The sequence below is a fragment of the Enhygromyxa salina genome (genome assembly GCF_002994615.1).
Lineage (GTDB): Bacteria > Myxococcota_A > Polyangia > Nannocystales > Nannocystaceae > Plesiocystis > Plesiocystis salina_A.
The window spans coordinates 1-57671 of record NZ_PVNK01000204.1; the positions used below are offsets into that span (position 1 = coordinate 1).

The window sequence follows — 57671 nt, forward strand, 5'->3', positions numbered from 1 at the left end:
GAGGGGCGAGCGAGGGGAGCGGACGAGAGGGGAGTGGGCGAGGGGCGAGGCGTGCTCGCCCACTCGTCTCCTGCGTCCATCGGACGCGCCGGGTGACGAACTCGAGTCAGCCGGAGGCCGGCTCGGTGCAGTCGTTCATGCACTCGTCGTCGTCGTTATCATTGCCGTCGTCGCACTCTTCTTCGCCGACGTGGACGACGCCGTCACCGCAGTAGGCTTCCTTGCAGTTGTTCAGGCACGCGTCGCCGTTGTCGGCGTCTTGATCATCGCACTCCTCGACGCCCTCCTGCACGTAGCCGTCGCCGCACACGGCCTCCTCACACTCGGGATAGGTGCAGGTGTCGGTGCTCAGCGTGTTGCCGTCGTCGCAGAATTCGTGGCCGGCCCAGATCACGCCGTCGCCGCACACGGCGTCGGTGCACATGTTGGTGCAGTCGTCGGTGTCGTCCCCGTTTTGGTCGTCGCAGTCCTCGTTGCCGGCCCAGATGATGCCGTCGCCGCAGGTCGCGTTGTCGCAGGTGTTGGTGCAGTCGTCGACGTTGATGTTGTTGCCGTCGTCGCACTCTTCCCAGCCCTCGCGGACGAAGCTGTCGCCACACACGGCGTTGTCGCAGGTGTTGATGCACCCGTCGGTGTTGTCGTCGTTGCCGTCGTCGCAGTCCTCGTTGCCGGCCCAGACGATGCCGTCGCCGCACACGGCGTTGGTGCACATGTTGGTGCAGGTGTCGCTGCTGTCGCCGTCGCCGTCGTCACACTCCTCGCCGGGCTGGACGAAGCCGTCGCCGCAGGTCGCCGCGGTGCAGGCGTTGGTGCAGCTGTCGTTGTTGTCGGCGTTGCCGTCGTCGCACTCTTCGTTGGGGTCATGGACCCCGTCGCCGCAGGTGGCCGACTTGCACTCGTTGGTGCAGTCGTCGTCGTTGACGTTGTTGCCGTCGTCGCAGCCCTCGCCGGGGCCGACGAAGCCGTCGCCGCACTTGGCCGCGATGCAGCCCTCGACGCAGGTGTCGTTGTTTTCGTTGTTGCCGTCGTCGCACTCCTCGACGCCGACGTAGACGATGCCGTCGCCGCAGATGGCCTCGTCGCACGAGCTCAGGCACGCGTCGCTGTCTTCGGTGTTGCCGTCGTCGCACTCCTCGTTGCCCTGCCACACGAAGCCGTCACCGCACTTGGCGACCATGCAGGTGTCGAGGCACACGTCGGTGTTGTCGGGGTTGGCGTCGTCGCACTCCTCGAGGCCCTCGTAGACGAAGCCGTCGCCGCAGGTGGCCTCGACGCAGGTGCTCAGGCACGCGTCGCTGTCGCTGGGGTTGCCGTCGTCGCACTCCTCGCCCTCGTCGAGCACGCCGTTGCCGCAGCTCGCGAGCTTGCACTCGTTGGAGCAGGCGTCGTCGTTGTTGTCGTTGCCGTCGTCGCAGCCCTCGCCGGGCCCGACGAAGCCGTCGCCGCAGGTGGCCAGCTTGCAGTTCTCGACGCAGGTGTCGTTGTTGTTGTCGTTGCCGTCGTCGCACTCCTCGCCCGGATCGGTGATGCCGTCGCCACAGCCCCCCGAGCCGCCGCCCGTGCACAGGCCGTCGACGCAGCTGAGCCCGTCGTTGCACACGCCCGCGGCGCAGGGGCAGCCCTCCTCACCTTCGGCGCACTCGCCACCGGTCCCGGCCGCGCCGAGGGAGTCGGACTCGGTGATGTTGGGACCACAGCTGCTGAGCGAGAGCGAGATACCGAGCAACAAGGGCCCGCAGGCTGCTGCCCAGGCATCTGCCGCGAGCCCCCGAAACGACGGGTGAAACGGACGGTAGACCATGGCTCGACCCTATCACCCACGGCATGGGGAATGAAGCGCGCGACCCTCGGAGGCCGGGAGATGGATCCGAGTTCACCAGCCGGCCCGAGGTCGCGAATGTCAGCTACGCAGAGACAACAAAGGAGTCAGGGAGGCGACGAAACGACTCCTCGCATGGCGCGCAGCGAGAGCGCGAGGGTCTCGGCCAGCTGGCCGACGAACACGCGCTCGTCGTCGTCGGTGATCTTGGTCGCGCTGTGGTTCATCAGCGTGTAGATCGTTGCGACGACGAAGGCGAGGTCGATCGGGTCGTGCGGGTCTTGACCGAGCAAACGCGCGACCAGAGGGTGGTTGCGATGCAGGGCGATGCCCGTCAGCCGGACCTCGGCGATCGTCGGTTCGTCGGTGTGGATCAGGTCGAGGTGGGCGAGGCGGAGCTCGTCGAGCAGGTCTTTGTGGCGCTCTCGGGCCCAGCGTAGCTGCTCGTGGACGGCGCCGAGCAGGCGCTCGCGTGGGGAGCTCGGCGCGGCTTGGGCCTCGGGCATGGCCACGGCCGCGGGGACGACGGCCTCGGCCGTCGGGGGTTGCGCGGATCGGGCTGGCTCGGCACGCGCGGTCGGCTCGGGGTCCGCGAGCGGTTTTGGTTCGGGTTCCGGCTCTGGTTCGGGTTCTGCTTCCGGGTCCGGGTCTGGGTCTGAAGCTGGGTTCAGCTCTCCGGGCGTACCGCCACGGGCTGCTAGCGCGTCGCGCAGGGTCGGGGGGACGACCTCGGACGCGAGCTGCCGGAGGAGCTTGACCCGCTTGCCGACATCTTTGAGCTCTTCGACCTCGCCGAGCGCAGACTCGAAGCAGAAGTTGACCCACGCCAGGTACTCGAGGCCGCGCTCATGGTCGGTCGTGGCCATCCCGGCGGCGCGCAGCTTGTTGGCCAGGTCGATGTAGAGGATCAGTATCTGGCGATGGAGGCTGCTGCGCTGGCGCGCGTCGAGGTCCAGCTCGTTGCTGCCGTGCACGAGGTTGGCGCCGTGAACGATCCCGGCGCAGGGCAGGGTGTCGAGCAGCGCGACGCGCTGGAGCTGGCGCCCGGCGCGGGCGAAGATCAGCTGAGGAGCTGCGCGCGTCGGCGTGAGCGGCGAGTAGTCGCGGGGGATCCACAGCTCGCACTCGAGGCCCCCGGCGATCTGGGCCTTGCGATCAACCAGCCTGGTGATGTGCGCTTCGGGCCGCTCGACCTTGGGCGCGCTGGCCAGCTTGGCGAGCTCGGTTAGCCGCGCCTCCCAGCCGCGGTCGAGCTCCTCGACCTTGGTGTGGCCGCGGAGGCAGGCGAGCTCGGCCTGATCGACGAGCAGGACCAGCTGCTTGAACAGGTCCCGCGCGGGCGCTCGCGGGCGCAGCTCGACCAGGACACCGACCGGGCGGCGACGCGATCGCGCGACGACCTCGTCGAGGCTGTAGGTCTTGCCCCACAGATCGCGAAAGCCCGAGATCTGGCGCGCGGCCGCGTAGGCTTGCTCGCGGATCCTTCGCCGGTCTTTGTCAGCTTCGTGGCTCAGGTGAGCGAGGACCAGCGGCCAGGCCTCGCGGCGAAATTCCTCGGGCCGCTCGTCCCACTCGTCGCACAGCTCGAGGACCAGGGCGGGGACGCTGCGCCGCAGCTGGCGGATGAGCCTGCGGTAGTGCTTGGTGTGTTGCTCGGGCTCGCCCTCGACGTCGAGCGGGAGCCGCTCGTCGATCACGATCGCGTCGACCGGGAGGTGCACGCGCGTGCTCGACTCGCGGCCGCTGTGGACCTCGCGCCCGGCGGTCCCGAGCACGAGGTCGAGGCCGGGCTCGGCGCGCACGCGCGAGAGGCCGATCTCGCCGCTGCGCTGGTCGCCGTGGACCTCGCGGATCACGAACACCCTGGCGGGGTCGAGGGTCGCCTCGGTCAGGGGCGGGCGCGCGCCGAGCTTGCCGAACACGTGGCGGTGGCGTAGGCGGGGGTGACCGTCGGCGATCGCGTCGCCGGTCAGCGCGCGCAGATCCTCGCGCTCGAGCTCGTCGGCCTTGACGATCTCCGGGTCCTTGACCTGCGCCCAGCTGGTGTCGCGGTCGACGAGCTCGAGCCGGCCGTGCTCGGCGAGGATCCCCTCGATCTTTTCGAGGCTGAGGCCGGCGCCCGAGACCGTGTCGAAGAGATCGAGGGTCCGAATCGCGTCGCGGATCGAGGGGTCGTCACGCTCGAGGCCGAGCACGGCGGCGCGGGTCAACAAGCGCGCGAGCCAGCGCTTGACGGAGGCGGTCTCGCCCTCGTAGGTGGCGCACAGCCTCTCGATGAGCTCGCGCGCGGCGTCGCGCAGGCGGTCGAGCACGCGGTCCCAGACCCGGTCGTGGTTCAAGCCCTGCCACGACTCGTCGGGCGTGAGCTCGGGCTGATCGATGACCGCGAGCAGCGGCCCGCAGCCGAGCTCGACCTCGACCTCGCACAGGAGGCGCCGGGCTCGAAACACGCGGACCGTGGTCGTCGCGAGGGCGTCGGCGTCGAGGTCCTCGAGCGCGGGGCCGAGCTCGCCGAAGGCTGGCAACACCAGGCCCTCGAAGTCGGGCTTGGTGTCCACGACCCAGCGTTCGGCTCGGGCTCCGGCGGACGAGAGCGCGAGCAGCAGCTGCGCGCGGACCTCGGCCGGGGACACGAGGGGCTGGTCGCGGTGGCGCAGCTCGTTGAGCACCGCCTCGGTGTCGAAGAGCTCGCAGCTGTCGGGCCCCCACAGCGCGCGGACGATCTTGCGGTCGCCGGGCCCGAGGATCACGACCTCCGGGGCGAGGATGCGGGGGTCCTTGGGGCGGCCTGGCAAGTAGCGGATGTGGCCGTGGGTGCGGTGGTGCGCGGCGATGTCTGCGAGCGAGAGCCGTGGCCCGTCGAGCTGCGCGAACAGAGCTTGGCCCGCGAGCGGCTCGTGGCTGTCGGCTGGGCCGAGGCGCGCCGGGCTCAGCTCGGGCAGGAGCTCGTCGGGGGGCAGGTAAAAGTCCGGGGTGAGGTCAGCCCCGGCCTTGCTCAGCAGCGCCACCTGCGAGCGCGGATCGAGCAGCCCGATCAGCCAGCGCTTGACCAGGCCGCGCCCGCTGGCCTCGTTGACCGTGCCCTGGCCGAGCTCGAGCAGCCGGGCGAGGGGCTCACGCAGGGCGGACAGGGCCCCGAGCAGCGCGCGGACGAAGGTCATGTCGCGGACCGCGTCGGTGTAGTCGTCGTTGGGCTCGAACTCGGCGTCGATGACCAGCCAGAGGTTGGGGATGCCGAGCTCGAGCTCGAGCCGCCCGAGCAGGTGGCGCTGCTTGTAGAGCATGACGTGGGCGGGGTGCTCGAGCTGCGGGGCGTCGAGGGTGTGGCAGTCGACGCCGACCTCTCCGGCCAGCTCGAGCTGCGGCACCGAGCGGATCGGGCCGCAGATGGCGAGCTCGAGGTGCGTGGGCAGGACCGGATCGCCCTCGCGCTCGAGCCAGGCCGCGCGCCCGATCGCGCGGCGTTGCTCGCGAGCGAGGAGCGAGTCGGCGTGGACGAGGTCGACCCCGAGCACGCGAGCGAGTCGCGGGGCCTCGTCCTCGCCCAGCATGACGACCGCAGACCCGGCGTCAGGGTCGAGGCCGCGGTAGGTGAGCGTGCCCCAGCGCGGGGTCTCGCCGGCCTCGACCTGGTCGACGAGATCGCGCAGGGACACGTCGCGGTTGGCGTCACGACAGTCCGGCCAGCTCAGCTCTTCGGCCAGCGCGAGGGCCTCGACGCTGTCGCGGAGCTCGTCGAGCTCGGTGTAGTCGAGCAGCTGCAGCCGGATCCAACCACCGACCTCGCGCTGGCGGGCCTCGTCACGGGCCTTCTTCCACAGCATCCAGCGCGCCCGCCGAACGTTGTCGACGATCCGCGCGAGCGCGTCGTCGCTGACGATCTTCGCCTGCGAGACGTCCTTGCGCAGCTGCTCGCCCTCGACGACCGCGAGCAGGTGGGTCCCGCACTCGGGCAGCGAGCGCGAGTCGATCCAGACCCCGTCCTTGACCAGGTGCAGCTGGGTGTAGTCGGCGTTGTCGGCCACGACCTTCATCGCCCCGACAAAGCCGGGACCCTCGACCCGGATCGCGCTCGCCTCCGTGTCGTCGATGACCAGGCCCCGGCTGATGCGCTTGCGATCGAGAAAGATCGCCGCGCTCGCGTAGCCGCAGCGCTGGCGCAGGTACTGCTCTTCGGCGAGCTGACCGGTGAGGTTCAAGAAGAAGTCGACGAACAGCCGCGGGCGCAGGCGCTGCTTGACGTGGAGCTCGGTCGTGGCCGCGCTGGCCTCGTGGACGCGGATCTCGTCGCGCTGGCCGGGGCGCATGTGAAGCTCGACCACGCCGCTGCGCAGGTGGATGTGCTTGGGCTTCATGCCCAGCGCGGCGTTGAGCGCGAGCGCGAGCTGGCGGACGCCGCGGACCTTGCGGCCGTGGCCTTTGGTGAACAGCGAGCCGTAGAGGTCGTCGATCTCGGCCTCGGTGAAGGGCGCGCCGTCGAAGCGCATGCGCATGTCGTCGGCGTCGATCTCGAACTCGATCGTCTCGGCCCCGCGCAGGACCGCGGCCTGGACCAGCTCGAGTACGTAGCGGCGCGGATCCGCCAGCTGGAACTTCTGCATCTTCGCCCGGGCCTGCTCGCGGTCGAGGGTGAACTGACCCTCGGAGTCCACGGCCCCGTCTGCGCGCAGGTCGTCGATCAGGTCATCGATCGCTGCCATCGGGCCTCCACGGCGTGACTCGCCAGTTTGTTGTCGCGCTCGGGGCCGAAGCCGACGTCGGCGCCGCCGCGCAGGTAGAACAGCTTGAGCAGCAAGTAGGCGGCGATCTCGGGCTCGACCCGGGCGACCTCGAGCAGGTGCGAGACCGTGGGGTGATCGGCGTTGAGGACCACGAGCCGCTTGGCGCCGAACCACCCGCTCGACAGCTGGCCGATGTCTTCGATCGCCGTGAGCTCGCCGAGCACGCGCTGGGTGATCGCGACGTGATCGGCGACCGGCGAGCGGGGGTACGCGAGGTGGGCGAGGGCGATGTCGGCGACCCGGGCGTCCTGGCGCTCGAGCAGCGCGAGGGTGGCGTCGCGCAGGGGCTGCCAGCGCTCGCGCTCGACGGTCGTGGCCGGGATCGCGGTGCACAGCGAGGTCACGGGCTTGGGCGCGCGCCCGCAGACCCGGGCGAGGAGCTCGGTGAGCACGCTGTCGTCGGGGCACAGCAAGACCGTGTCGCCGCGGGCGAGGAGCGCGGCGGTCACCGGGGAGGCGAGCGAGGCCGTCCAGCAGCGCTCGATGCGTTTGCGGACCCGGGCCAGGGACAGGAGCTCGGGCCCGCCCTCGGCCCGCAGCGCCGGGACGATCGGGCGCTCGAACACGAGCTCGGGCGGCTCGCCGTGGTCGTCGATCACGTTCAGCAGCCGCGCGCGGAGGAGCTCGAGCTCGCGCGCTTCACCGGGCTCGTCGGTCGCCGCCGCGGTCAGGCGCTCGAGCGTCGCAACCAGCTCTTCGACGAGTCGCGTCCGCGCGAGCCGACCGACGATGTTCATGGCCTTGACGAAGTTGTCGTCGCGGATCACGTCGTCGCGGGTCAGGGTGTGCTCGATGTAGCGTGAGTCGATCTTGAACGCGACGTGGGGCAGGCGATCGTCGCGCTCCTCGTGGAGCGTGAGCCCGCCGTGGTAGTAGCCGCGCAGAGCCTCGCGCTGGTCGACGTAGCCGAGCAGCAGCAGCGTGCCCTCTTCCTCGTGGCGGACGACGCAGCGGGCGTCAAGTTCGAAGGGGCGCGAGATCAGCTCGTCGTCGCAGCGGACCTCGACCCGCGCGTGCTTGCACCAATACTCGAGGATCTCGCGGGCTCGGGCGCGGGCCCGCTCGACCTCGGCCGGCGTCGCGTGCTTGTAGATCCGGATCGTCGTGCCCTCGGTCGGGTGCTCGAGCGCGATGCGCTGGAAGCTGCGGTCCTTGCGGAACAGCACGCGCCAGTACTCCCCGGTCCGTCCGGTGTCGACGCACACGAGGTCGGGCTCGATCGCGAAGACCGAGACGAAGCCGATGCCGAAGCGGCCGATCTTGGTGTAGTCGCCGTCCTTGGCCGACGAGAACAGCCGCGTGAGGCGGGTGTCGATGATCTGCCGATCCATGCCCGCGCCCGCGTCGACGACCTCGACGATCATCAGGCCGGGATCGTCACCGTTGGGATCGTCGGGGGGCTCGTGATCGATGCGAAGGTCGATCTCCGGGCTGCCCGCGTCGATCGCGTTTTGGATCAGCTCGCGCAAGAAGGACCATGGATCGGAGAACTGGTGGACGAGGGTCTCGAGGGCGTCGCCGACCTCGCTCGCCTCGTTCGGAGCGCCGCTCATCGTCGCCGATGATAGCCCACGCGAGCTGCGCGCGAGCTGCTCTCGTCCGTCGCGACTCGTCCTTTGTGGCTGACGACGCGACTCCAAAGGGGTCGCCGCTCCAATTTTTTTACCCCCCTCGCCGAGCTTCAGCGACAGGTCGACGGCGGAGCCTGAGCCCGCCGGCGGGCGGCCTGTTAGATTCTGGGCTCATGCGCCTGCCCTACGCGTCGGTGTCGGTCCTCGCCATGTTGTTGGTGCTCGGCTGCGAGCCCAAGCCGCAGCCGCAGCCGCCCGAGCCCGAGCCCGCGTCCGAGCAGGCGGTCTGTGCGGGCGCCGACGCCTTGACCGAGGTCTGGAGCCCGGTCCGCCGGACCGAGCTCGACGCGGCCCTCAACCAGGTCCCGGGCGAGTGGCCAAGGCAGGTGATCGAGACGATCGACGCCCGCGTGGCCGCGCGGGGCGAGGCCTGGCGGGGCACCTATGTTCGGGCCTGCGAGCAGCACGACCGCCGGACCCAGCGTTGCCTCGACGCGCAGCTGTGGGAGCTCGACGCCATGGTCGCGCTCGCGACCGACGACCCGGCCTGGGCCGCGTCCGTGTGGGCCGAGCTCGACGCGATCCTCCGCGACACCGAGGCCTGCGAGGGGCGGCAGGAGCCGAGCTTCGACGCGCCCGCGCTCCCGCGCTCCGTCGGTCGGAGGTGGCGGGCGCTGCAGCTGCTGCTCAACACCTCGTCACAGGCGGCGGTGACCGAGACCTTGCGCGACATCGAGGCCAACGAGACCGTCCGCGAGACCCCGGCCTACGCCCTGCCGCTCGCGGCGATCCGGGCCGTCGAGGCGCTCAACGAGGGCAAGCTCGACGAGGCCGCCGCCGCCCTCGACCAGGCCGAGGCCCTCGCCGCGACGCTCGGCGCCCGCGCGCAGGTGTCCGTGGCCCACATCCGCGCGGTCATGGCCTGGACCAAAGGAGAGGTCGAGGCCGGCGTGCAAGCGGTCGAGCAAGCGGTCGAGGCCGCGCGCGAGCAGGAGGACCCGTGGCTGGTGTTCACGGCGCTGCGCAACCTCGGGCGGGTCAAGATTCAGCTCGGCGATCACGTCGGCGCGGTCGGACCCCTGACCGAGGCCGTGTCGCTGTCGACGCGGCTCGCCGGGCCCGAGAACCCGCACACCGCCGAGGTCCAGACCAGCCTCGCCGAGGCCCAGCTCGGGCTCGGGCAGGTCGAGGCCGCCTACGATCTGCTGACCCAGGCGCGCGACAGCTTCGTCAACACCCTCGGCCCCGACCACCCCCAGACCCTCGCGGCGGTCGAGGCGATCGGCCGGCTGTTCGTCGTGGCCGGGCGGCCCGGCGACGCGCTCTCGGCCTACATGGATCTGCTCGAGGTCTACGGCGAGCTCTACGGCCCCAAGGACTGGCGCACGGCCCAGGTCAAGCTCGAGCTCGGCGACCTGCTGATGGCCATGGATCAGCACGACGGCGCGTGGAGGATGTACACGGAGGCCCTCACGCCCCTCGTGCAGGGCCTGGGCCCGGCTCACCGGATGTCGATCCGGGCGATGATCCACCTCGGGATCGCCGAGTTCGCCCTCGGCAACCTCGACCAGGCCGAGGTCCTGTGCACGCGCGGCAGCGACCTGGTCAAGGCGCTGCCCGAGGCCGACCCGCTCCACGCCGAGGTCGAGATGTGCGTCTCGCAGCTGGCCAAGGCCCGCAAGCCCGGCAGTCGCTGACAGCCGCGGGGGTTCAAATGAGCCCACCGAGCGACCGGCCGCTACGGCCGTGCGTGGCCGAGTTGCTGACGCCCGCGGGGGTCAAATGAGCCCCCTTTAGGGGGCCACGTGGACCACGGCGAAGCTCATACCAGCCCACCGAGCGAGGAGCGACCGGCCGTGCGTCGCCGAGTTGCTGACGCCTGTGGGGGGTCAAGAACAGCCGGCCCAGGCAAGGCTCGCGAGGCACTCGTCGGCCTTGAACTTGCCGCGCTCGTCGCGGGTGATCTTCGCGGCCGCGACCTTCGGATCGTGGGTGAAGAAGGCCCAGCCGCGCTCCGCGATCACGCGCTCGAGCATCGCCTGCTTCTCGTCGATCAGCAGCTCCGGGTAGCGGTCGTAGCCCATGGTGATCGGCAGGTGGACCCAGGGGACCCCGGGGATCAGGTCGCCCATGAAGGTCACCGGGCCGCGCGGGCTCTCGACGCGGGTCAGCATCAGCCCGGGCGTGTGGCCGTGGCTGTAGGTGAAGGAGAAGCGCGGACCGAGCGTGGTCGAGCGCTCACCGTCGACGAGCTCGACGCGGCCCGTGCCCTCGAGCAGCTCGCACAGACCCGGGATGAAGCTCGCGCGGTCGCGGGGGTGGGGGGCGAGGGCCCGGTCCCAGGCCTGCTGGCCGATCACGTAGGCCGCGTTGGGAAACGCCAGCTCGAGCGCGCCGCCGGTCTCGTCCCACGACCTGAGCAGGCCCCCCGCGTGGTCGAAGTGCAGGTGCGAGAGCACGACCACGTCGATGTCTTCGGGTGCCAGCTCGAGCGCGGCCAGCGAGCGCAGGAGCACGTGCTCGGCCTCCTGGACCCCGTAGCGCTCGCGCAGCTTGGGCTCGAAGAAGGCCCCGATCCCCGTCTCGAGCAAGACGGTGCGCCCGCCGTCGCGGACCAGCAGCGAGCGACACGCGAGGTCGATGCGGTGGCGGTCGTCGGCCGGCGCCCACCGCTCCCAGACCGCCCGTGGGCAGTTGCCGAACATCGATCCGCCGTCGAGCTTTTGGGTGTTGCCTTCGACCGAGTGCAGCTGCATGGCGGCGGCATAGCACGAAAGGGGAACCACGCGGACCACGCTTGCCGTCGCGGCGGGTGGCGCCTACCCTCGGGTGCTCCCCAGTCGCGCCGCTGGAATCAAGACCGTGACCGAATCCACCAACATCCAAGTCGGTATCCTGATGGGCAGCGAGTCGGACTGGCCGACCATGCAGCACGCAGCTCTGATCCTCGACGAGCTCGGCGTCGCCAACGAAGCGCGCGTGCTCTCGGCCCACCGCAGCCCCCACGCCGCGGCCGAGTACGCCGAGTCGGCCGCCGGGCGCGGCCTCCAGGTCATCATCTGCGCCGCAGGTGGCGCCGCGCACCTCGGCGGAGTCATCGCCGCGCACACCCACCTGCCCGTGCTCGGGGTCCCGATGAAGGGCTGGTCGACCGACGGCCTCGACGCGCTGCTGTCGACGGTCCAGATGCCCTCGGGCATCCCGGTCGGGACCCTTGCGATCGGCAAGGCCGGGGCCAGGAACGCCGCGCTCCTGGCCGTCTCGATCATGAGCCTGTCCAACGAGGACCTGCGCGGGCGCTACCTCGCCTACCGCGAGGCCCAGACCCGCAGCGTGCTCGAGACCGAGCTGCCCCCGGCTGGCTCCGCCTGAGACCCCGCATGGTCGCGTTCACCCCGGTCTTCATCCTCGCCATCATCTTCGGGTCCATCACGATCTGGCGGAAGATGGCCATCGCTCACAAAGAGCGGATGGCCAGCATCGAGCGCGGCCAGGGCCCGGACGACCCAAAGATGCTCGCGGCCGCGAGCGAGCGCGAGGCCGTCACCCGCGAGCTCGAGCAGCGGGTCCGACACCTCGAGACGATCGTCTGCAGCGTCGACTTCGAGCTCAACGCCAAGATCAACCGCCTGGCCTCACACCAGCTCCAGCTCGGCGACGCCGCGACCAGGGCGCTCGCGCCGACGCCGAGCGGGGGCTCGTCCGGGGCCACGACCAAGGCCCGGCCCAACCAGCTGTTCTCGCTCGAGCCCGGCCAGCGCCTCGCCGAGCGCTTCGTGATCCAGCGGGCGCTCGGGACCGGGGGCATGGGCGCGGTCTACCTCGCCAACGACGAGCGCCTCGGCGAGCAGGTCGCGCTCAAGATCATGCACGGCATGGCCCTGCTCGACCCCTCGGCCAGCGATCGTCTCCGCCGAGAGGCCAGCGCCGCGCGCCGGATCAGCCACCCCAACGTCGTCAAGATCTACGACGTCGGTGAAGATCAGGGCCACCTGTTCTTGTCGATGGAGTACGTCGACGGGCAGTCGCTCAAGGAGCTGATCAGCCGCTACTCGGTGCTCCCGCTCGAGCGCGTGCGGGCCTACCTTCAGGAGATCTGCGCGGGCCTGGCTGCGGCCCACGCCCAGGGCGTGATCCACCGCGATCTCAAGCCCGGCAACGTGATCGTGACCCCCGATCAGCGGGTCAAGATCATCGACTTTGGCCTCGCGCGGATCGCCAACCTCGAGGGCATGACCGCGACCGGGATGCTGCTCGGCACACCGGAGTACATGGCGCCCGAGCAGATCAAGGGCGGCAACCTCGACGGTCGGACCGACATCTACGCCCTCGGGGCCCTGGCCTACCACGCGATCACCGGGCGCCCGCCCTTCACCGGGGACACCCCGATCGCCGTGAGCCTGGCCCAGGCGACCGAGGCGCCGATCGAGCCCAGCCGCCTCCGGCCCGGGCTCGAGCCGCAGTGGGACGCGTTCGTGCTCAAGGCGCTGAGCAAGGCCAAAGAGGCGCGCTTCGAGACGGCCGAGGTCATGCGCGAGGCCGTGCCGCGCTCTGGTTGAGCTCGCAAGCACGAAGACACCACCTCGCCGCGGCGCGGCAGGTCATCGCCGTGCTGGTCCGGCGGCCTCAAAGCCGCCGTTGAGCTCTTCGGTCAAGACTTGCCTGAGCTGTTCCGCAGGCAGCGCACCCGAGGCGAGCCGGCCGTTGATCAGGAACCCGGGGGCCCCGCGTACGCCCAGCGCCCGACAGGTCTCGTAGTCGGAGGCGATTCGCTTGGCGGTCTTCTCGGCCGCGAAGTCCTTCTCGAAGCGCTGCACGTCGAGGCCGAGCTCGCCCGCGACAGCGGAGAGCTCCGCGGGCAGGCGCCGCTCGCGATTGTCGAACAAGAAGTCATGCATCTCCCAGAACTTGCCCTGGTTGCCGGCTGCGACCGCGGCCCGATGGGCGGCTTCGGCGTTGGGGTGGATCGGGAGCGGGTAGTTGAGAAAGTAGATCGCGATGCGATCGCCAAACTCGGGCGCGATCTTGGTCAGTGTCGTCTGCGCGACCTCGCAAGCGTCGCAGTCGAAGTCGACACACTCCACGATACGCACCTCGGCCGCCCCGTCGTCGCCCCGCGTCGGGAGCCCCTCGACGGAGACCTCGCGCCGAAAGTGATCGGCCGGCGGTGGCACGAGCTCGGCGACGGTCCGGGGGTAGGCGCTCAGCTGCTCGTAGTAGGGGTGCTCTGCGTCCGGGTGCTCGCGGCGAAAGGCCTCGGCCACGACGCGCTCCTCGTCGACAGCCGCGACGATGGCCTCGACCGTGGCGTCGATGCTCAGGTAGCGCCCGTTGACGAAGTAGCCCGGGGTACGGTCGAGCCCGAGCGAGGTCGCGGTGAGCTCGTCTCGCGCCAGCTTGGCGGTGACCGGCCCGGAGTCGAGCTGCGCGCGGAGCTCGGCGGCGTCGAGTCCGGCGGCCGCGGCGGCCGCGAGGGCGGCGGCCTCGGGCTTGCTCGTGTCGGTCTGGGCCAGGGCCTCGAACCACGGCCAGAATTTGTCGTGGCTGAGCGCGACCAGGCCCGCGCGGGCGAGGACCTGGCGCTTGGCGTCCCTGGCGACCACGTGGCGAAACACGACGCGAAGGTCGGGCGCTCGCTCGCGGACCGCGGCGAGGGTCGCCCCGAGCTGCGCGGGGCCTTGGCCGGGCGCGGGGCTCGAGAGATCCATGAACGCGATCAGGGTCACGAGCGCGTCGTCGCGACCTGTCGCCGCCGAGCCGTCGACGAACACGGCGTAGTGCTCGTCCGCCTGGGGGTTGCGGGTCTGGGCCTGGTCGTCTGGCGCAGGCGCGGCCGCGCTCGGCTCGACCCAGCTGGCCCTGGCGTAGCGCATGTAGTGGTCGTAGAGCTCGGCCTGGTCTGCGCCAGCCTCGAGCACGCGCTCGGCGAGGGCGAGCTCTTCGTCGATGAGCGCGCTGAGCTCGTCGAGCGAGGGGACCGAGGGGATCGCTCGGCCGTTGACGAAGGCGAAGGGCGGCGCGTTGACGCCGACGCGCGCGGCCTCGCTGCGTTCGCGCTCGAGCTGGCTCCTCAGCTCGGGGCTGCTGCGATCCTCGCGGAATTTGTTCATGTCGGGTACGCCGACGGCCTCGGCGTAGGCGTCGAGCTCGGCGTCGGACAGGCGCGTGCGGTACTTGAACAGGCGCGCGCGATAGGCCTTGCCCTTGCCCTGGGCCTCGGCCGCGAGCGCGGCAGCCCCCGCCGCCATCGCGCGGGAGTGTCCGGGCAGCGGAAACTGCTTGAACACGACTCGGATCTCGTCGGGGTGCTGGGCGGCGATGTGATCAATCGTGTCCGACAGCTTCTTGCAGTACTTACATTCGAAGTCCACGTATTCGACGATCGTCACCTTGGCGCCATCGGGCGCGCCATACGCAATCGCGCTATCGTCATACTCGGCGGGCAAGCGCTCGCCCGTGATCACCGCCTGTGGATTGGCGGCGGCCACCCGCTCGGGTCGCGCGTCAGCTTCGGCGCCAGCGTCCGCCGGCCTCGGCGGGTCCGCGCAGGCAACGAGGAGCCCGAGCGCGGCGCAGGCGCTCAGCACGATTTTGTTCGCGGATGGTTTGAGAGTCATGGTCGAGGTGCTGCTCGAGGCTGCATGAAGAACAGGCCGGGGGACAACCCCGGCCTGTTCACGCCGAATTCGAAGCGAGGCTAGCAGCCCGGGGTGCTAGCAGCCCGGGCTGCTAGGGTGCTTCGCAGGCGGTCAGGCGGCTGTAGGTGCCCGAGGTCGCGTTGTTCCAGTACGTGCAGTTGGCGTCGACCTGACAACCGAGGCAGGGGCCGGTGTAGTAGTTGCTCTGACCGTTGTGGAAGTGCCACGCGTTGTCGCTGCCCGCGCTGCAGTCCATCTCGTTCGCGCAGCACTCCAGGTTGGAATTACCGCACATCGTCGCGTGGTCGTACAGGTCGCGGTAGGTGGCGATGACGTCTTCGCAGTACCCGTCGTTCAGCCAGTTTTGGTAGGTGACCTGGCTCCAGCCCATGCAGCTGTCACAGACCGTCGCGCTGTTGTCGGCTTGGGTGCAGGTCAGGCGGATGCAGCGGCCGCCCTCGGTGAGGCAGCCCTCTTCCGCGAAGCAGTTGTTGCCGCATGGCGGCGCCGTGCAGTCGTTGGCGCAGCCGTCGTCGTCGATGTCGTTGCCGTCGTCGCACTCTTCCATCATGTCGACGTTGCCGTCGCCGCAGTAGGCTGCGAGCGCCTGGCAGTCCATCTCGCAGCCGCCGTACATGCCGTCGTTGACGCCGTCGTCGCAGGCCTCGTTGCCCTCCCAGACGTAGGCGTCGCCGCAGCTCGCGGCGGCGCAGTCGGCGGTGCAGTCGTCGGTGGAGACGTCGTTGCCGTCGTCACACTCCTCGTTGCCCTCCCAGATGATCCCGTCACCGCAGGTCGCGGCCACGCAGTCGGTGGTGCAGTCGTCGGTGGAGATGTCGTTGCCGTCGTCGCACTCCTCGACGCCCGCTTGGACCGCGCCGTCGCCACAGACCGCGCTCGTGCACGCGTTGGTGCACTCGTCGCCATCCTCTGGGTTGCCGTCGTCGCACTCCTCGTTGCCCTCCCAGATGATCCCGTCACCGCAGGTGGCGAGGAGGCAGGAGCTCAGGCACTCGTCGGTGTCGTCGGGGTTGCCGTCGTCGCACTCCTCGTCACCGTTGACCACGCCGTCACCGCAGACCCCGCCGGTGTCGCCGTCCCCGGTGTCGCCGTCTCCGTCTCCGGTGTCGCCGTCCCCGTCTCCGGTGTCGCCGTCCCCGTCCCCGGTGTCGCCGTCGCCGTCGCCAGGGTCGCCGTCGCCGTCGCCAGGGTCGCCGTCGCCGTCTCCGGAGTCGCCGTCGCCGTCGCCGGAGGTCTCGTTGAAGGTGTCGCCGGTAGCGACGTCGTCGCCGGAACACCCGGCCAACGCCAGCGGTGCCGCCAAGCCTGCGACGAAAAGTAGTGTATTGAATCGGAGCGCGCGCATCTGCGCTCAGTGTTGCGGGCGAAAATGCGGAATGTCAACTCGCGTTTTCGAGCTTTCGCGATGGATAGGTGTGGTCAGCACAGTCACCGGCTGCCGACAATGCGAATTGTGCTGGGCGCGCAGGTCGGGGCCGCGGATGGGAAGGATCCCACCCCGGGGCACGTGGTGCTAGCCGACCTCGGGCACTCGTGCCGACGCGCTCAGGTCGGGGCGGGCTTGCGGACGTTGGGCCGGACGCCGCGAGGATCCCGGCCCGGCGCCTGGCTCACTCGTTTGCGCTGGCGCGCTTTGGGTTCGCGCCTGCGCCCGCGCATGTTGCTGATCGCCCACGGCTCGGGTCGGCGCGAGATCGACAACAAGACGCCGATCGAGGCCATCGAGACCAACAAGCTCGAGCCGCCGTAGCTGACGAAGGGCAAGGTGATGCCCTTGGCCGGCATGACCGAGAGCACGACGGCCATGTTGATCAGCGCCTGCATCCCAAACAGGGCCGAGAGCCCGATCGCTAGATAGGTCCCGAAGCGGTCCTGGGCCTGGCGCGCGACGACGAGCCCGCGCCAGACCAGCAGCGCGAACAGCCCGATCACGGCGAAGATCCCGACCACGCCCAGCTCCTCGCCGATCGTGGCCAAAATGAAATCGGTATGGTTCTCGGGCAAGAAGCCCAGCTTCTGGCGCCCGTTGCCAAGCCCGAGCCCAAAGGGCCCGCCCGAGCCGATAGCGATCAGGCCCTGCTCGACCTGGTAGTCGTCGCCCGACAAGAAGCTCTCGACCCGCTCGCGTCGGTAGCCGACGTTGACGATCTGCGACCAGGCCAGCGGGGCCGCGACCATGATCGCCGCGAGCACCCAACTCGCCCGAGTCCCGGCGACGTAGAGCAGGATCAGGCTGAGGCTGCCGAGCAGGACCGTGGTCCCGAGGTCCTTCTCCATCAAGACCAAGAGCATCGTCCCGCACGCGGCGATCATCGGCGGCAAGAAGCCGGTCTTGAAGCTGCGGATCTGCTCGCCGCGCCGGGCCAGGGTCGCGGCCAGGAACACGGCGAGGGCGATCTTGGCGACCTCCGAGGGCTGCATGTGGACCGGCCCGAGGTCGATCCAGCGGCGCGCGCCGTTGATGTCCTCGGACACGAACAAGACCAGGATCAAGAGGAAGGCCGCGAAGCCCATCAGGTGCGGGGCGAAGCGGCGAAGCACGCGGTAGTCGACGCGGCTGACCGTCAGCATCACGCCGATGCCGAGCGCGAAGAAGACCGCCTGGCGGCGCAGGAAGTACTCCCACGAGCCCGCGGTCCGGCTGCCGAGCCATCCGCTGGAGCTGTAGACCATGACCAGGCCGACGCAGCCGAGCGCGAGGGCCGCGAAGAAGAGCCACGGATCCATGGCTTGATCGACGCCACCCCGCCGCCCGCGACGATCGCTCGCGGGGGACTGGGCCGGCTTTGGCGGTGCCTTCGTGGCGGTCTCCGACACTGTGCCGACCGAAGCACGGTTCGCGCGAGCATCCAAAAAAGCGGCGCTCGGCGGGGGGCGGGGGGCCGTTCGTGTGGTCGCGCTTGGTTGTGCGAGGGGGGAGCGCGCACGGATCCACGCGCGGCGGGCTATGGTCGGCGCCATGAACTGCCGATGCCCCGTGTTCTTCACGACGATCGCCCTGGTCTTGGCCGTGGGCCCGAGCTGCACGAGCGGCTCCGGCGATGGCGCCGGGGACAGCGAGACCGTTGGAGACGGTGACGGAGACGGAGACGGTGACTCGGGCGACGGGGACGGCGACAGCGGAGACGGTGACGGCGACTCGGGCGACGGCGACGGCGACAGTGGCGACGGAGACTCGGGCGACGGCGACGGCGACTCGGGCGACGGCGACGGCGACCTGCCCGCGTGCGCGGGCTACTTCCCGGCCGACGCGGTCTGGTGCCAGGACATCACCGACGCCGCGACCACGGCAGACTCGGACACCATCGCCGCCTGGCTCGAGCAGGCCGGGTGGGGCAACAACGACAAGTTCCAGATCGACTTCTCGCTCGAGGTGCTCGAGGCCGACGCCGACACCCCGCGCCGCAGCTTCGAGGCGACGGGCGCCTTTTATACGCCCGACTGTGACTACGTCGAGATGCCCGTGCCCGAGGTCGGCGCGATCGAGGGGGAGGCCGGCTACGAGTGCGTCAGCGACGGCGACTGCCACCTGATCGTCGCCGCCCGCGACGAGAACCTGCTCTACGAGATGTGGCGCGCCAACATCATCGGTGGGCCTGGGGGCGAGTTCTTCGGGGGCTGCCTCGCGGTCTGGGACATGAGCGTGGTCTACGGCGACGAGGGGCGCGGGCAGGGCTGCACCAGCGCCGACGCGGCCGGGTTCCCGATCGCGCCGCTCTTGTTCACCGCCGACGAGGTCGCGAGCGGATCGATCGATCACGCGATCCGCTTTATCTTGCCCAACGCCCACATTCGTGAGCTCATCTACTCGCCGCCCGCGACCCACAGCACGGGCGCGACCTCGGGGCCGGTCGAGGCGCCGCCCTACGGCGTCCACCTGCGCCTGCGCGGCGACTATCCGATCGACGATCTGCCGAGCGAGGGGGCCAAGGTGGTCGCCCGGGCCCTGCAGCAGTACGGCATGTTCCTCGCTGATGGCGGACAGATCGCGCTGACCGGGCAAAGCGATCGCTTCACGGACAACAAGTGGGACGGGCTGCTCGCGCCGCAGGATCTCGTCGCGCTGCGGCCGATCGACTTCGACGTGATCGACCACGGCGCGCTGCTCGACTGGGGCGAGCAAAGCTGCGAGCGCGTGCCGCTGGGGACTCCGCCCTGAGCCGCCTGTTGGTGTCGGCGCGGGCCCAGTCGGGCAGGATCTCGGGGCGGGTGGCGGCCTCGGGATGTTCAAGCTCCGCTGGCAGCAGCGGCAACAGTGGGCTCTAATTCCGCCGGAAGCGTTCGTGCTCGAGCAGGCCCGGGGCTGATGGTGAGCACCCCGATGTGCGTGCCGACCCGCGCCGGATGACTTGGGGCCGAATTCCGTCGGGTCCAAGGCGGCGAGCTCTGGGCACTTTCGCTCATTGTCGACGTCGACGCGTGGGTTCAGGCTGCGACTCATGCACGAACGCGAGCTCGCCCTGCTCGGGGTCGTGGTCATGGGGTCTGCCCGCCGGGCTCGACGCCGTCAACGTCCTTCGTCGATGTTCATATCGTGAGCGTGGGCGTGGCGTTGCTGCTGGTCGGGTCCGGCCTGCGCATGGCATTCAGGCGCGGAACCTCGCGCTCGGGTGATCCCGACGAGTGAATGAAGATCTTGCGCGGCCAATTAAGGTGATTGATCCGGGAATTGCCATAGAAATAATGAGATGCGTGGGGACATTTTATCGGCTTTCACGATCCTGCTGTTCGCGGCTGGGATCGGATGTACCGAGGACTTCACGGCGGTTGGCGAAGACGAGACGCTGAGTGCCGAAACGACCGATGATGGAGATGGAGATGGAGACGATGACGATGACGAAGACGAAGGAGAAGGAGAAGGAAATGGAGATGGAGATGGAGATGGAGATGGAGATGGAGATGGAGATGGAGATGGAGATGGAGATGGAGATGGAGACAGCGATGGAGATGGAGATGCCGATGGAGACAGCGATGGAGACGGCGATGGAGACGGCGACGGAGACGGCGACGGCGAGCCCGCCCCAGTCTGCGGAGACGGCGTCGTCGACGGCGACGAGCAGTGCGACGACGGAAACGAGTTCGACACCGACGATTGCACGACCCTGTGCCTGAGCGCGGCCTGCGGCGACGGTTTCATCCAGATGGATGTCGAGCTTTGCGATGACGGCAACCTCGACGACAGCGACGCCTGCACCTCGAAGTGCGTGCCGGCGACCTGCGGCGATGGATACGTTCAGATCGGCGTCGAGGCTTGCGACGACGGCAACGAGATCGACAACGACGAGTGCTCCAACAGCTGCGAGCTGGTCACCGAGGTCACCTGCGACGACATCTATACGACCATGCCGGTCTGGGGCGAAAACGCCGAGGGCGTGGATCTGCGGCCCTACACGGGCAGCCAGCTCCACTACATCGGCTGCGCGACCGACGGCTGCGACCCGGGCGAGTTCTACTGCGACTACGACGAGGTCGCGCACACCTTGCAGTTTGGAACCTCGGTGGACCAGGTCTTGCGCGCGATGGTCGACCCCAACGACGCGAGCGGCGACACCATGCCCAATAACTACACGGGCTGCTGCAACGGACCGCTGGGCATGTGCAACGCCCCCGACAGCGTCAACAACGGGGTCGAGATCGACATGGTCCAGGCGCTGTGCGCCGCGCTCGGCTACTCGAGCGGGACGATCGTGCGCGAGGTCGCCAGCAATGGCTGCCCCGAAGCCCACGCGATCACCCAAGACGGACTCCAGTGGGGCTCGGACTTCGACAACAGTCAGGGCCACGGGGCCGAGTACCTGTGCGAGCAGCTCTGAGGCGGTCGGTGGGCTCGTCTGAGCCCGGGCGCGAGACGTAGCTTTTGCGCTCGACCCGAGTCGCCGAGACTGCACGGGCTCGGTCCGCGGCGCTATGCTCGACCCCAACCATGGCGCTCGACAGACGGACACTGCGTTGGAACGGCTGGGGCTCGCACGACGAGGCCTTCGAGTTTGGCGAGCACGCCGACGCGGTCTGGGCCTGGCTGCGGGCCGAGCTCGGGCTCGACGCGTTTAACCTGCGCCCGGCGGCCACGCTCGACTCGCTCGCGTTGCCCGAGCCGACCCTCGACGCCGACGCCCGCGCGGCGCTCGAGCGGATCGTCGGACATCAGTGGGTTCGCGGCGACCGCTACGAGCGGGCCTTCCACGCCCGCGGCCAGAGCTATCACGACCTCCTGCTCCTGCGCGCGGGCGATGTTGCGACCGCCCCGGATCTGGTCATCTATCCCCGCGCCGAGCAGGTCCAGGCCGTGCTCGCGTGGGCCGACACGGCCGGGGTCGCGGTCGTGCCTTACGGCGGCGGCTCGAGCGTGGTCGGGGGAGTCTCGGGCGATCCGGCCTCCGGGCGAGAGGGCCTCGTGACCCTCGACACCACTCGCATGAACCGGCTGCTCGAGCTCGACGAGGCCTCGCACACGGCGACCTTCGAGGCCGGGATCTACGGCCCGGAGCTCGAGGAGCGGCTCGGGGCCCGGGGCTTCACCCTTGGCCACTACCCGCAGTCCTTCGAATTCTCGACCCTCGGCGGCTGGATCGCGGCCCGTGGCGCGGGCCAGCAGTCGGGGCGCTACGGCAAGGCCGAGCACTGGCTCGTCGGGGCCAAGCTCGCCACGCCCACGGGCGTCCTGCGGACTGGCTCGTTCCCGGCCTCGGCGGCCGGGCCCGACTTCAACCACCTCGTGGCAGGCAGCGAGGGCGCGCTCGGGGTCATCACCGAGGCCACCGTCAAGCTCCACCGGGCGCCGAGCGTCCACGACTACCGCGGGTGCCTGTTCCCCGACTTCGCCCACGGGCTCGAGGCCGTGCGCGCGCTCGTTCAGGCCGAGGTTCCGGTCGCGACCGTGCGCCTCTCGGACCCATCAGAGACCAGCTTCTTCGCCGAGTTCACCCGGGCTCGCAAGCCGCCGAGCACCACCCGTCGCGTCGCCGGAAAGGCGCTCGAGGCCATGGGCTACGCCGCGCAGCGCTGCGTGTTGATCGTCGGCCACGAGGGCGAGCGCGGCGCGGTCGAGGTCGCCCACGCCCGGACCAACGCGATCGTCCGCCGCAACCGCGGGATCCCGCTCGGGCGTGGCGCGGGTCAGTCCTGGTACAGCGATCGCTTCGCGCTGCCCTACATCCGCGACCCGCTGCTCGACCGCGGCGTGGCCGTGGACACGCTCGAGACCTCGACGGCGTGGTCGAACATTCGCCGGCTCCACAAGGCCGTGTGTGAGGCGATCGCGAGCGCCGCGAACGAGACCCTGCGCGGCGGGGAGCGGGCCATGGTCATGGCCCACGTGTCGCACGCGTACCTTGATGGGGCGTCGCTGTACTTCACGATCGTGTTTCCGCAGGCCGGGGTCGGGAGCGAGCTGCGGCAGTGGCAGGGGATCAAAAACGCGGCCTGCGAGGCGATCATCGGGCATGGCGGGACGATCAGTCACCACCACGGGGTCGGGAGTGATCATCGGCCGTGGCTCGCGGCCGAGAAGGGCGAGCTCGGGGTTCGGCTGCTCGAGGCGATCAAGGGCGAACTCGACCCGAAGGGGATCATGAACCCGGGCAAGCTCGTTTGAGCTCGGCGTCAGGCGCTGGTGGGCCAACACCGCAGGACCGGTTCGTCCAGGTCTCGGCGCGGGCTTGGATTCGCCCCCTTAACGGGGCTCGCCTCCAGCCGATGCTCGATCCAATGCACCGCCAAGCCAAAAAATGAACAATCCGACAGGTCATGAGTGTCCAGTGGTTCTGGAGCTATGAATAGTAAGTCGTTTGGCTATGGGACATGCCGGGCTTCGCGGTCGACTTGTTCGCCGAAGAACCATTCGACTTCGCGGCGGTCTACACGCGGGGCGTACGGGTCCCGCTGCGAGGGGTGACGGCCTCCGTCATCGGACTCGATGATCTGATTGAGATGAAGCGAGCGGCTGGCCGTGCTCGCGACCTCGATGATCTGCTACACTTGCAGACCCTGGCGGGCTTTGGCGATGATAGCGACGAAGACTGAGCGTGAGTCAGACGAGTGGGGCTGGGAGAGTCACCGCGTCGCTCAGCTGCGGGCTGCACTGTGCATGAGCCCGGCAGAGCGCCTCGCATGGCTCGAGCGGACCAACGCGTCGATGCGTGAGTTGCTTGGCCTCGCCCGGTCGGCTGGGTTGTCAATGACCGAGCCCCAGTGAGCTGACCGCCGGCGCGAGACCGGGCCGGCCCCGGCGGGCAACCCCAAGCTGGTAGCGATCGACGGTTTCTCCCAGCTGAGGCGAGCACCGCCGAGCCTCTCTCGATCGGGGCGCGCGGCGGCGCTGTTGCGATCAATCAGTCGCCCGCTCGCTCGCGTCCGCGCGGCGGCCGATCAGCGCCCCGACGCCAGCCCACAGCCCCGCGAGCGGGGCCGCAAGCAGCGCGATTCCCCCGAGCCCGAGCCCGAGCGCCTTGCACCCCGCGAACGCCCAGCCGGTCAGCGCGTCGCCGCCCCGGTAGACCACGGTGTCGATCAAGCTCTTGGCTCGATAGCGCTGCGAGCGATCGACGCTCGTGTACAGGACCTCCCGGGCCGGCCTCGACAGGGCGTAGTTCCCGGCCCGGCGCAGGATCTGAAACCCGACCAGGACCGCGAGCACAGGCGCGAGCGCGAGGCCGACGAAGCCCAGGGCGCACAGCAAGGGCAGGACCGCGAGCGACCAGCCGAGCCCGATCCGCCGGATCAAGCGCCCGGTCAGCAAGGTCTGGGCGAGCAAGGACAGCAAGTTGACGCTCAGATCGATGCCCGCGAACACGGCCGTGCGCGTGGCGTCGTCGGTGAAGCTCAGCGCGACGATCTGGGCCTGAATGAAGTACAGGACCGTCGAGCTCATGGTCAGCAAGAGCACGTAGGCGCAGATGCCCAGGAGCGTGGGCGAGCGCAGGAGCTCGGGGATCGCCGCGAAGGGGCTGCCGCCGACCGGGGCGCCCTCGGCTTCGTTGTTGGGGGTCCTTGGGTCGCGCGGGGGCAGCCGCCGCATCGCAGCCAGCGAGAGCTCGAGCAGCGCGGCCCCGACCAGCGGCAGCAAGCTCGGGCTCAGCCACAGTGAGAGCGCGCCGCCGATCGTCGGTCCCGCGATCGCGCCGATCGAGCCGCCGACGCTGATCAGCCCGAACAGTCGGCGCGCGTCGCTGCCCGAGAACAGATCCGCCATCACCGACCAAAACAGCGAGATCACGAACAGGTTGAACACGGAGGTCCACACGAAGAAGACCCGCGCCGTCCACAATTGCACCGCCTCGCTGCCGCCGCCGATGAAGCCCTGCATCAGCGCGAAGAACACCAGCAGGTTGAGGCTGAAGAAGCGATGGACGAGCGGGACCAGGCGCGCGCGACCGCAGCGCGCGACCGCGAAGCCGTAGACCGGGACCGCGGCGAGCATGACCAGGAAGGTCACCGTGAACAGCCAGTGAAGATCCTCGACCCCGCCAGCCACGGCCATCGCGTCGCGGAGGGGTCGCAGGGTGTAGTTGGTGGTCAGCAGGCAGCAAAACCACAGCGCGGCGAGGACCACCCGCGGGCCCTCTCCCGGGCGAAGATCCGCGATCCGCCGCAGCAGCACGAAGCTCGGACCCGCCCGGTGCCGGGGAAGTTGCGGCGGCGCTCAGCTTCGATCCCGAGGTGTTTCACGAAGTTCCGAAACTTTCGACTCTCATGGCCGAGGACCTCGAGTGCGCGAGCCTGCGCTCGGCGTCCTGGTCACGAGCGACTGCGGGAGCTCCTCGCCCGAGGAGCTCCGCGAGCTCAATCGTTCCGCCGACGCCGTGATGGCCGCGCTGCGTGACATCGCGAGGCGCGGATCGTCCTTGGGCTGCAGCCCTCCGCGGGGCTGGATCTGGTGGTGAGGCCGCCCGTCGGGAAGCCTGACCGAGCTCAGTCCGCGACGCAGAGCCCGACGTCCTCATAGCCCTCGGGCGCGGCGTCCATCGCGAAGAAGGCCGTACACTGGGTGCCCGGGATCGCCTGCTCGCAGGTGTCGGGCTCCGTGATATCGCAATAGTCCGCGCAGCACCCCACCCCCTGACAGCCCGGGATCACCGAGCTATCGACGCAATCGAGGCCCACGGCGCAGTCGTTGACGAGCGCGCATTCCTCACCGGACCCGGCGTCGTTGCCCGAGCCCGTCACGCACCAAAAATCTGTCCCGCCCCACACACACGAGCTCTCGGCGAGGCAGCCTTGCAGCAGCGGGTGGCAGCTCTCGAGGCACAGGTTGACCACGCCCTGACCGCTGATCGTGCAGCTCGAGCCCTCGGGGCAGATCGGAGCGTCGGGCTCACCGAGGCAAAAGGGCGTGCACACCCCGACGAGCTCGCCGTCGATGTCCATCGTGTTCCAGCAGAAGGTGTCGGCGTCGCAGTCGTCGGTCGAGTCGACGAGGCCACCGTAGACGCAGGCCTCGCCCGCCGCGTTCGCGCCGAGGACGGGCACGCACTTGTGGGCGTCCCACCCGGGCCCCCCCTCGCTCGAGTAGGGCACGCACTTTTGACCATCGGGGCAGTCTTGCGCGAACGAGTCGCAGGGGCCCGTCGGCATGTCGGCGCCGTCGTCGGTGTCGCCGTCGCCGTCGCCGTCGCCGTCACCCGGGTCGCCGTCGCCGTCGCCGTCACCCGGGTCGCCGTCACCGTCGCCGGTCGTGTCCTCGGCTCCGGTCGAGCTCGTCTCGGTCTGAGGGCTCGACCCGCACGCGACGAGACCGAGCGTGAGCAGGGCGGGAGCACAACGAGAGGCGAAGCGACGCATGGCTCGATCGTATCAGGAACCATGAAGCGCTCGCGCTCACGAAACCTGCGGAAGCGACCCCGGGTCAGACGGCCGTGGCGCTGACTCGACGACGCATGTTGCTGTCCCTGGCTTCGCTGGGGCTCCTCGTGGGTACCGGCTGCAGGCGCGTCAGGGCCAACGCGAAGCCGCCCGAGCCCGCGGGCCCGATGTCGATCCTGATCCTCGGCGGGACCGGCTTTTTGGGCCCGCACTTTGTCCGCGAGGCGGTCGCGCGTGGCCACAGCGTGACCCTGTTCAACCGGGGCAAGACCAACCCCCACCTGTTCCCCGAGCTCGACAAGCTCCGCGGAGATCGGCGTACGGGTGATCTCGCGGCGCTCGAGGGCCGCCGCTTCGACGCCGTCATCGACACCTCGGGCTACATCCCCGAGCACGTCAGCGCTGCGGCCACGCTGCTCGCGACCAGCGGGCAGTACCTGTTCGTGTCGAGCGTCTCGGCCTACCGCGATCAGGGCAAGGCCGGGCTCACCACAACCGACGCCCTCGCGCCGCACCCGGAGCCAGGCAACAACGAGCTGCCGACCTTCTACGGCCCGCTCAAGGCCCTGTGCGAGGAGGCGGCCGAGGCCGCGATGCCGGGCAAGACCACGATCATTCGGCCTGGGTTGATCGTCGGCCCGGGCGATCCGACCGACCGCTTCACCTACTGGCCGGTCCGCATCGCCCGCGGCGGCGAGATGATCGCGCCCGGAGAACCAAGCGATCCGGTCCAGCTGATCGACGCCCGCGACCTCGCGGCGTTCATGGTCGACTGCGTCGAGCGCCGCCTGACCAGGGTCTACAACGCCGTCGGCCCGGCGCAGACGCTCAGCGTGGCGGCGATGCTCGAGGCCGGAATCGAGGCGCTCGCGAGCGAGGGCGAGGCGGCGCCCGAGCTGACGTGGATCCCCGCCGCGTTCCTGGCCGAGCGAGAGGTCATGCCGTGGGTACACATGACCGTGTGGGTTCCGCCGACGGACGAAGAATTCGGCGGCCTCGGATCCGTGGACGCCTCGGGCGCGATCGCCGATGGTCTGCGCTTTCGCTCCGTCAAGGAGACCATGACCGACACGCTGGCGTACTGGAACGAGCTGCCCGACGAACGCCGGGCGGAGCCCCGCGCCGGGTTGGCGCCCGAGCGCGAGGCCGAGGTGCTCGCGGCGTGGCGAGCTTCGGGCGGGTGAGCCAGGTCTGGCCGCGCGCGCGGCCAGCAACGCTGACCGCCTCCAGGCGTGGTCGTCGAGGCCACGGCGCCGCGTGCCTCGTCGAGCGGCTCAGTCCTCGGCGTCTTCGATGATCGGCGTCAGCTCGGTCAGATCGGGCAACAACACGAGCTCGATGCGGCGGTTCTTCTTGCGCCCGGTCTTGGTGTTCTTGGCCACGGGGTCGAACTCGGCGTAGCCCGCGGCGCTGAGGTGCTCGGGGACCACCCCCTGCTCGATCAAAAAGCGGGTCACGGTCAGGGCGCGCTCGGTCGAGAGCTGCCAGTTGTCGGCCCACTTCGACTTCTTGGTCGGCTGGTTGTCGGTGTGGCCCGAGACCTGGATGCGCTGGTCTTTCATCGACGAGAGCGCGGCGCCGACTTTCTCGAGCGACTCGAGCCCCTTGTTGGACAGCTCGGCCTTGCCGACGGCGAACAGGACCTCCGAGGGCAGGGCGATCACGGGCAGGCCGTTGCGGACGTAGACCTCGAGCTCGCCCGCGGCGATCAGCTCGGCGAGCTTCTCGTTGAGTTGGCGGAAGGCCTCGAGCCGCTTCTCGGCCGCCTCGCGCTGGCGCCGAAGCTCGGCGAGCTCGTCTTGGGTCGCGGCGAGCTGGTCGGCGAGCCGAGCTTCGAAGTCGGACTCGGCGGCCGCGAGTTGGTCGTGACAGGCGGCGAGCTCGCTCTGGAGCCCGGCGTGGGCCTTGCGGGCGGTGTCGAGATCCGTGAGCGCGCTTTCGTACTCGGCTTGCGCGACACAGCCCGCGAGCGAGAGCAACGCGACGAGAAGGAAGGACGAGCGGAACATTTGGGTAGGCTACGCGAACCCGAGCCCGAATGGTCGTCGCTCGCCGAAGAACGATCGCTTTGGCAGGTGGACCGGTGGATCAAAACCCGGGGCGTCGGGCACATCCACGCGCTTCGGACCGACGGCGACCAGAGCCTGCCAGTATTGCGCGGGCAGCTGCACTCGGGATCCACCGACCCAGAGGTTGGTGAGCGTGACCTCGAGTGCCTGCGGTCAGAACCGGATCGAGCCGCCGAGCATGAACCCGCCGTCGGGCGTCGGCGCGCCGCCGAGGCCGAGCTTGTGCTCGCGCAGCTTCGCGACGGTCGCGTCGTTCTTGTGTACGAACAGCAGCGTGGTGAACAGCACCGTCGAGGCCGCAAACACCCCGGTTGCGATCCAGCCCACGGTCGCGGCCGCGGCCATGTTGTCGGCCTTGATGCAGACCTCGGTGACGGCGGCGTTGGTGACCTCGTCGGGCCGGTTCGGGTCGGGCGGGGTCTTGGCGAGGGCGCACAGATCTTGGTCGCTGTTGGGATCGATGTCGTTGCTGGGCTTGCCGTCGTCGAGGGACGCCGCGGCGGCCGCGAGCAGATCTTTGCGGATCGGACCGTCGGGGCTGATCGCGACCGTGGTCCCGATCGCGGTCCCGAGCCCGGCGAGCATGAACGCAGCGCTGACGCCGACGCCCACGTACTTCCAGGTCGGCCGCGGCGAGTAGGGGCCCCACACGAGCTCGCCGTTGGCGGGCTCGGGGTTGTCGGTGCCGGGCTCGACGCCCTCGGTGGTGTCGGTGGTGTCGGTGGTGTCGGTGGTGTCGGGGATGTCGGGCTCGGTCGGGGTCGTCTCGATCTTGTAGAGTTCGTCGATCAACGAGGACGCGGTCTTGCCCAGCTCCGCCTCGCTGAAGGCGAGGAAGGGCACCGTCCGCTCGATCCTGTTGTTGAGCTCGCCGGTCTCGACGTTGAGTGACTTGAGCTCGACGAAGTAGTTTTCGCCGATCTTGATCACGGTGCCGAACACCAGCGCCGACGAGCCGAGGGTCGCGCCGCCCTGGGCGAAGCAGGCCAGATCGTCGTCGCCGCAGCCCATGGTCAGCTTGAGCTCGGCGAGGCTCATGGTGTTGCCGTCGTCGAGGCCGCGCTGGTTGAGGTCCCAGCGGATCGCGTCGGCGAGCGCGCCGACGTGGTCGCCCTCGCCCTCCATTCCGAGGAAGGTGGTCTTGTCATCGAGCGTCGAGGCCTCGGCGAGGCCCGGCGTGACCGCGAGCAGAGCCGCGACGGTGACAGAAGCGATGAGGCTGGATGAAAGGCGGCGGCGGAACATGGGAGTCGTCCCGTCGCGCTCGACGGGCATGACAAAGTGACACGTCCGGTCGCGACTGAAAAGGGTTTGGCTCCTGCCGTGCTATCGTTGCGCAGGGGAGCTCTGGGCGAGACCGACGACACGCCTGAAGACGAGCTGATCGGTGGGGCAGCGGCCTCCGGCGAGGCTCCGCTCGCCGTGCCCGAGCTGCCGCCGCTGCGGATCCGCGGGAGCCTGGCCGCGCGGATCGTGGCTCTGGTCGTGCTCGTGGTCCTCGGAACTGGGGCGGCCGCGCTGGTCATCCGTGCTCAGGTCCGCGGGTTGGGGGCCAATTTCGACCTCCTGACCGGGGTGTACATCCCGTTTCAGACCAAGCTCCTCGGGGCACAAAACCAGTCGCAGCGGATCGCGGGCTTCGTGATCAGCCACGGCAACCCCGAGGCCCAGCTCGACCGGGCCGAGGAGCTCAACCTCGAGGAGGCCCTCGAGCTCCGCGCGCGGCTCGTGGCCGAGGTCCGCGCGCCGCTCGAGCAGGCCCTCCAGCACCCCGACCGTCTCGGCGGCATCGAGCAGCTCGACGAGGTCCGGGCCCTCGATCGCCAGGTCGCAAAGCTCGCAGAGCTCGTAGCGCTCGATGAAGGCGTGCCCGTCAACGAGGTCCTGGCCGACGCGCCGCACCAGGCCGAGATCAGCCGCCGCTTCGCCGAGCTCGAGGTCCAGGCCAACGGCGCGGTCCGAAGTCAGCGCGACACGGTCATGGAGGCCGGTCGCGCGGCCGAGCAGCGTGCGCTGATCATCACGATCCTGGCCGCGATCTTCTCACTGATCGCGACCTTGTTCGTGATCTTGACCCTGCGACCGCTGCGGCGGCTGGCCCCGAGCGTGCGCCGGATCGGTCGCGGGGAGTGGCGCGAGCGGATCGAGGTCGGCGAGCGACCCGAGCGGGACGACGAGGTCGCCCGGCTCGCGCGTGAGGTCAACCTCATGGCCGCGACCCTCGAAGAGCGCGAGCGTCGGCTGCTCCGCGGTGAGCGGCTCGCCGCGATCGGCCGCCTCGCTGCGCAGATCACCCACGAGATCCGCAACCCGCTGTCGAGCGTTGCGCTCAACGCCGAGCTGCTCGAAGACGAGATCGACTCGCTCGGCGCGGCCGAGGGCGTGGGCGAGGCCCGCCAGCTGCTCGCGCGGATCAGCAGCGAGGTCGATCGGCTCACGCAGATCACCGAGGCCTACCTCGGCTTCGCCCGCCGGCCCAAGCCGCAGATGGCCAAGGTCGATCTCCGGCGCGAACTCACGGACTTGCTCGATTTCACGGCCCAGGAGCACCAGCGTAACCGCGTGGAGGTCGTCCGCGAGCTCCCGAGCGCGCCGGTCTGGGTCGAGGCCGACGCCGGCCAGCTGCGCCAGGCGCTGCTCAACCTGCTGCGCAACGCTCAGGAGGCCGTGCTCGAGGTCGCGGTAGATCCGCTCGACGCGGGCGCGGACGTCGGGGATCTGCTCGACGACTTTGACGGCGAGCCCGGGGCCAAGTCCGCGCTCGCCGCCAAAGCGGCCGCGACGATCGTCGTCTCGCTGGTATGTAAGGATGGCGTGGCCCTCGTGGTTGTCGGCGACAGCGGCCCTGGCATCCCCGTGCCCGAGCAGGGCGGCATCGAGCGCATCTTCGAGGCCTTCGTGACCAGCAAGACCCACGGAACCGGGCTTGGTTTGCCGATGGTCCAGCAGATCGCCGTCGACCACGGCGGCGCCGTCCGGCTCGCCTCGACCGGGCCGCAGGGCACCAAATTCGAGTTCGAGCTGCCCGCTTGCGATCCTCCGGCCGCGTCCGTATCCTCCGAAAACTCGGCGTGAGGCTCGCTAGGGCCCCGTCCACAGGAACCCCACATGTCCATGCGCCGCTTCGCCCCCGTCTCCTTGTTGCTCGCCGGCTTCACGATCAGCGCTTGCACGGCCATCTTGGTCCCCGACGAAGATGACGACGGCGTCACCCGGTGCAACACGACCGAGGACTGCAAGGAGCCCGAAGACACCCGCTACACCGCGCAGTGTGTGTTCGGTGAGGGCCAGCCCGAGAACTCCGACAAGATCTGCGCCGCGGCCTACGACGAGGTCAACTGCAGCCCCGAGGCCTACGCGGGCGACCACCCCTTCGCCGAGGCCTACGATGCGGCGACCAGCAACGAGGCCAAGGCGGCCTACGGCAGCTGCATCGAGGAGAACCGGGGCACGCGTGGTTGTGCGCCCCGGCCCGACGGCTGTGACGCGGGCCTCGAGGCCAACGCCAACAACATCTGCGACGATCCCACCGAGGCCATCCCCGCGATCAACCCCGCCAAGGTCGGCGGCGTCGAGATCGCCGGGCAGGACGTCCAGGATCAGTTCTGTCGGTCCTTCTTCTGCGATGAGGCCTTCGTCTGCGACACCGGCGGGTCCAAGCCGATCTGCAAGCCCTGCGAAGCGGGCGAGGAGTTCGGTACGGGCGGCTGCGGCACGCTCTTCATCCAGGGCCAGCCCTCGACGGTCTACACGAGCCTCGACAGCGCCAACTGTGACGGGGACCTCGAGACCGAAGATGTCATGTTCGGGGCGACCCCGGTGCCGCCTGGGCCCTGATCGGTCCGAAGTGATAGCGTGAGGGCATGCAGCTTCGCGCGTTGGGCCTGAGTTTGTGTCTGGGCTCGTGTCTGGGGCTGCTCGCGTGCGGCGGCGGGGACGAGGCGTCGGCGGCCGACGGCGACACCGGCACGGACGCCTCGACCGACGAGCGCGGGACCACGGGCGAGAGCACCGAGACCGAGACCGGCGCCGAGACGGAGACCGAGACCGGCGAGACCGAGACCGGCGAGACCGGTGAGCCCCCGGGCAACCTGTTCTTGTCCGACGAGCTGCTCAACATCGCCCACCGCGGCGGCGCCAGCCTGCGCCCCGAGGCCACGCTGATCGCGTTCGAGAACGCCCTGGCCGTCGGCGCCGACGTGCTCGAGTTCGATCTCCACGCCAGCTCCGACGGCGTCATCGTGGTCATGCACGACGACACCGTCGACCGCACGACCGACGGCAGCGGCGCGATCAAGGACATGAGCTTCGACGAGCTGCGGATGCTCGATGCCGGGTACACGTTCACGACCGACGGCGGCGAGACCTACCCCTACCGCGGCATGGGCCTGCAGATCCCCACGCTCGAGGAGGTCTTCGAGGCCTTCCCCGACGCGTACTACATGATCGAGATCAAGCAGGCCGAGCCCTCGATCGTCGCGGATCTGCTGCCGATCATCGCCGACCACGGCGTCGGCGAGCGCCTGGTCCTCGCGAGCTTCGAGCAGATCACCCTCGACGAGATCCGGGCCCAGGACCCCGCCCAGGTGACCACGATGTCGGCCCCCGAGATGGTCGACCTGTTCAGCATGGGCGCCGAGCCAGGCTACGAGCCGCCCGCGCTGTTCATCCAGGCCCCGTGGGAGGTCGTGGATCAAGAGCTCGTCGACGTCGCGCATGGCCACGGGATCAAGGTCCACCCGTGGACGGTCAACACCGAGCCGCTGATGGAAGAGCTGATCGGCTACGGCGTGGATGGGCTGATCACCGACGACCCGGCCCTGCTCGACAGCCTGCTCGGGGGCTGAGCATTGGGTAGCGGACAACGCGCGGCGTTGTGTATGCTGCGCCGATGACCAGAAGTCGCGCCGTCAGAATACCTCGGCGCCAGCTTCGACGCGCAGATCTTCAGCGAATCTGCGTCCGACCCGAGCGTGGCGCCGGGGCCCCCGCTTGGGGGCCCCGGTCAGCTCAGGGGCACTCCGGAGCGACGTCCTGGAGATCCAAGGACGCGGCCATCTCGACGGTCTGCAAGGTCGCCTCGGGGTTGTGCTCGGCGCAGCCGCCCGTGACGATCGCTACTCCGTCCTCGTCGATGTCGAACACGATCGTGTTGCCGGCGTCGTCCTCGAACCGGCTGTTGGTGACCTGCAGCTGCGCGCCAGTGGTCACGTGCAGCTGGGCCTGGGTGCCCGAGCCGCCGCGCTTGTTGGGGTCGAGACCCACGCAGTCGATGAGCTCGCCCTCGCCCCAGAACCGAAAGTTGCGCTTGTTGTCGACCGCGATCGCCCGGATCAGCGTGGTCTGGGTCGACTTGAGATCGTAGCCGCCGTCGGTGTTGCCGGCGGCGAAGGTGTCTTCGAACACGAGCTCGGTGTTGCCGCGCTCGCTCGAGAAGCCGTCCGCGTTCCAGTAGCCGTCGACGTCGAGTTGGCGATGATTGAGCATGACGGTGCGGCGCACGACCGCGTCGTGGGCGGACTGGTAGAAGGTCAGCCCGGTCGAGAAGGCCTCGTACTGCTGGGACTCGGAGTCACCAAAGACATCCTCGATGAGGACCTCGTGGGTCTCGTACTGCAGCCGCGCGACGGCCCGCGCGTAGCCGCGGACGCTGATGTCTTTCAGGACCAAGCCGGTGATCGTCGACTCGGTCTCGCCGCCGCCGGCGTAGTCCTCGAACAGGCGGTGGACGTTGTGGGCGACCACGTTCTCGATCTGCAGATCCTCGAGGTTGCCCGTGGTTCGCCACACGCCGTTGCCTTGGTTGGCAAAGCCGAGGTTGATGAAGCGCAGGTGATCGGCGCCGGGCCGGAGCCGAAACACCGTGCCCCCGGTGGCGCCCTCGGGGGTCCACGGATCCGCGCGGGTCCCGACGAGGTTCGGGCGGCCGGTGTCGTGCCAGTCTTCGCCGACGCCGCGGATCACGATCGGCGCGTCGGCGCTGCCGCCAGCGTTGATCCCCAGCTCTGAGTTGACCATGTAGTCGCCCATGCCTGCATGGATCCAGATCTCGTCGCCGGGCTCGGCGTCGGCGATCAGCCCCGGCAGCTGGCTCAAACTGGCCGGGTCTTCGAGGCTCGCACCGGTCCCGCCCCCAGCGGGGGTGATGTGAAAGACCACGCCATCCGGGCCGTCGCGCAGCGCACCCGCACCAAACAGCTCGAAGGCCGACAGCAGCGGCATCTCGCTGCCGGGGACACCCACGAGCTCGATGTCGAGCCACGCTTGAGCCTCGATCTCGACCACCACGCTGGCGGCGGCGCCACCCTCGACGAGGGCCGACAGATCCAGGACCTCGCCGACGGGCTCGCCGTCGATGACGAGCTGGGCCAGGCGTGTGCCCGAGCCCGCGGACGGGCCGGAGAAGTGCAGGCGCAGCTGGTAGGGGCCAGGCTCGACGGGCAGCGTGTAGCGCAGCTGGCCCGTGCCGCCCGCGAGCGCGGGCGGCTCGACGCGGGCGCTGTCGAGGACCTCGAGGGGCAGCTCGGCCGGCACCGTTGGCCCGGGCATGACCGAGTCGAGCGCGAGGATCTGGGTGTCCGGGCTGGAGCGATAGGGCGAGGGATCGGCGTCGTCGCCATCGTCGGCGAGGAAGTCCGCGATCGCCGGGCCGCCGACGTTCACACGGACGACGGGCGGACCGAGCTCGATGTCTCCGTCGGTGTCGGTGTCGGTGTCGGTGTCGGTGTCGGTGTCGGTGCCGGTGTCCCCGTCGGTGCCGGTGCCCGTGCTCGTGTCGGTGCCGTCCTCGGACGAGGTGGTGCTCGTGTCGGCGTCGGTCGACGCCGTGTCGCTCGACTCGGTGCCAGCTGACTCAGCAGCTTCGGTCCCGTCCCCAGCCGGTTGCGAACAAGCCACGAGCGCGGCGGTGGTCGTCGTGATGCAGAACTTCGTCCAGTGCATGTGCGCGCAGGCTACCAGCGTGGCTGGGCTTCACCAGCGGTCCTGCCCGTCGGGGAAGGTCACGGGGATGCCGACGAGGAGGTTCGAGCTCTGGATCTGGATCTGGATCTGGGCGACCGAATTGTTGACCGTGGCGAAAGCCGGGACCGGGTCGTGGGTGGCGTTGCCCTGCCCGGCGGCTGAGCGCGCTCAGCCCGGCTCTCGCACGTGAACCTCGCGCGTGCGCGCGTCGACGATCTTCGGCTCGCTCACCCGCAGCTCGAGCGCCCCGCGGACGTCGATCGCCTCGATGTCCTCGAGCGCGATCCCCTCAGCGAGCGGAACCTGCACGAGCCTGCCGCCGGGGAGGTCGGGCAGCGGCCGCGTGTCCGTGCCGAGCTCGAGCTCGCCGGCTTCGGTGCTCAGGACCACGCGCAGCTCAGCGTCGAGGCTGGGCTCGGGCGGCGTCGGGCTGTCGTTGACCCACCACAGCGTCTCGCCTTCGGGCTGGACGATGCCCGTGAGCACGGTGCGCGTGTCGCCCGTTGGAGCTGGGGCCGCGCCCTGCATGTTGGCGCCAGCGAAGGCGGTGAGCACCGTCTGCACGTTGTAGCTGCGCGTGAACCGGTAGTCCGAGATCCAGTAGGGCCGGCAGTAGCTCATGAAGTCGGTGTAGCCGAGCGGATCGTAAAACTGCGCGGTGTAGGGATCGAGGCCTTGAGCTCCGAGCGTCGCGTTCTCGTGGGGGTAGAGGGGATCGGGATCGGCGGCGCCGCCACAGGGGGCGTGCTGAGAGCCCTGCGCGTGGCCGATCTCGTGGACGGCGGTGTTGACCGACTCCTGGATGTCGTTGGGGTTCCACAGGCCCGCGCCGTAGCGCATGACCGAGTCGCCGAGGGTCGGGGGCACGTTGTTGACGGGCGCGACGCCCAAGATCCCGTCGGGGATCACGGAGCAGTCGTCGAGCAGGATCAAGAAGAAGGCGTCGGGGATGTCGGCATACTCGGCGCGGATCGGGCCGACGACGGAGAGCAGCTCGATCACGTTGGTCGGCGAGTTGATGTCGACGCTCAGCGAGGTGTCGATCGTCACGCCGTTCGACTCGATCGCGCTCCAGGCCTGGAAGCCCGAGCGGATCGCGTCGAGCTCGTCTTCGGGCAGCACGCTGGTGTCGGTCGAGCAGCCCGGCACGTCGTAGTGGACCCCGACGATGTAGAGGTTCAGCTTGGCCGGATCGGGCATGATCGGCATCGCCGTGTTCTTCTCTCGCGGCCACCGGGTCTTGCCCGTCGACTCGGGGATCTCGGGGTCGGGGTCGGGCTCGACGACGGTCACGCTGTAGCGCATGCCCGGGACCACGTCCTCGGGGTCGAGGCGCCAGTAGAAGCTCGTGAGCAGGTCGGTCGGCTGGGACTTTCCGACCACGAAGGGCGGATTGCCGGCCTCGCTCTCGCGGTCGTCGTAGACGACCTCCTCGCCGTCGGGGCCCTCGACGTGGAGCCGGGCGACGAGCGGGCGCGGCGTCCACTCGAGCGGCGGATCCCACAGCGCCCGGACCCACATGTGCCGGTTGGGGATCAGCGGGACGCCGTAGGTGGTCGGATCGACGACCTTGCCGTCTCGGTAGATCGGCTGGACGACCGACTGCGAGATCTCGATCGAGGTGATCTCGAGGTCGCCGCGGACCGGGCTGAAGGGCTCGGGCCCGCTTGTCTCGCCGTCCCCGGCTTCGACGTCGTCACCGCCGCACGCAGCGAGGAGCAGGGCGATGGCCAGGCTGGAGGCTCGGGCGGGGCGCATGGTGAAGTATAGACCCTCGGTCAAGCCCTGGGCCCCATTTGCCCTGGTGGTCGGGATCTTCGATGATCGGGGCTCATGTCGAGCACCCGCATGTTGGTCGACGGCGTCCCGCTGCCCGCCGAGGGCGCGCCCGGGAGTCTGAGCGACGACCAGATCCTCGAGCACTTCCTCGACTGGACGATTGAGGCCGGGTTCGAGCTCTATCCGCACCAGGAGGAGGCGGTGCTCGAGATCATGGCCGGGCGCCACGTCATCCTCAACACGCCGACGGGCTCGGGCAAGTCGCTGGTCGCGCTGGCGATGCACTTCCGGGCCCTGTGTCGCGGCGAGCGGGCCTACTACACCTCGCCGATCAAGGCGCTGGTCTCGGAAAAATTCTTCGATCTGTGCCGGGTGTTTGGCGCCGAGCGCGTTGGGATGCTGACCGGCGACGCGGCGCTCAACAACGACGCCCAGGTCGTGTGCTGCACGGCCGAGGTCCTGGCCAACATCGCCCTGCGCGACGGCAGCCAGGCCAAGGTCGACTACGCGGTCCTCGACGAGTTTCACTTCTTCGCCGACCGAGACCGCGGCATCGCCTGGCAGATCCCGCTGCTGACCCTGCCCCAGACCACCTTCATGCTGATGTCGGCGACGCTCGGCGACACCGCGCGCTTCGAGCACGAGCTCGAGACCCGGACCGAGCACGAGGTCGCGCTGGTCAAGTCGAGCGAGCGGCCGGTCCCGCTCGAGTTCTCGTACTCGCAGTCGCCGATCCACGAGACGATCGAGGAGATCGTCGAGGGCGGGCGCGCGCCCGCTTACGTTGTCAACTTCACCCAGCGCGAGGCCGCCGAGCTGGCCCAGGCCCTGACCTCGATGAAGCTGATCGACCGCGAGCAGCGCGGCCGGATCAACGACGCGCTCCACGGCTTTCGCTTCGACACGATCTACGGCAAGGACATCCAGCGCTTCATCAAGGCTGGCGTCGGGCTCCACCACGCGGGCTTGCTGCCCAAGTATCGCCTGCTGATCGAGAAGCTGGCCCAAGACGGGCTGCTTCAGGTCATCTGCGGGACCGACACCCTCGGGGTCGGGGTCAACATCCCGATCCGCACGGTCTTGTTCACCAAGCTGTGCAAGTACGACGGCGAGAGCACCAAGATCCTCGCGGTCCGCGACTTCAAGCAGATCTCGGGGCGGGCCGGGCGCAAGGGCTTTGACGAGCGCGGCTGGGTGATCGCGCAGGCGCCCGAGCACGTGATCGAGAACCTCAAGCTCGAGGCCAAGGCCCGCTCGGCCAGCAAGCCCGGCAAGAAGCCCAAGAAATTCGTGCGCAAGAAGCCGCCCGAGCGCGGCTACGTCCACTGGGACGAAGACACCTTCAAGCGGCTGGTCGAGGGCGAGCCCGAGACCTTGCAGGCCGCGTTTCGGGTTGACCACGGGATGATGCTCAACATCCTCCAGCGGCCCCAGGCGCAGCTGTGGGACCCCGAGCGGACCGACGGGGGCTACCGGGATCTGCTCCGGCTGATCGCCGACTCGGGCGAGCGCGCCGTCGTCATCACCGGGCTCAAGCGCGAGTCGGCCCAGCTGTTTCGCGCGCTGCGGGGCGCGGGCATCGTCGAGCTGCGCCCGCGCGAGGGCGGCAAGCGGGGCCGCTGCGTGTTCGTGGCCGAGGAGCTCCAGCGTCACTTTTCGCTCCTGCAGGCCCTCGGGCTCTACCTCGTCGAGGCCCTCGAGCTCCTCGACCCCGACAGCGAGGGCTACCCCCTGCACGTGATGAGCCTGGCCGAGGCGATCCTCGAGAACCCGCGGGTGTTGCTGATGCGCCAGGAGTCGAAGCTCCGGGGTGATCGCGTGGCCGAGCTCAAGGCCGAGGGCATGGAGTACGACGCGCGGATGGAGGAGCTCGAGAAGGTCAGCTACCTCAAGCCCGACGTCGAGTTCATCTACGATACGTTCAATAATTTCGCCGCCAAGCACCCCTGGGTCGGGACCGAGAACATTCGGCCCAAGTCGATCGCCCGCGACATGTACGAGCAATGGGCGACTTTCAATGACTATGTAAAGACCTACAGCCTCGCGCGCAGCGAGGGCTTGCTGCTGCGGCACCTGCATCAGACCTACAAGACCCTCGACCAGACCGTGCCCGACGCCTACAAGACCGAGGCCCTCGTCGACGCGATCGCGTGGCTACGCGCGACGATCGAGCGCGTCGACTCGAGCCTGGTTCAAGAGTGGGAGCGGATGCTCAGCGGGGCCCACGAGGTCGACGAGCGCCTGGCCGAGAAGCTCGAGCGGATGCGGCCCGAAGAGCTCGACATCTCGCTCGACAAGAAGGAGTTCTACGCACGAATCCGCGCAGAGCTCCACCAGCTGGTCCACGCGCTCGCGCGGCAGGACTGGGAGGAGGCGCTGGCCTCGTTCCGCGCCCGGCCCGACGCCGAGGGCAACGAGTGGGATGAGGCGCGGCTCGAGTCGGTCATGGCCGGGTACTACTCGGAGTACGAAAAATTGGTGTTCAGTCCCCGCGCGCGGCAGACCGATCGCACGCAGATCACCGAGCAAGCGCGGCACCTGTGGGGGGTCCGCTACACCTTTGTGGATCCCGAGGATGACGGGTTTTGGTACATCGAGGGTGAGGTGGATCTGCGCGAGGACCCCTCACCCGAAGGGCCCGTGGTTCGAGTGTTGCGGATCGGGACTTAGGCCTCGGCCTGAGTCAAGCGCTGCGCGCTCGACCTCACCCCAAACGCTCGCTCAGTCGTCCTTCATCCAGTCCGAGAACGGGCGTATCTCGATCTGATCTTCGGGGACGAGGGCCACGTGGCTGTCGTCGTGTTGGTAGGTGACGAGGCCGAGCTCGGGGAAGCGACCGCGGTCGCCGGGCCTGCGATCGCCGCCTTGAAGCAAGACGAGGTCGACGGTGGAGGTGTTGCGCACGAGGTGGGCGGGCCCGTTGGGAGGGAACCCGCAAAAGTCGCCCGGGCGCAGCGCGAGCTCCTCGTCGTCGAAGCGGACCTGACCTTCACCCGAGAGCACGTAGATCCACTCTTCGTTCACGCTGTGGACGTGGAGGGCGAAGCTCTCCTTGCCGGGGGGGATGCGGGCAATGGAGACGCCGAGGTGGGTCAGGCCTGCGCGGTCACTGAGCCGCGTCATGAAGATCTCGGACTGATCATTGAGCGGATGGCTGACGCGGAACTCTTCGCTCGCGTCGAGCTCGCTGGGGCGGACGAGGTGATCTTTGGTGGACATCGTTGGAAGCGGAGCTGTCTGGCGAGCGAGCGGGCGGCCGCGGCCGCCTCGCTCGAGAGGTAGAGCGCGTGGTGGTTCAGCCGGCGGCGGCGACCTTGTTGAAGGTCGTCTGGGTCTGCCAAAAGGAGACCAGGCTGAGCGGGCCGAGGAGCGAGAAGAGGAACAGCATCGTCGCCGTGTGCTCTCCGTTGCTCAGCCTCTCGACGCCCTGGTAGTACTTCCAGGCGTAGAGAAAATTGAGGATGGGGATGAAGACGAAGATGAAGCTGGGTAGCTCGATGCCGCGCTGCTGCATCTCTTCCGAGGTCTTGTACAGCCAGATGATGCCGTAGATCCCGAAGGTGACCATGGAGAGGATGAGGACGGAGATGGGGCTCTTCTCGAACATTGCGTGGGTTCCTAGATGGGTGGGAGTCGTCGGTGGTGCGGCGCGATGATCGCCTGCCCCCTGTTCACTGACAAGCCTGATGATGCGTGTGCTGACACTCATCCTTGGCCGCCAGGCCGCAGCTGGTTGGACCACGTGCTCACAACCGAGCGTGTTGACGACCTCGGCCTTGGGGAACGCCGTTTGGCTCGGTTCGCGGGTCGAGCTGGTCAAGCCCCTTCAGCGGGCGAGGAAGTAGAGCAGCAACGCGAGGACCAGGAGCACGACGATCGGCAGCCCACGCAAGCTCCGGGCCCGTTCGTGCGATGACCTCGACCTCGACCTCGACCTCGACCTCGACCTCGTCCTCGACCACGACCACGGGCGAGGGTGGCGGCTCGAAGTCGAGGCTCGCGTCCGTCTGCGCGCCCTCGTCCCCTGGTCGCTCGCGTGCCCCGAGCTCGCCGGGATCCCCGACCTCGACAGCCGGCTGCACCACGGGCTGCTAGCACCCCGGGCTGCTAGGCGTCCGGGTCTCGTCCGCCGTGTCGCCGCGCGAGCGCAGCCTCGGGCTCGCGCGCGCGCTGGTCGGACGCCGAGCGGGCTTGTAGGCTCCACGCTCATGTCCGCCACGATCGACGACCAGGTCCGCGCGCTGATGCGGGGGACGGACTTCGGTGACGAGGGGCTGCGCGAGACCGCGAGCAGGGAGCTCGCGGAGGCGCTGCGCAGGGCGCAGAAGGAGGGCCGGGGGCTGCGCGTCTACACCGGCTACGACCCGACCCGACCCGATCTCCACATCGGCCACGCCGTGACCCTGCGCAAGATGCGGCAGTTTCAGGACTTCGGCCACGACGTCATCTTCCTCGTCGGGACCTTCACGGCCCAGGTCGGCGATACCAGCGACAAGGCCACCGGGCGGCCCCGCCTCGACGCCGACAGCGTGCGGGAGGCCGGGGAGACCTACGCCGAGCAGGCCTTCAAGGTCCTCGACCGCGAGCGGACTCGGGTCGTGTTCAACGGCGACTGGCTCGCCGAGCTCCCGCTCGCGCAGTTCATCGACGTCGCCGCCCAGTTCACGGTCCAGCAGTTCCTCGGCCGCGAGGCGTTCCGCAAGCGCGTCGACGCCGGCAACCCGATCGGGCTGCACGAGCTGCTCTACGCCCTGCTGCAGGGCTACGACGCCGTCCACCTGCGCGCCGACGTCCAGCTTGGGGCGACCGAGCAGCTCTACAACCTCATGGCTGGTCGGCGGCTGCAGATCCACGCGGGCCAGCCGCCCTGCGTGTGCATGACCATGCCGATCCTCGTCGGCACCGACGGCGTCCGCCGCATGTCCAAGAGCCAGGGCAACACCATCGGCCTCGACGACCCCCCGGTCGAGCAGTACGGCAAGGCGATGAGCATCTCCGACGAGACCATGGTCGCGTGGCTCCCCCACGTGACCCGCTGGGTGCCCGAGGCCATCGACGCCCGGCTCGCCCAGCTGGGCGACGGGACGCTGCACCCGATGGAGCTCAAGAAGCAGCTGGCCCGCGAGATCGTCGCGGCCTACCACGGCGACGCGGCCGCCGACGAGGCCGCGGCGCACTTTAGCCAGGTCCATCAGCGCAAGCAGCTGCCCGACGACATGCCGACCCTCGCCCTGGCCGAGCCGCGCTCGATCCTCGACGCGATCGTCGACGTCGGGTTCGCCGCGTCGCGCAACAAGGCCCGGCGCCTGCTCGACGGCGGCGCGGTCAAGATCGACGGGGTCGCGATCACGGATCACCTCCACGCGCTCCACGGCGAGGCCGTCGTCCAGGTCGGCAAGCGCCGGTTCTTCCGCGTCGCCCCCCAGTAGGGCTGCCGGGCGTACTGCAAGTTTTGGCGACAAAGCCCTCGGCGAAAAGGCCAAGCGAGGCGGCGCGAGGCATTGCACCACGGGCTGCTAGGTCGTCGCTTTTCCATTTCTCCATAAGGCACCTTGCACGAGTCCAAGTTGCCATGTGAACTTAGCGAGAGCCCCTTTGACTACATGAGTCATGTCTGTAACGAGTTGTCCCGCGAGGCGGCGGGGCTCGCTACGGGCGGCGCGGTCGCTCGTTGTCCTCCGACAGGGGTGGCGCTACGCGAGCAGCGGCCCGAAGCGCGACCGATAGGTCGCGAAGTATTCGTCGATGACCTCCGGGGTCAGCCCGAAGTCATCGAGGGAATACTGATGGCGCCCGCTCTTGTGCTGGCGGTTGCGCTCGAGCCACTCGCCGGCCTCTTCGACCGCGACCCCCTCGGCGTTGAAGTCGAGCCGGGCGCCGAGCTTGCGCAGCACGGCGCCCGGCGACGCGACGAGCTCACGATACGAGAGATCCACGAAGCGGTCCGCGGGCAGCTGCTGCCGGGCCCGCTCGAGCGCCTCGAGCCCGCGACCGAGGATGTACAGGCAAAAGCGCCCGATCTCGGCCGGGCGGCGCGGGGAGTCGGTGTCGACGGTCTGCAAGGTCGCGCACAAGCTCGCGAAGGAGGGCACGACCTGGGCGGGCTCGCGGTGGAGCTGGATGATCGTCGCGTCGGGGTACACGGCCAGCAGCGCCTGGGCGTGCCACATGTGAAAGGGATCTTTGAGCGCGAGCCTCGGGACCGCGCCGAGCCGCCGCTGACGACGATGGAGCAGCGCTCGCAGCCACCGCTGGTGGTCGGCGTAGGCCGGGCGCATGTCGCAGGTGCTGAGAAATTGCACGTAGCCCGGCACGAACCACGTGAACGCGTTGGCCATGGTCGAGAAGCTCTTGCGCAGCAGCCAGTTGCACTGGTCGGGCCACGCGGGGTCCATGGGGTGGATGCTGCGAAAGCTCGGCGCGGCGGCGTAGAGCTCGTCGAGCATGGTCGCGGTCTCGCTGCGCTGGGCTCGCTCCCACGCGTCGTCGTCGTGGGCCGAGGCGGCCGGGGCGACGAGCTGCCACAGCGGCGGCGCCCACAGGCCCTCGACCCGGGCGAGGAGGTTGTGGAGCAGGGTCGTGCCGGTTCGCGGGAAGCCGGTGATCACGATCGGCCGCGCGACCTCGAGCTGGGCGATCGCGGGCTCGCTGCGCTCGAGCTCGGCGAGGGCCGCGCGCTCCCCGAGCTGGGCGATGAGCCGCTCGATGGTTCGGGTTCGCCCGGCCGCGCTCAGCCGGGCCTCCTGGCGCAGGGCCTTGGTCAGCGCCGCGAAGGCCGGGCGGAATTCGTCTTCGAGGGGTATGTCCACGGCGAAGCGCTGGGCGGCCGCGCCGAGGAGCTCCTGCTCGTCGAGAGGGTTGGACACCCCCGCACTATACCCTTGCAGAGGAAGGCGAGCAGGAGCGCGAGGACGGGCCAGGTCGGGTCGCGTAGGGGGCCGCGGGGATCGGTGGGCGAGGTCGAGCATCCGCAGCCGCCCGGCTCGGTCCCGGGCTCGAACGCGGGGCCGCAGCTCGCGGCGGCGCCCGAGAGGGGTCCGCTCGCGCAAGCGCTGCTCCACTGACCAGCGGGCTCGAGCGGCGCGCTGGCGAAGTCGCCACAGGTTGCGCTCGGGGCCCAGGTGCCGTCGGCAGCGCGGCAGGGATCGAGATCGAGGCCGGTGTCGAGCTCGGCGTGGATCAGCGCGTCGTCGGCTCGCGCGGCCAGTCCGCCCGCGCCGCAGGTGTCGCCACCGATGATCAGCCCGACGATCCGCCACTCGCCCTCGCGCTCGAACAGCACGGGCCCGCCGGAGTCGCCGAAGCAGCTGTCGTCGCCGCCACCGCCGAGGGTCAGGAGCCCGGCGTCGAGGGCCGAGAGCTCGGTCTCGACCCAGCGTTTGCGCCCGCTGAGCCCCTGCTCGTCCTCCCCGAAGCCCGCGAGCACGACCGCGCCGCCGGGCGCGAGGGCGTCGAGCTCACAGCCGCGGGCGACCGGGACGATCGGCAGCGCGACCGGCTCGGCCAGGCGGCAGTAGCCAAAGTCGCTGGCGTCGACGAGCCCGGTCCACGCGGGGTTGGGGACGCACGCGATGGTCTCGCGCACGAGCGCCGGAGCCGAAGCGTCCTCGCCGAACACGACCGTGGGCGGGGTCAGGCTCTGGGTGCAGTGGGCCGCGGTCAGGACCAGCTCGGGCCCAATTAAAACCGCGGAGCAGCCGGGCTCGGGCAGCCACGCGACCGTTGGCAGCGCGCAGACCTCGGCTGGCTCGCCGCCCCAGATGCCGTGCTCGGTCTTGGGCTCGCTCGCGCTCGCGCTCGCGCTCGCGCTCAGTGTCGTCGCCAGGGTCGTGATCGCCACGATCCGCGCGCGCGTGTGTCGGCGACCCACGCTTCATCATGTCGAATTCACGGCGCCAAAGACAGGGCACAGCGGGGCGAGCGAAGACGAGTCCGATTCTGAGCCCAGGCGGCGTGGGAGCTGGCTCGGGGCCGCGCAGCGGGCCGAGCTCGCGGCTCGCGGCATCGGCAGCGAGGTCAGGGCTGCTGCTTTTGCGGCACCCCAACCTCGACTTCGATCACGTTGAACTCGTTGTAGGGCTGGGGAAGGTAGAGCGAGGTCGCGCTCCAATCACCGATCCCCGAGCCCCACTGCAGCCCGTGGCCGTAGCGGAACGGCTCCCAGCCGACGAAGAGCTCGCCCGCGCCGCCGCCCGCGGGGATCTTGTACAGCCCGCGCGAGTGAAACTCGGCCACGTAGAGGTTCCCGCAGGCGTCGACGCCGAGGCCATCGACGAGGGCGAGGCGCTCGTTGCTCTCATCGGGGCCCTCGCCGTCGGTCTTGGTCCCGGCGCCGCCGCCTTGATTGGGCGGCGGTGCCGGGCCGGGGTCGCCGAACAGCGGCAGCGTGCCCCACTCGATCGGCTCGCCCGCTTCGCCGCCCGGCCCGAGCGGGACCCGGTAGATGACCTCGCTTCGGCCTCCGACGAACAGGGCGTCATAGTCGCGATCGAAGCTGACCCAGCGCGAGACGAAGCCCGGCGCGTCGAGCCAGACTTCGGTCTCGCCGGACTCGGCGTCGACTCGCACGATGCGGGTCTCGTCGCCAATGTAGATGTTCCCGTCGAGGTCCTCGACGAGCCCGAAGGGGTACACGAGGTTACTGGCCAGGACCGCCGAGCTGCCGTCGGGGCTGAAGACCAGGACGCGAAAGAACATCTCCTGGACGACGGCGATCCGGCCATCCGACAATTGCCGCACGGCCGCACGACCGGCGGCGCCGGGCACCCACAGGGCCGGCTGGCCATCGGCGCTCGAGGTCTTGAACAGATCCTGAGTGTTGCTGCCGACGAGGTTGCCCTGGTCGTCGAAGGCCACGTCGGCGGCGGCGATCGGCCCGTCGAGCTGGCGGATCCAGGGCCCGGGCAAGTTCGCGCAGTCGTAGGTGACGCCCCCGGTGGTGTCGTCCGAGTCGGTCGACGTTGACGCTTCGCTGTCGGTGTCGAGCGCCCCCCCTGGGTCGGTGCACGCCGAGATCAGCGACAGGACGAGCGAGCCCAGCGCGCGGGCTGCATGTTGGGAGCGGGCGCCCATCGGATCGGCGAGGCGCTCAGGCCCGGCGGCGACGAAGGCCAGGCACGAGCAGGAGCAGCGGCAGCGCCAGGAGGCTCCACGGCGACATCGGCCGGTCGCTGACGCTGCACTTCCCGCCCCCCTCGCCGCCGTCTTGGTCTCCGGACTCGCCGGACTCGCCGGACTCGCCGGTCTCGCCCATATCGACGGGCGGGACCTCCTCGTCGACATACACGGTCACGCCCGCGGTGACGCCGATGTCGGCGACGACCTCGAGCTCGTGGATGCCCTTGGCGAGCTCGATGTCGGGGTAGACGCAGCCGTCGGCGCACTCTTGCTCGCCGAGCGAGTCGCCATTGACGAAGACCTCGACGGTCGCGATCGGGCCGTCGTCGAGGCCCTGGTAGACGCCGACCTCAGCCTCGAAGGTCGCGGGCGCGTCCTCGAACGAGGCGTTGGGCAGGGGCGAGACGAACCACACCGACGAGAAGTCACCTCCGAGTCCGTTATCGCCCGCCTCGGCGGCGAGCGCGTTGCTGGAGGCGAGGCCGAGGGCGGCGGCCGTCACGACGAGGAGCAGTCGCTTACGCAGGTGCACTGTCTCCTTGTGCCATGAGCGCCGCGCTCGATCAGCTCGGAGCCAAAGAAACGAGCAGAACGGCGTTTGGACGGATCTGCGCGGCAGTCGAGGGGGACCCACGCGCGCTCGCCTGCCTGCGTGGGGTGTCTCGTCGTCGCCGACGAACCTACCCATATCTACTCAACGAGGTAGGCCCCTCGGGTCACCGGGGCAAGGCACATGCAAGAAATATAGCGTGATGCTCCGACGTGCGGCGCGGCCAGGGGCAGCTAATCCCCCAAGCCCGGGTGCGGTCGGGCCTGCTTGACCCACAGCACCGGCTCGTCGAATTCATCGACGTCATCGAACTTGAACTCGACATCCATCGCATACCACCCGTCTTCGTTGGGCGGGTAGATCCCGGCGAAGTAGCTGTGGATCGCGTCGAGGGCAGTCCCGAGCTCGTAGAGCTCGGCGTTGGTCAGGACCTTCTCACCGGGCGCGACCAAGTTCGAGTGGGCGATGTAGACCACGGGCTGACCGGGGAAGTCGAAGTGATAGATGAGCTGGTCCGTGCTCACCCCGGGGCTCGGCTTGACGACCGAGGCGCCGCCCTCTTGGACGTTGATGTAAAAGCCCGGCTCGGCGCCTGACTGATCGAAGATGTTGGCGGTCAGGGCGACGCCGTTGGCCTCTTCGTCAGGGAACGAGCGGTGGACGAGCAGCGCCATGCCGACGGCGGTGTGCTCGATGCCTCGGTACTCGCGCTCCTCGAACGCGCGGAACGACCACACGCTGGCCCAGACCTGCTTGATCGCGGCCTGAAAGGGATCCTCGGCCGACATCGCGTAGCCGCTCTTGGACGTGTAGAGGCCCGCGCCCGTGAAGCCCTCGAGGTCCTCGGCGTTGGTGCTCGAGCGAAAGCGCATGCGCAGGCCGGGGTAGTCGGCGTCGAGCTTGGCGAGGACGGCGGCCTCGAATTCGGCGTTGAGGGGCGCCGCGACCATGTCGTCGCGGAGGCTCGCGAGCATGGTGTCGCGGGTCTGCGCGTCGTCGCGGAAGCTGTCGTCGGCCAGCAGCTGCGCGATCCGGACGTCAAAGCCGTGCTCGACCAAGAACTGATCGTAGAAGTAGATCGGGACCGCGAAGGCCTTGGGCGGGTTGAGGTTGGCGCCGATCTTGGCCAGGACCGCGTAGTTGCTGGCCTTGCCGCCGAAGGCCGGGACCGCGGCGTCGATCGCCGCCTCGTCGTCGAGCATCGGGTCGAGGAGCTCCTCGATGTCGGTCAGCGCCTGGACCGAGAGATCCTTGGCCGGCACGCCGAGCGGGGCCGGGCGGTGCTCCTGCCACCAGGCCTCGGCCTGGGCGGCGCTGACCTCCTCGATCGTCCAGTCGTCGGCGGTGACCACAAAGCGCACCCACTCGCCCTCGAGCGCGCGCAGCTCCTCGTCGGTCCACGCGCCGGCGAGGGCGATGTTGGGCGTGCCGCGGCTTTGGCTGAGCACGTTGATGTGGGACAGCGGGGTCTGAAAGGCCTCGGTGATGATCCCCGAGACCACGGAGATGTCGTTGGGGACCTTGTCGAGCACGACGAGGTCGCGAAAGCCAAGGTAGGCGCTGTCGAGCTCCGCGGAGCTGACGAACACGAGCTTGGCGTAGGTCTCACCGGTGTTGAGGATCTGGACCTCTTGATCGGCGTAGAGCGCTTCGGTCGTGATGACTTTGACCCACTCGGGCAGCTCCTCGGCCTCGTGCTCGACGGCCTCGGAGGTCGGATGAAAGTAGAGACGCTCACCAAAAAAGCTGTTGTCGCGGATCTTGGCGTAGGCGGCCGCGATCATCTTGGCGCTGGCGGTGTCGTAGGGCGAGATCTCGTAGGTCCACTTGTCGGGCCCCTCGTAGTAGGTGATCGCGCCGAGATAAAACCTGCGGCCTGGCGAGTAATACTCGGATTGGTTGAAGTCGCCGAGCTGGGGGACGATCGGCTTACCCTGGCCGGAAAGGTGCTCGAACGCGAAATCCCAGTGGATCGGGTAGCGGTCGCTGTTTTGAACGTAGAGCTGATCGTCGAAGGTGTCGACGAGGGTCTTCGCCGAGTAGGCGTTGACCTTGGCTGAATTGAGCGGCTTGGCGGCGAGCCGATCGAAGTCTTCGCGGCACCCGAGGGTCTGGCTGGAGTCGGGGTCCTGATCGGTGATCGCGCAGACCTGCGCCTCGGGGCCCGGGTCGCGACACGCGAGCAGGACCGGGGCCAAGCTCAGACTCAGCAACACGCGGCGCAGGTGAGGTCGTGCTTGCATCAAGGTCTACACGCAGGTCTGGGTCATGAGCTCGCAGCTGAGGCCGTCGGGACAGTCGCCTTCATCGACGCAGGGCGTGTGCCCGCTGACCTCGAGGGTCGCGCTGCGGTGGGACCGGACCTCGAGCTCCACGCAGCCCGGGTCGGCCTCGATCGAGTCGACGGTTCGACGGTAGGCGTGGCCGGTTGGAAAGCCCGAGGTCCCGGCGTCGAGCAGCGCGTCGATGATCGCGGCGGGGACCTCGAAGCTGCCGCTGTCGGGGCCCTCGCAGACGAGGGTCGAGGGCGAGAGCCCGTGTTGATCGATGTTGATCGTCAGATAAAAGCGCGCCTCGCCGTCGACTTCGGGGGCCCAGCTGACGATGAGCGGTTTTCCGGCCTCGATCCTCCAGGTGTCGTCGCCGAGCTCGAGCGGCGCGAACGCGCGGCCGCTGAGCTCGAGCGGGCCGATCTCGCCGCCCGTGCTGGTCAGCTTGATCGCGCCGCCGGGGCTGAACGCGGGGTGGGGCAAGGTCGTGTCGAAGTAGCGCTTGTCGGCGCGCGGGCTCATCACGAGCTCGACCTCGAGGCCGGCGATCGTGACCGCTCCGGTCTCGACGCGCTCGGGGTAGGGGATGCAGGTGCCCGCGTGGGTGCAGGCCTCGCCGTTCGCACAGGCGGGATCGCAAAAGGGGTTCTCGCGGGCGAGCAGCCGACAGCCGCCCTCGGCCGCGGTCTGCTCGACGATCGTCGACGGGATCACGGCCTCGTAGATCTCGCCGTCGACGGCCGAGTAGTCCGGCTCGTGGACGATCCTGAACAGCCCGACGCGCTCGTTGAGCGGACACTCGCCGTCGAGGGGACCCGGAGCGACGGTGCCCGTGTCGGCCTCGCTCGACTCGCCGTCGTCGCTGCAGGCTGCTGCGCACAGCGAGGCGAGCAGGCCGCCGGTCGAGGCGAGCGCGCGCAGATTGCGATGGAACAGCGACGAGCGAGACCAGGGGCGCATGGCGATAGCTTCACCCAGCGTAGGATCCGGCCTTTTCTCGGGCAAGGGTGATACCGTCGCCGCATGTTCGCACCTCGCGTTCGCTTTGTACCGCGGCTGAGCGCGCTGGCCTGCGCGGCCCTGCTGTGGGTCTCGGCTTGCCAAAAGCACGGCGGCAAGGACACCGACGGCCAAGCTTCGGGTGACGGTCAGGCGGGCGACGGGGATGGTTCGAGCGCCAGGGCCAAGGACGATCGGATCCCCGAGCTCTCGGGCGCGCCGGTCGGCCTCCAGCCTGGCTATGTCGACGGCGCCTTGTTCTACGCGAGCTGGCGGGCGGGCGCGATGCAGGAGCTGCTCCACTCGCTGCCGATGTCGCCGCGCGAGGTTCGGGATGTCGCCGAGCTCGGGGCGCTGATCGGGGCCGACCTGCGCGTCGACGACGTGCTCGCGCACCTCGGCGTCGACCCCGACGCGCGGATCAGCATGTCCGTGCGCCCGGTCCTGACCTGGTCGGCCGAGCTGCGTGATGCCGTCGAGAACGACAGCCCGGCCTTGAAGGAGCTCGAGGGTCGCGGGGGCAACCACGTGAGCGTGGTCGAGATCGCGCCCAAGGCCGGCGCGGCGGTCGAGGAGGTCGCGCCGAGCGAGGTCCCGCTGTCTCCGGCGGCGCGCGAGCTCGAGCGCAAGGCCAAGAGCCTCGGCGTCCACGCCCGCGTCCACCTGCCGGTCGCGACGCCGGGAAAGATCGATCGCGTCGTCGGGCTGATGGCCAGGGAGCTCCAAGATCCGCGCTGGGCCACGACCTGCGCCGCGCTCGGTCCGACCCGCGCGTGCGGTGGCGAGAGCGACGGCGTGATGGTCCTGCGCGACGTCCCCGGCGGCCTCCAGCTCGACCTGCTCCTGACCTTTGTCGGCGACTACGAGACGCCCGATGACGAGTTTCGCCGGGCGCTGATCCAACAAGCGCTGACCGTGCCCGCGGCCGCGTCGGCGCCCGCGCTCGCGGCTCTGCGCGGTGACGCCGTGATGTTGGTCGATGGCCCGGGCGTGGTCTCGGCCCTGCGCGGCGCGGCCCTGGCCCGGGTGATCCGGGGGCTCTCGGCGCCCGAGGAGATCTACGGCCTCGACCGCTTGCGCGAGCGCGAGGGCGCCCTCGAGCGGCTCCACGACACCGAGCGCATGTTCGAGGGCGTGACCGTCGAGCTCGCGCTGTCCGGCGACAGCATGGTCGCAACGGGCAAGTGGCTGGCGAGCGACTCGGGCCGCCAGCGGATGGCCGCGGTGTTCGAGCTCAGCGAGATCGACGCCGACGTGCCCAGCATCGCGGCCCTGTGCGAGGGCGCGCTCTTGTGCGGGCGCAGCCGCGGGCTCCCGGACCGCGCGCGCTTCTCGAGCCTGGCGAGGGGCGTCTACGCCGACCCCGAGGAGCTCGCGCGCCTCCTCGACCGCCACGAGGACGAGGCCGCGGCCGTGCTCATGCTCGAGACCTGGCCCAACGCGATCGGGAGCCTGGCCCAGCTGCCCGGCAAGGTGTTCGAGGCGCCCGAGTCCTTCGTCGTCCAGAACGTGATCGACGTGAGCTCGCGGGTCCTCGGCGCCGGGTTCTCGATCCGCTCGCTGAACGAGACCCGCCACACCGTGACCGGCGACTGGGTCGGCTACGCGCGGATGAGCGCCGCGGATCTGTCGACGCTGCGTGGCTTCTTGCAGATGGTCGACGCGCGGATGTCCCCGACCTCGCTGTCCGGCGTCGAGGGGCGGGTCGAGTTCACGCCGATCCCCGACTCCGACGTGGCCGGCAACTTCTACGAGATCTTCGACCCCCCGGCCGCGACCGGGGCGTGGGGCTGGGCCGTGCTCGCCGACGGTGACGACCGCGTGCGCTGGCTCGCCGGCCTCGCCCACGACGACGGCGCGGTCCCGCTGCTCTACCTCGAGGCCGTGGATCTGTGGCGCTTGTTCGCGTCCTTCGACGAGCTCCGCGAGGACTCGAGCTTCGCCCAGAGCTGGCTGTCGCGGCGGTGGATCCGGGGCCAGGTCGGGCTTGGCGCTGACGGTGCGCCCGAGGTCCGCGTGGCCATGGGCAAGCTCGAGTGAGCCTCGCAATGGCGCGGATCGCAGCGGGCGTGGGCTTGGGGGTCGCGCTGGCCTTGCTCGGCTGCCGACGCGAGCACAAAGGCGAGGACGCGCGCGAGCAAGCGATCGAGGCCGCGCCGACGAGCGCCCAACCCGAGCCCGTCGACGCAGCCGAGCCCGAGCTCGGCGCCTACCTCGAAGGCGCGCTGATCGAAGCCAGCTGCGACACCACGACCCTCGCCCGCCTCGCGCGCTCCCTGCCCCGGCCGAGCCCGACGCGCTCGCCCCTCGTCGGTGTGTTTGGCGGGATCGTCGACGCCTTCATCGGGGATCCGGGCGCGCGCCTCGACGCCCTCGGCCTGCGCAGGGACGCGCAGGTCCGGGTGTCGATCCGCGCCCTCGACGGCCGCGCCGCGGCGGTCCGCAAGCTGCTCGGTGAGCTCGCCGGTGACGCCGAGCCCAAGCCCGAGCTGCTCGCGCGCTTGTCGAGCGAGGGCCGGACCCTGGGCGTGCACCTGCGGGCCTCGCTGCCGACCCGCGACCGCGCCCGGCTGCTGCGGGCGCTCGCGCTGCTGACGGTCACCGACGACGACCTCGGGATGTGGGCCGACGCCTGCGAGAGCCTGGCTCGGGTCGCGCTGTGCTCCGGGCGTCCGCGGCTGTTGCTGTGGGCCCGGGCCGAGGGGGAAGATCGGGTCCGGGTCGACGGGGTCTATCTCTTCTACGAGGGGGCCGAGGCGGCGGATCTCGACCGCGCGCTCGCGCGAGCTGACCGCTGGCCGGGCCGGACCGACGCGCCCGAGTTCGACGACCCCCGCAGGCGCGCCGCGGCCTCGCCTGCGCCCCTCGAGATCCTGATCCACGCAGGCCCGACGCTCGCGCTGCTCGAGGCCGAGGCCCTCGCCGACGCCGTGGTCGCGTTTGGCGGCGGCACAGATCAGCCCTTCGAGTATCCCGTGTATCTCGACCGCGAACGCGCGCTGCGGGAGCTCTACCCCGAGCAGCGTGTGTTCGACGGCCTCGGGCTCGCGCTCGGCTACGACGACGATCGCCTGACGCTCGGGCTGCGCTGGCTCGAGGCCGCGCGACCCTCCCGGAGCCTCGCCGAGCTGTTCGCCCCGATCGTCGAGCGCGGCACCTTGCCCGTCGTCCACGGCGACTGCGAGGCCGCGCAGGCCTGCGTGCGGATCGGCGGGCTGTCGAGCATGGCTCGCTTCGTGCCGCTGGCCCAGGGAGCCTTCGCCGACAGCACGGGCGTGACCCGAGTCTTGCGCCAGGCGGGCGAGCGCGGGCAGATCCTGCTCGGGCTGAGCTCGTGGCCCAACCTGCTCGGGACCGCCGGCGCGATCGCGACGCAAGATCAGGGCATCCTCGGTCGGGCCCAGTCGGCGCTGCTCGGCGACAGCTTCGGGCTCGGCCTGTTCTTGCTCGAGCTCGGCGACGATCCGGCGGCGAGCGTCGGCGAGCGCTGGGTCGGCTACCTCCGGGTCGGGCCCGAGGTCCTCGCCGCGGTCCGGCCCCTCGCGACCTTGGCAGGGATCTCACCGCACCCCGTCGAGCTCGCCGGGGTCGAGGCCGCGGTCGAGAGGGCCAGCTACGACGAGGTGTCGATGTACCTCGTCGACGAGCACGCCCGGCCCGGGGGCTTCGGCGGCTGGCTGCTCGCGGCCGACGCGGACGAGCGCGTGCGCTGGCTGCTCGAGACCCCGCGCGAGGCCTCGTCGGTCCACGAGCTCGAGCTCGTCTGGTACCTGCGCGTGGCCGCGCTCGGGCCGATCGCCGCCCGTGAAGAGCTCGCCTACAGCGAGGACCCGCCGGTCCGCGAGTGGCTCGACGGCCGCAGCCTCGAGCTCCGCGCTCGGTTCACGGCCGAGGGGCCCCGCGTCGAGCTCGAGCTCGGCGACGCGGGTCAGTGAGTGAGGGCAGCGAAGCGCGCATCGTCGACCGAGCGCAGGCCGAGCGGGGCCTTCGCTCGGCGCCGCGAGCTCATCGCCGACGCGGCGTGGACGGCCGAAGCCCGCTGACGAGCGCGGGCCCGGCCGCCTCCGCTCACGGGCAGACGTCGGCCCCGCGGGTCGTCGGGTCTTGGCGGGGGTCGCCGTCGATGTCGACGCTGACCTCAGCGTGAGCTGCGGCCTGGCCGGGGCCCGCGCAGTCGCTGAGGTGAAGGTCGCCCTCGGCCGGCGCGACAAACCATGCGCCCGCGTCGTCGGCCTCGCCGAGGTTGTCGACGAGCTCGGCGTTGGCCCCGTCGCGGGCCCGGATCATGCGGTTGGTCAAGTTGCCGTGGAGGGTCAAGTTGGCGGTGTTGCCCCAGCGGTACTCAATCCCGCTGCCGTAAGCCTCGGGGTGGCTGAAGTAGACGGTGTTGTGAGCGACGAGGGTGTCGATCGCCCGCTCGACGCTGATGCCGACGTCGTGCTCGCCGCTACCGGCGTGCTCGGAGTAGACGGTGTTGTTGAGGATCCGGGACCCGTGGACCTCGGACACGAACCCGATGCTGATACCGCGGGCACAGTTGACGATGCGGTTGCGCTCGATCAGGTGGCCCGATCCGGCCTCGCTGTCCCACATGTGGATCGCGTGCTCGGCGAGGCCGCCGGTGTAGGTCATGCCGCCGTCTTGTTGGCCGTGGGCCGGGTGCGGGGTCTCGGTGTCGCAGTAGATGCCTTCAAAGTAGGAGTCGTGGATGTGCCAGTTGGTCGAATCGTGGGTGTCGATTCCGCCGGTGTAGCAGCGCGTGTTGCTATTTTGGGCCCCGTAGCCCCACACGTTCTCGCGGCCCGCGTCGGTCATCACAAAGCTCGAGCACGAGATCTCGACGCCATCGATGACGCCATCACCCGAGCTCGCCTTGATGAACTGCTGGCCGCCATCGATCAGGTGAACGTTGTGGACCAGCGCGTCGTCGCCGTCGGGCCAAAAGTGGATGAGGTGGAAGATCGAGCGCTGGACCGTGAGGTCGGCGATCACAACCCCGGGCGCGGCCACGGTCACCAGCGCCGACTGGCCGCCGTGCTTGAGGTAGCCCGAGTCGAGGATGACCGCGCTCGGGTCCCCGCTCTCCGAGCGGATCGTGATGTTGGGGGTCGTGATGTAGACGCCGGTGTAGTTGTTGGGCCCGGCCTCGGCGAGGGTGTAGGTCCCGTCAGCGAGCACGATGGTGTCGCCCTCGTTGGCGCTCGATACGACCGCGCGCAAGGTCGTGGTCTGGCCGTCGAGCTCGACCTCGCCGGGCCCTGCAGGGCTGACGAGGAGCTCGGCGCCCGGGCGCGGCGGGAGCTCGACGTCCTCGCACAGCGAGGGCATCGCCGGGTCGCCGTCACCGTCGCCGTCGCCGTCGCCGTCGCCGTCGCCGTCGCCGTCGCCGTCGCCGTCGTTGTCGCCGTCGCCGCTCGGGTCGCCGTCACCATCGCCATCACCGGTCGCCGGGTCGCCATCACCGTCGCCGCTCGGGTCGCCGTCACCGGTCGTCGGGTCGCCGTCGCCGTCGCCCACGGTCTCGCCCGCCGAGCCATCTTCGGCGCTCGAGTCACTACACCCAAGCGAGGGCCCTAGCGAGGCTACGAGGAATGCGAGAGTGGCGAGGCGCGACGACAGTGCATCAGGGGGAGTCATGGCCGCGGATGGTACCGACTGCCCGCGCTCGGCGCGACCTTTCCGACGAATTTTCACGTTGGTGACGAAGCTGCGCAACCTGACAGTCTCGTCGTGGCCGAAACGCTCCGCTCCTCCGGGAAGGTCTCGCTCGTCGTCGCGGCCTCGCGCGTGCTCGGCCTCGTCCGCGAGGTCTTGTTCGCCCCCTGTCCGTCCGAACAGCGCGTGTTCGATGGGCTCGGCCTCGGGCCCACTCGACACCCCCGAGGTCGAGGACCCCGGTCACGAAGATCTAGCAGCCCGGGCTGCTAGCAGCCCGGGCTGCTAGGTTGTGGTTCTTCGTCCGACACCCAATTGCATGGGAGTTGGCGAGGGCACGATCGCGCTGAACGATCGTAGCCCTCGCCGATGGTCACGGATCAAGACGATCCGAGATCTCGCAGCTCCGCATCAATCTTCATTGGTGCGGTAGCTGACGATTTGGTCGCCTGTGCCCATGCTGCACTCGATCACGTAGTGCCCGTAGTCGAATTCGATAAATCCGTTCAGGGCGAACTCCAGGGTCTCGAGCCCGCCCGTTGTGGTCTGCACTGAGGACGCGTTGCTCGAGGTGCCGTCGACCGACACAGCCCAAACGGTACACATCACCGGATCTCCGTGATGACTGTTGTTATCGTACGTGCGAACTCGTACGAAGTCGAGGTTCCCGTTGGGGTCGTCGCGTACCACCGGACACATGTACGTCTGCAGGTTTCCTGTGTTCTCGATGAACTCGGGGTTGCTGCGATCCGTTTGGCTGTACCTGTTCAGCGACATGCACGCGTGGCCCGAGACGATCTTGTTGTCGGACGCCATCGCGGACTGAGTCCCGAAATCACCGATGGCGACCCCTCCCAGACCAAGAACCGAGATGGCGACGAAGCCGACGACGGCTCGCATGCGACTGTTGCTTTCCTGTTTGCACTTCATAGCTACACCTTTTTCTGTCTGTGTTCCCATGATTGGGGTTTTCTGTGTGTTATTTCATGCCAGTTGTTTAGCTGTCCCTCGAACGCTGCTTACCGTGCCTACCCAGCCGAGCTCGGCTCGGCGCGCGGCAACGAGTGTCCGTCCCGCGCGAGGTAGGCCACGGTTCGAGCGCCGGCACCCGATTCGGGCTCGTGACGCATGAAGAAACCATGCGACAGGCCGAACACGACAAGCCAGTTCACGTGGCCGGTACCGTCGTCGCCCGGCGGGTGCTCGATCTCGGCGATGCAGAGCGTGGTCTTGCAGACCGTGGAGATCAGCGTCGCACCGGACGGCCCGTGGGCGGCGAGCCCCTCGGCGATCTGGAGTTCCACCGCCGGGGCCCAGTCTGGGTCCACGGCCTCGCGCTCCGCGGCGGCGGTAATCGCGGCCGCTCGGCGCTCGGCAATGTCACGATCACGGGCGATCATCTCCTCGAGATCTGGTTCCTCGTAGTCCTCGAGGTCCTCGGCCACCGCATCATCCACGCGCTGGCGATCTCGCTCCAATATCACGCGAAGACGAGCGACATCTTCCCTCAGTGTGGCGATCTCCAGTTGGCTCTCGGAGCCTGCGAGATGTCGTGCATTCGCGGAGTGAGGGGTCCCCGAGTCGCTTATCAATGCGCCGGCCAACGCGCCGCCGAAGCATACTAGCGAAAAGAATGAGATCTGGGCGATTGCCTTCATCTGCCATTCCTCGTCGTAAGGCCCCGAAATCGATGATGAGCCATGGTCGCCGCGCAGTTTGCTCGATATGAATGGGCGTCATGCTTTACAAGTAGCGCATTGCGCCATGTCTCATCATGTAGCTCGAAGCGGTCGAATAATGCCTTTGCTAGAAATCTCGGGGCGAGAGCCATGTCGACACATTAGCATCGGGTGTTCGGCGCGACGGCAGCAACGGCTGCGGTGAGATTGCCGCCTTAACTGAGAGACTGCGTGCCTCCTTTTCTCGGGCCCAAATGGGTAGCGGGAAGCGCCATCCCGAAAACTGGAGGGCAATCCCAATGGCACGATGTGACATTTGGTATAGGGCTCGAACTCCTCGGGTTGGCGGTGCTCGTCGCCGTTTGGACGCGAGGCCGGCGAGCACGCTGCGGTCGCGCGAGCCTTAGCCACGACAGCGACCAGCAGCTCCTTGCTCGAGACTTTGGCCAGCATGACCAGAGTCGAGCGCCGACCGTTGGAGCCGACCGAAGGAGCCGACCGAAGGAGCCGTGGACCGCGTGCGAGACCTCGTGAGCGATGAGGTGCTGACCGAGCGGGTGCGAAGGTCGCGAGGCTCCACGCGCGAACAGCAGGTCGCTGCCGAGGATCATCGCCTCGGCCCCAGCCAAAGCATTCAACGCACTGGCCAAGCCCCCCGATGACTCCGGAGCTGTGCGAGGCACCTGACGGCCTGGCGTGCACCGGGCGTCGGGCCCTGACTCGCTCGCGTCGGGTCCATCGCCCCAAGGGGGTGGCTCGTGCCGCGCCCGGCGTTCACATGTTCAATGATGATACTGGTCTCGGTACTGTTGACCTCGGCCTTCGCGGCGGCCTGGCTCGACGGTGACGAGGAAGAGGCGCTGCGGGCCTGCTTTGACGAGTGGGTCCGCGGCCCGGCGCAGCTCGACGACGGGGGCGGCGTCGACGTGCGGTTGAACACTGTTGTACGCAGCAATTGCT

At 69.4% G+C, this 57671-nt stretch carries 42 protein-coding genes (1 of these 42 running past the window's edge); 17 read left to right on the plus strand and 25 right to left on the minus strand.

The genetic code is table 11. From position 1 onward, the window contains the following. Positions 1–106: 106 nt before the first annotated feature. The 3 genes from ENSA5_RS23620 to ENSA5_RS23630 all read right to left on the minus strand — a co-directional run bounded on the left by ENSA5_RS23620 (position 107) and on the right by ENSA5_RS23630 (position 8153). Complete coding sequence (locus ENSA5_RS23620; RefSeq protein WP_106393953.1) at positions 107–1801, minus strand: DUF4215 domain-containing protein; 1695 nt, start codon at positions 1799–1801, stop codon at positions 107–109. 125 nt (positions 1802–1926) lie between these two features. Continuing rightward, positions 1927–6519: a hypothetical protein gene (locus tag ENSA5_RS38940; RefSeq protein ID WP_219906846.1), complete on the minus strand. Its 4593-nt coding sequence runs from the start codon at positions 6517–6519 to the stop codon at positions 1927–1929. Then, positions 6498–8153, minus strand: coding sequence for an ATP-binding protein (locus ENSA5_RS23630; protein WP_106393954.1), 1656 nt, complete (start codon positions 8151–8153; stop codon positions 6498–6500). The genes ENSA5_RS38940 and ENSA5_RS23630 overlap by 22 nt, the downstream gene beginning before the upstream one ends. Positions 8154–8344: 191 nt before the next feature. On the opposite strand from ENSA5_RS23630, the gene ENSA5_RS23635 reads away from it, so the two are divergent. Beyond that, positions 8345–9868 (plus strand): tetratricopeptide repeat protein, encoded by a 1524-nt coding sequence (locus tag ENSA5_RS23635; protein WP_106393955.1) that lies wholly within the window; start codon positions 8345–8347, stop codon positions 9866–9868. A 192-nt stretch (positions 9869–10060) separates the two neighbouring features. On the opposite strand, the gene ENSA5_RS23640 is transcribed toward ENSA5_RS23635, so the two are convergent. Beyond that, positions 10061–10927, minus strand: a complete 867-nt coding sequence (locus tag ENSA5_RS23640) for an MBL fold metallo-hydrolase (RefSeq protein WP_106393956.1) — start codon at positions 10925–10927, stop codon at positions 10061–10063. 106 nt (positions 10928–11033) lie between these two features. On the opposite strand from ENSA5_RS23640, the gene purE reads away from it, so the two are divergent. Together purE and ENSA5_RS23650 are read left to right on the plus strand one after the other, a co-directional pair. After that, positions 11034–11543, plus strand: coding sequence for a 5-(carboxyamino)imidazole ribonucleotide mutase (gene purE / locus ENSA5_RS23645; RefSeq protein ID WP_258182994.1), 510 nt, complete (start codon positions 11034–11036; stop codon positions 11541–11543). Between the two features lie 8 nt (positions 11544–11551). Continuing rightward, positions 11552–12730, plus strand: coding sequence for a serine/threonine-protein kinase (locus ENSA5_RS23650; protein ID WP_106393957.1), 1179 nt, complete (start codon positions 11552–11554; stop codon positions 12728–12730). A 42-nt stretch (positions 12731–12772) separates the two neighbouring features. On the opposite strand, the gene ENSA5_RS23655 is transcribed toward ENSA5_RS23650, so the two are convergent. The 3 genes from ENSA5_RS23655 to ftsW form a co-directional block, all read right to left on the minus strand. Then, complete coding sequence (locus ENSA5_RS23655; protein WP_106393958.1) at positions 12773–14788, minus strand: DsbA family protein; 2016 nt, start codon at positions 14786–14788, stop codon at positions 12773–12775. Positions 14789–14900: 112 nt separating this feature from the next. Then, positions 14901–16133, minus strand: a complete 1233-nt coding sequence (locus ENSA5_RS23660; protein ID WP_181198068.1) for a DUF4215 domain-containing protein — start codon at positions 16131–16133, stop codon at positions 14901–14903. A gap of 242 nt (positions 16134–16375) precedes the next feature. Beyond that, positions 16376–17557, minus strand: coding sequence for a putative lipid II flippase FtsW (ftsW, locus tag ENSA5_RS23670; RefSeq protein WP_181198069.1), 1182 nt, complete (start codon positions 17555–17557; stop codon positions 16376–16378). Between the two features lie 232 nt (positions 17558–17789). Here ftsW and ENSA5_RS23675 point away from each other — a divergent pair, with 232 nt between their 5' ends. The 4 genes from ENSA5_RS23675 to ENSA5_RS23690 all read left to right on the plus strand — a co-directional run bounded on the left by ENSA5_RS23675 (position 17790) and on the right by ENSA5_RS23690 (position 22852). Continuing rightward, positions 17790–18989, plus strand: coding sequence for a hypothetical protein (locus ENSA5_RS23675; protein WP_106393961.1), 1200 nt, complete (start codon positions 17790–17792; stop codon positions 18987–18989). Between the two features lie 529 nt (positions 18990–19518). Then, positions 19519–20643, plus strand: coding sequence for a DUF4215 domain-containing protein (locus tag ENSA5_RS23680; protein ID WP_106393962.1), 1125 nt, complete (start codon positions 19519–19521; stop codon positions 20641–20643). Between the two features lie 110 nt (positions 20644–20753). Continuing rightward, positions 20754–22424, plus strand: coding sequence for an FAD-binding oxidoreductase (locus ENSA5_RS23685; protein ID WP_106393963.1), 1671 nt, complete (start codon positions 20754–20756; stop codon positions 22422–22424). Positions 22425–22630: 206 nt separating this feature from the next. After that, positions 22631–22852 carry a hypothetical protein gene (locus tag ENSA5_RS23690; RefSeq protein WP_106393964.1) on the plus strand — a complete coding sequence of 74 codons (222 nt, stop codon included), beginning with the start codon at positions 22631–22633 and terminating at the stop codon, positions 22850–22852. A gap of 304 nt (positions 22853–23156) precedes the next feature. Here the strand turns inward: ENSA5_RS23690 and ENSA5_RS23695 are convergent, their stop codons facing one another. Beyond that, positions 23157–24428: an NTP/NDP exchange transporter gene (locus tag ENSA5_RS23695; RefSeq protein WP_181198070.1), complete on the minus strand. Its 1272-nt coding sequence runs from the start codon at positions 24426–24428 to the stop codon at positions 23157–23159. A gap of 109 nt (positions 24429–24537) precedes the next feature. Between ENSA5_RS23695 and ENSA5_RS38135 the strand changes: the two genes are divergently transcribed. Next, on the plus strand, positions 24538–24711 hold the full coding sequence (locus ENSA5_RS38135) for a hypothetical protein (RefSeq protein ID WP_181198071.1): 174 nt from the start codon (positions 24538–24540) through the stop codon (positions 24709–24711). A 28-nt stretch (positions 24712–24739) separates the two neighbouring features. Here ENSA5_RS38135 and ENSA5_RS23700 read toward each other — a convergent pair whose 3' ends face one another. Next, entirely contained in the window at positions 24740–25609 is an 870-nt protein-coding gene (locus ENSA5_RS23700; RefSeq protein WP_181198072.1) for a ribulose phosphate epimerase, read from the minus strand. Between the two features lie 188 nt (positions 25610–25797). On the opposite strand from ENSA5_RS23700, the gene ENSA5_RS23705 reads away from it, so the two are divergent. Further along, a complete protein-coding gene (locus tag ENSA5_RS23705; RefSeq protein WP_106394000.1) occupies positions 25798–26814 on the plus strand; it encodes an NAD-dependent epimerase/dehydratase family protein in 1017 nt (338 codons plus the stop codon). A 90-nt stretch (positions 26815–26904) separates the two neighbouring features. On the opposite strand, the gene ENSA5_RS23710 is transcribed toward ENSA5_RS23705, so the two are convergent. Both ENSA5_RS23710 and ENSA5_RS23715 read right to left on the minus strand, forming a co-directional pair. After that, positions 26905–27639, minus strand: coding sequence for an OmpA family protein (locus tag ENSA5_RS23710; protein WP_106393967.1), 735 nt, complete (start codon positions 27637–27639; stop codon positions 26905–26907). Between the two features lie 213 nt (positions 27640–27852). Next, entirely contained in the window at positions 27853–28944 is a 1092-nt protein-coding gene (locus tag ENSA5_RS23715) for a hypothetical protein (RefSeq protein ID WP_146156037.1), read from the minus strand. Positions 28945–29022: 78 nt separating this feature from the next. On the opposite strand from ENSA5_RS23715, the gene ENSA5_RS23720 reads away from it, so the two are divergent. The 3 genes from ENSA5_RS23720 to ENSA5_RS23730 are packed head-to-tail and all read left to right on the plus strand — an operon-like array spanning position 29023 to position 32546. After that, positions 29023–30774 (plus strand): sensor histidine kinase, encoded by a 1752-nt coding sequence (locus tag ENSA5_RS23720; protein WP_181198074.1) that lies wholly within the window; start codon positions 29023–29025, stop codon positions 30772–30774. Positions 30775–30807: 33 nt separating this feature from the next. After that, complete coding sequence (locus ENSA5_RS23725; protein ID WP_106393970.1) at positions 30808–31536, plus strand: hypothetical protein; 729 nt, start codon at positions 30808–30810, stop codon at positions 31534–31536. A 26-nt stretch (positions 31537–31562) separates the two neighbouring features. Next, positions 31563–32546 carry a glycerophosphodiester phosphodiesterase family protein gene (locus ENSA5_RS23730; protein ID WP_146156038.1) on the plus strand — a complete coding sequence of 328 codons (984 nt, stop codon included), beginning with the start codon at positions 31563–31565 and terminating at the stop codon, positions 32544–32546. A gap of 163 nt (positions 32547–32709) precedes the next feature. Here ENSA5_RS23730 and ENSA5_RS23735 read toward each other — a convergent pair whose 3' ends face one another. After that, on the minus strand, positions 32710–34641 hold the full coding sequence (locus ENSA5_RS23735; protein ID WP_106393972.1) for a hypothetical protein: 1932 nt from the start codon (positions 34639–34641) through the stop codon (positions 32710–32712). Between the two features lie 189 nt (positions 34642–34830). Next, the gene (locus ENSA5_RS23745) at positions 34831–36420 is read right to left on the minus strand and encodes a hypothetical protein (protein WP_106393974.1); all 1590 of its coding nucleotides are present in this window, start codon (positions 36418–36420) and stop codon (positions 34831–34833) included. A gap of 75 nt (positions 36421–36495) precedes the next feature. Between ENSA5_RS23745 and ENSA5_RS23750 the strand changes: the two genes are divergently transcribed. Next, positions 36496–39111 carry a DEAD/DEAH box helicase gene (locus ENSA5_RS23750; protein ID WP_106393975.1) on the plus strand — a complete coding sequence of 872 codons (2616 nt, stop codon included), beginning with the start codon at positions 36496–36498 and terminating at the stop codon, positions 39109–39111. Between the two features lie 51 nt (positions 39112–39162). Here the strand turns inward: ENSA5_RS23750 and ENSA5_RS23755 are convergent, their stop codons facing one another. Both ENSA5_RS23755 and ENSA5_RS23760 read right to left on the minus strand, forming a co-directional pair. Beyond that, positions 39163–39660: a cupin domain-containing protein gene (locus ENSA5_RS23755; protein ID WP_106393976.1), complete on the minus strand. Its 498-nt coding sequence runs from the start codon at positions 39658–39660 to the stop codon at positions 39163–39165. 76 nt (positions 39661–39736) lie between these two features. After that, a complete protein-coding gene (locus tag ENSA5_RS23760) occupies positions 39737–40261 on the minus strand; it encodes a DUF4234 domain-containing protein (RefSeq protein ID WP_106393977.1) in 525 nt (174 codons plus the stop codon). Positions 40262–40649: 388 nt separating this feature from the next. Between ENSA5_RS23760 and tyrS the strand changes: the two genes are divergently transcribed. Then, complete coding sequence (gene tyrS, locus ENSA5_RS23770; RefSeq protein ID WP_106393978.1) at positions 40650–41870, plus strand: tyrosine--tRNA ligase; 1221 nt, start codon at positions 40650–40652, stop codon at positions 41868–41870. Positions 41871–42134: 264 nt separating this feature from the next. Here the strand turns inward: tyrS and ENSA5_RS23775 are convergent, their stop codons facing one another. The 6 genes from ENSA5_RS23775 to ENSA5_RS23800 form a co-directional block, all read right to left on the minus strand. After that, entirely contained in the window at positions 42135–43307 is a 1173-nt protein-coding gene (locus ENSA5_RS23775; RefSeq protein WP_181198075.1) for a sulfotransferase family protein, read from the minus strand. Continuing rightward, the gene (locus ENSA5_RS23780) at positions 43202–44311 is read right to left on the minus strand and encodes a trypsin-like serine protease (protein WP_106393980.1); all 1110 of its coding nucleotides are present in this window, start codon (positions 44309–44311) and stop codon (positions 43202–43204) included. The genes ENSA5_RS23775 and ENSA5_RS23780 overlap by 106 nt, the downstream gene beginning before the upstream one ends. Before the next feature lie 146 nt (positions 44312–44457). Further along, entirely contained in the window at positions 44458–45513 is a 1056-nt protein-coding gene (locus ENSA5_RS23785; RefSeq protein WP_106393981.1) for an NHL repeat-containing protein, read from the minus strand. Between the two features lie 16 nt (positions 45514–45529). Next, complete coding sequence (locus ENSA5_RS23790; protein WP_106393982.1) at positions 45530–46090, minus strand: MYXO-CTERM sorting domain-containing protein; 561 nt, start codon at positions 46088–46090, stop codon at positions 45530–45532. 251 nt (positions 46091–46341) lie between these two features. Continuing rightward, complete coding sequence (locus tag ENSA5_RS39325; RefSeq protein ID WP_258182995.1) at positions 46342–48351, minus strand: PEP/pyruvate-binding domain-containing protein; 2010 nt, start codon at positions 48349–48351, stop codon at positions 46342–46344. Positions 48352–48357: 6 nt separating this feature from the next. Continuing rightward, positions 48358–49338 (minus strand): hypothetical protein, encoded by a 981-nt coding sequence (locus tag ENSA5_RS23800; RefSeq protein ID WP_106393983.1) that lies wholly within the window; start codon positions 49336–49338, stop codon positions 48358–48360. Between the two features lie 63 nt (positions 49339–49401). Between ENSA5_RS23800 and ENSA5_RS23805 the strand changes: the two genes are divergently transcribed. Both ENSA5_RS23805 and ENSA5_RS23810 read left to right on the plus strand, forming a co-directional pair. Further along, positions 49402–51417: a hypothetical protein gene (locus ENSA5_RS23805; RefSeq protein ID WP_106393984.1), complete on the plus strand. Its 2016-nt coding sequence runs from the start codon at positions 49402–49404 to the stop codon at positions 51415–51417. A gap of 8 nt (positions 51418–51425) precedes the next feature. Next, on the plus strand, positions 51426–53312 hold the full coding sequence (locus tag ENSA5_RS23810) for a hypothetical protein (RefSeq protein ID WP_106393985.1): 1887 nt from the start codon (positions 51426–51428) through the stop codon (positions 53310–53312). Between the two features lie 133 nt (positions 53313–53445). Here the strand turns inward: ENSA5_RS23810 and ENSA5_RS36310 are convergent, their stop codons facing one another. The 4 genes from ENSA5_RS36310 to ENSA5_RS39790 all read right to left on the minus strand — a co-directional run bounded on the left by ENSA5_RS36310 (position 53446) and on the right by ENSA5_RS39790 (position 57394). Further along, positions 53446–55014, minus strand: a complete 1569-nt coding sequence (locus ENSA5_RS36310; RefSeq protein ID WP_146156040.1) for a right-handed parallel beta-helix repeat-containing protein — start codon at positions 55012–55014, stop codon at positions 53446–53448. Positions 55015–55443: 429 nt separating this feature from the next. After that, positions 55444–55932: a hypothetical protein gene (locus ENSA5_RS23825; RefSeq protein ID WP_106393988.1), complete on the minus strand. Its 489-nt coding sequence runs from the start codon at positions 55930–55932 to the stop codon at positions 55444–55446. Positions 55933–56060: 128 nt separating this feature from the next. After that, complete coding sequence (locus ENSA5_RS23830; protein ID WP_146156042.1) at positions 56061–56690, minus strand: hypothetical protein; 630 nt, start codon at positions 56688–56690, stop codon at positions 56061–56063. A 236-nt stretch (positions 56691–56926) separates the two neighbouring features. Next, positions 56927–57394, minus strand: a complete 468-nt coding sequence (locus ENSA5_RS39790; RefSeq protein ID WP_373422452.1) for an eCIS core domain-containing protein — start codon at positions 57392–57394, stop codon at positions 56927–56929. Between the two features lie 126 nt (positions 57395–57520). Here ENSA5_RS39790 and ENSA5_RS38140 point away from each other — a divergent pair, with 126 nt between their 5' ends. Next, positions 57521–57671, plus strand: partial view of a hypothetical protein gene (locus ENSA5_RS38140; RefSeq protein WP_181198076.1) — the 5' portion only. Its footprint extends 26 nt past the window's final position; only the first 151 of its 177 coding nucleotides appear in the window; the start codon lies at positions 57521–57523; its stop codon lies beyond the right edge, outside the window.

What these genes read in the sequence shown, in the direction of transcription:
- ENSA5_RS23715 (WP_146156037.1), bottom strand. Translation starts at nt 28,944, where the DNA reads ATGTTCCGCCGCCGCCTTTCATCCAGCCTCATCGCTTCTGTCACCGTC.
- ENSA5_RS23785 (WP_106393981.1), bottom strand. Translation starts at nt 45,513, where the DNA reads ATGGGCGCCCGCTCCCAACATGCAGCCCGCGCGCTGGGCTCGCTCGTC.
- ENSA5_RS36310 (WP_146156040.1), bottom strand. Translation starts at nt 55,014, where the DNA reads ATGACTCCCCCTGATGCACTGTCGTCGCGCCTCGCCACTCTCGCATTC.
- ENSA5_RS23635 (WP_106393955.1), top strand. Translation starts at nt 8,345, where the DNA reads ATGCGCCTGCCCTACGCGTCGGTGTCGGTCCTCGCCATGTTGTTGGTG.
- ENSA5_RS23685 (WP_106393963.1), top strand. Translation starts at nt 20,754, where the DNA reads ATGGCGCTCGACAGACGGACACTGCGTTGGAACGGCTGGGGCTCGCAC.
- ENSA5_RS23755 (WP_106393976.1), bottom strand. Translation starts at nt 39,660, where the DNA reads ATGTCCACCAAAGATCACCTCGTCCGCCCCAGCGAGCTCGACGCGAGC.
- ENSA5_RS23745 (WP_106393974.1), bottom strand. Translation starts at nt 36,420, where the DNA reads ATGCGCCCCGCCCGAGCCTCCAGCCTGGCCATCGCCCTGCTCCTCGCT.
- ENSA5_RS23830 (WP_146156042.1), bottom strand. Translation starts at nt 56,690, where the DNA reads ATGAAGGCAATCGCCCAGATCTCATTCTTTTCGCTAGTATGCTTCGGC.
- ENSA5_RS23640 (WP_106393956.1), bottom strand. Translation starts at nt 10,927, where the DNA reads ATGCAGCTGCACTCGGTCGAAGGCAACACCCAAAAGCTCGACGGCGGA.
- ENSA5_RS39325 (WP_258182995.1), bottom strand. Translation starts at nt 48,351, where the DNA reads ATGCAAGCACGACCTCACCTGCGCCGCGTGTTGCTGAGTCTGAGCTTG.
- ENSA5_RS23730 (WP_146156038.1), top strand. Translation starts at nt 31,563, where the DNA reads ATGCAGCTTCGCGCGTTGGGCCTGAGTTTGTGTCTGGGCTCGTGTCTG.
- ENSA5_RS23705 (WP_106394000.1), top strand. Translation starts at nt 25,798, where the DNA reads ATGTCGATCCTGATCCTCGGCGGGACCGGCTTTTTGGGCCCGCACTTT.
- ftsW (WP_181198069.1), bottom strand. Translation starts at nt 17,557, where the DNA reads ATGGATCCGTGGCTCTTCTTCGCGGCCCTCGCGCTCGGCTGCGTCGGC.
- ENSA5_RS23680 (WP_106393962.1), top strand. Translation starts at nt 19,519, where the DNA reads ATGCGTGGGGACATTTTATCGGCTTTCACGATCCTGCTGTTCGCGGCT.
- ENSA5_RS23700 (WP_181198072.1), bottom strand. Translation starts at nt 25,609, where the DNA reads ATGCGTCGCTTCGCCTCTCGTTGTGCTCCCGCCCTGCTCACGCTCGGT.
- ENSA5_RS23750 (WP_106393975.1), top strand. Translation starts at nt 36,496, where the DNA reads ATGTCGAGCACCCGCATGTTGGTCGACGGCGTCCCGCTGCCCGCCGAG.
- ENSA5_RS23810 (WP_106393985.1), top strand. Translation starts at nt 51,426, where the DNA reads ATGGCGCGGATCGCAGCGGGCGTGGGCTTGGGGGTCGCGCTGGCCTTG.
- ENSA5_RS23735 (WP_106393972.1), bottom strand. Translation starts at nt 34,641, where the DNA reads ATGCACTGGACGAAGTTCTGCATCACGACGACCACCGCCGCGCTCGTG.
- ENSA5_RS23655 (WP_106393958.1), bottom strand. Translation starts at nt 14,788, where the DNA reads ATGACTCTCAAACCATCCGCGAACAAAATCGTGCTGAGCGCCTGCGCC.
- tyrS (WP_106393978.1), top strand. Translation starts at nt 40,650, where the DNA reads ATGTCCGCCACGATCGACGACCAGGTCCGCGCGCTGATGCGGGGGACG.
- ENSA5_RS23675 (WP_106393961.1), top strand. Translation starts at nt 17,790, where the DNA reads ATGAACTGCCGATGCCCCGTGTTCTTCACGACGATCGCCCTGGTCTTG.
- ENSA5_RS23725 (WP_106393970.1), top strand. Translation starts at nt 30,808, where the DNA reads ATGTCCATGCGCCGCTTCGCCCCCGTCTCCTTGTTGCTCGCCGGCTTC.
- ENSA5_RS23620 (WP_106393953.1), bottom strand. Translation starts at nt 1,801, where the DNA reads ATGGTCTACCGTCCGTTTCACCCGTCGTTTCGGGGGCTCGCGGCAGAT.
- ENSA5_RS23710 (WP_106393967.1), bottom strand. Translation starts at nt 27,639, where the DNA reads ATGTTCCGCTCGTCCTTCCTTCTCGTCGCGTTGCTCTCGCTCGCGGGC.
- ENSA5_RS23800 (WP_106393983.1), bottom strand. Translation starts at nt 49,338, where the DNA reads ATGCGCCCCTGGTCTCGCTCGTCGCTGTTCCATCGCAATCTGCGCGCG.
- ENSA5_RS23805 (WP_106393984.1), top strand. Translation starts at nt 49,402, where the DNA reads ATGTTCGCACCTCGCGTTCGCTTTGTACCGCGGCTGAGCGCGCTGGCC.
- ENSA5_RS23825 (WP_106393988.1), bottom strand. Translation starts at nt 55,932, where the DNA reads ATGCGAGCCGTCGTCGGCTTCGTCGCCATCTCGGTTCTTGGTCTGGGA.
- ENSA5_RS23630 (WP_106393954.1), bottom strand. Translation starts at nt 8,153, where the DNA reads ATGAGCGGCGCTCCGAACGAGGCGAGCGAGGTCGGCGACGCCCTCGAG.
- ENSA5_RS23690 (WP_106393964.1), top strand. Translation starts at nt 22,631, where the DNA reads ATGCCGGGCTTCGCGGTCGACTTGTTCGCCGAAGAACCATTCGACTTC.
- ENSA5_RS38940 (WP_219906846.1), bottom strand. Translation starts at nt 6,519, where the DNA reads ATGGCAGCGATCGATGACCTGATCGACGACCTGCGCGCAGACGGGGCC.
- ENSA5_RS23650 (WP_106393957.1), top strand. Translation starts at nt 11,552, where the DNA reads ATGGTCGCGTTCACCCCGGTCTTCATCCTCGCCATCATCTTCGGGTCC.